This is a genomic window from Micromonospora sp. NBC_01638, from assembly GCF_045209745.1.
Taxonomy (GTDB): Bacteria; Actinomycetota; Actinomycetes; order Mycobacteriales; family Micromonosporaceae; genus Micromonospora.
In genome coordinates this window covers 2,916,035-2,973,705 of the sequence record NZ_CP109273.1, presented here as the reverse complement: position 1 = coordinate 2,973,705, position 57,671 = coordinate 2,916,035, and the positions used below count along the sequence as shown (strand labels likewise).

At 69.2% G+C, this 57,671-nt stretch carries 53 protein-coding genes, 1 tRNA gene and 6 pseudogenes (1 of these 60 cut by a window edge); 37 read left to right on the top strand and 23 right to left on the bottom strand.

What is annotated here, in order from left to right; all coding sequences use genetic code 11:
• Positions 1-19: 19 nt before the first annotated feature.
• Positions 20-1,033 (bottom strand): potassium channel family protein, encoded by a 1,014-nt coding sequence (locus OG811_RS14085; protein WP_406074737.1) that lies wholly within the window; start codon positions 1,031-1,033, stop codon positions 20-22.
• A gap of 337 nt (positions 1,034-1,370) precedes the next feature.
• Between OG811_RS14085 and OG811_RS14080 the strand changes: the two genes are divergently transcribed.
• The 5 genes from OG811_RS14080 to OG811_RS14060 all read left to right on the top strand — a co-directional run bounded on the left by OG811_RS14080 (position 1,371) and on the right by OG811_RS14060 (position 4,930).
• Positions 1,371-1,856: a helix-turn-helix domain-containing protein gene (locus OG811_RS14080; RefSeq protein ID WP_406074735.1), complete on the top strand. Its 486-nt coding sequence runs from the start codon at positions 1,371-1,373 to the stop codon at positions 1,854-1,856.
• A 136-nt stretch (positions 1,857-1,992) separates the two neighbouring features.
• Entirely contained in the window at positions 1,993-2,592 is a 600-nt protein-coding gene (locus tag OG811_RS14075) for a ClpP family protease (protein ID WP_406074733.1), read from the top strand.
• Between the two features lie 191 nt (positions 2,593-2,783).
• A complete protein-coding gene (locus tag OG811_RS14070; protein WP_406074732.1) occupies positions 2,784-3,437 on the top strand; it encodes a hypothetical protein in 654 nt (217 codons plus the stop codon).
• A gap of 199 nt (positions 3,438-3,636) precedes the next feature.
• Entirely contained in the window at positions 3,637-3,990 is a 354-nt protein-coding gene (locus tag OG811_RS14065; RefSeq protein WP_406074731.1) for a DoxX family protein, read from the top strand.
• Positions 3,991-4,549: 559 nt separating this feature from the next.
• A complete protein-coding gene (locus tag OG811_RS14060; protein WP_406074729.1) occupies positions 4,550-4,930 on the top strand; it encodes a VOC family protein in 381 nt (126 codons plus the stop codon).
• Positions 4,931-5,534: 604 nt separating this feature from the next.
• Here OG811_RS14060 and OG811_RS14055 read toward each other — a convergent pair.
• Positions 5,535-5,607: transfer RNA gene (locus OG811_RS14055), tRNA-Arg, on the bottom strand.
• A gap of 1,208 nt (positions 5,608-6,815) precedes the next feature.
• On the opposite strand from OG811_RS14055, the pseudogene OG811_RS14050 reads away from it, so the two are divergent.
• Positions 6,816-7,696: pseudogene (locus OG811_RS14050) on the top strand (IS982 family transposase).
• Positions 7,697-8,007: 311 nt separating this feature from the next.
• Here OG811_RS14050 and OG811_RS14045 read toward each other — a convergent pair.
• Complete coding sequence (locus OG811_RS14045) at positions 8,008-8,385, bottom strand: Pycsar system effector family protein (protein ID WP_406074727.1); 378 nt, start codon at positions 8,383-8,385, stop codon at positions 8,008-8,010.
• A 385-nt stretch (positions 8,386-8,770) separates the two neighbouring features.
• Between OG811_RS14045 and OG811_RS14040 the strand changes: the two genes are divergently transcribed.
• From OG811_RS14040 to OG811_RS13980, 13 genes are all read left to right on the top strand, one after another.
• Entirely contained in the window at positions 8,771-9,466 is a 696-nt protein-coding gene (locus tag OG811_RS14040) for a Crp/Fnr family transcriptional regulator (RefSeq protein WP_406074725.1), read from the top strand.
• Positions 9,467-9,519: 53 nt separating this feature from the next.
• A complete protein-coding gene (locus OG811_RS14035) occupies positions 9,520-10,257 on the top strand; it encodes a Crp/Fnr family transcriptional regulator (RefSeq protein WP_406074723.1) in 738 nt (245 codons plus the stop codon).
• A 96-nt stretch (positions 10,258-10,353) separates the two neighbouring features.
• Positions 10,354-11,127 carry a hypothetical protein gene (locus OG811_RS14030; protein WP_406074722.1) on the top strand — a complete coding sequence of 258 codons (774 nt, stop codon included), beginning with the start codon at positions 10,354-10,356 and terminating at the stop codon, positions 11,125-11,127.
• Entirely contained in the window at positions 11,117-12,622 is a 1,506-nt protein-coding gene (locus tag OG811_RS14025) for a hypothetical protein (RefSeq protein ID WP_406074720.1), read from the top strand. Before OG811_RS14030 ends, OG811_RS14025 begins: the two co-directional genes overlap by 11 nt.
• Before the next feature lie 24 nt (positions 12,623-12,646).
• Positions 12,647-12,940, top strand: coding sequence for a hypothetical protein (locus OG811_RS14020; protein WP_406074718.1), 294 nt, complete (start codon positions 12,647-12,649; stop codon positions 12,938-12,940).
• Between the two features lies 1 nt (position 12,941).
• Positions 12,942-14,117, top strand: coding sequence for a hypothetical protein (locus OG811_RS14015; RefSeq protein ID WP_406074717.1), 1,176 nt, complete (start codon positions 12,942-12,944; stop codon positions 14,115-14,117).
• Between the two features lie 19 nt (positions 14,118-14,136).
• Positions 14,137-14,847: a vWA domain-containing protein gene (locus tag OG811_RS14010; protein WP_406074715.1), complete on the top strand. Its 711-nt coding sequence runs from the start codon at positions 14,137-14,139 to the stop codon at positions 14,845-14,847.
• A gap of 296 nt (positions 14,848-15,143) precedes the next feature.
• Positions 15,144-16,142 carry a protein phosphatase 2C domain-containing protein gene (locus OG811_RS14005; RefSeq protein ID WP_406074713.1) on the top strand — a complete coding sequence of 333 codons (999 nt, stop codon included), beginning with the start codon at positions 15,144-15,146 and terminating at the stop codon, positions 16,140-16,142.
• Positions 16,139-17,146, top strand: a complete 1,008-nt coding sequence (locus OG811_RS14000) for a hypothetical protein (RefSeq protein ID WP_406074712.1) — start codon at positions 16,139-16,141, stop codon at positions 17,144-17,146. Before OG811_RS14005 ends, OG811_RS14000 begins: the two co-directional genes overlap by 4 nt.
• A 163-nt stretch (positions 17,147-17,309) precedes the next feature.
• Positions 17,310-17,816, top strand: a complete 507-nt coding sequence (locus OG811_RS13995) for a protein DA1 (protein WP_406074710.1) — start codon at positions 17,310-17,312, stop codon at positions 17,814-17,816.
• The gene (locus OG811_RS13990) at positions 17,813-18,403 is read left to right on the top strand and encodes a hypothetical protein (RefSeq protein WP_406074709.1); all 591 of its coding nucleotides are present in this window, start codon (positions 17,813-17,815) and stop codon (positions 18,401-18,403) included. The genes OG811_RS13995 and OG811_RS13990 overlap by 4 nt, the downstream gene beginning before the upstream one ends.
• 3 nt (positions 18,404-18,406) lie before the next feature.
• Positions 18,407-19,852, top strand: coding sequence for a hypothetical protein (locus tag OG811_RS13985; RefSeq protein WP_406074708.1), 1,446 nt, complete (start codon positions 18,407-18,409; stop codon positions 19,850-19,852).
• The gene (locus tag OG811_RS13980; RefSeq protein ID WP_406074706.1) at positions 19,849-21,234 is read left to right on the top strand and encodes a DUF4407 domain-containing protein; all 1,386 of its coding nucleotides are present in this window, start codon (positions 19,849-19,851) and stop codon (positions 21,232-21,234) included. Before OG811_RS13985 ends, OG811_RS13980 begins: the two co-directional genes overlap by 4 nt.
• Positions 21,235-21,883: 649 nt before the next feature.
• Here the strand turns inward: OG811_RS13980 and OG811_RS13975 are convergent.
• Positions 21,884-22,339: a SitI3 family protein gene (locus OG811_RS13975; protein WP_406074705.1), complete on the bottom strand. Its 456-nt coding sequence runs from the start codon at positions 22,337-22,339 to the stop codon at positions 21,884-21,886.
• Between the two features lie 298 nt (positions 22,340-22,637).
• On the opposite strand from OG811_RS13975, the gene OG811_RS13970 reads away from it, so the two are divergent.
• On the top strand, positions 22,638-24,191 hold the full coding sequence (locus tag OG811_RS13970) for a hypothetical protein (RefSeq protein ID WP_406074704.1): 1,554 nt from the start codon (positions 22,638-22,640) through the stop codon (positions 24,189-24,191).
• Between the two features lie 99 nt (positions 24,192-24,290).
• Positions 24,291-24,563, top strand: coding sequence for a hypothetical protein (locus OG811_RS13965; RefSeq protein WP_406074702.1), 273 nt, complete (start codon positions 24,291-24,293; stop codon positions 24,561-24,563).
• Positions 24,564-24,612: 49 nt separating this feature from the next.
• Here the strand turns inward: OG811_RS13965 and OG811_RS13960 are convergent.
• The 4 genes and pseudogenes from OG811_RS13960 to OG811_RS13945 all read right to left on the bottom strand — a co-directional run.
• Positions 24,613-24,903: pseudogene (locus OG811_RS13960) on the bottom strand (NUDIX hydrolase); the annotation flags it as partial.
• A gap of 816 nt (positions 24,904-25,719) precedes the next feature.
• Positions 25,720-26,682, bottom strand: a complete 963-nt coding sequence (locus tag OG811_RS13955) for a hypothetical protein (protein ID WP_406074701.1) — start codon at positions 26,680-26,682, stop codon at positions 25,720-25,722.
• 148 nt (positions 26,683-26,830) lie between these two features.
• A complete protein-coding gene (locus tag OG811_RS13950) occupies positions 26,831-28,036 on the bottom strand; it encodes a hypothetical protein (RefSeq protein ID WP_406074700.1) in 1,206 nt (401 codons plus the stop codon).
• A complete protein-coding gene (locus OG811_RS13945) occupies positions 28,033-28,557 on the bottom strand; it encodes a SigE family RNA polymerase sigma factor (protein ID WP_406074698.1) in 525 nt (174 codons plus the stop codon). Before OG811_RS13945 ends, OG811_RS13950 begins: the two co-directional genes overlap by 4 nt.
• Positions 28,558-28,749: 192 nt before the next feature.
• On the opposite strand from OG811_RS13945, the gene OG811_RS13940 reads away from it, so the two are divergent.
• Entirely contained in the window at positions 28,750-29,547 is a 798-nt protein-coding gene (locus OG811_RS13940) for an ISAs1 family transposase (RefSeq protein ID WP_406074696.1), read from the top strand.
• Positions 29,466-29,717, top strand: a pseudogene (locus tag OG811_RS13935) (ISAs1 family transposase); the annotation flags it as partial. The gene OG811_RS13940 and the pseudogene OG811_RS13935, both read left to right, overlap by 82 nt.
• 145 nt (positions 29,718-29,862) lie before the next feature.
• Here OG811_RS13935 and OG811_RS13930 read toward each other — a convergent pair.
• The 6 genes from OG811_RS13930 to OG811_RS13905 form a co-directional block, all read right to left on the bottom strand.
• Entirely contained in the window at positions 29,863-31,266 is a 1,404-nt protein-coding gene (locus OG811_RS13930) for an IS1380 family transposase (protein ID WP_406074695.1), read from the bottom strand.
• Positions 31,267-31,588: 322 nt separating this feature from the next.
• Positions 31,589-32,062 (bottom strand): DUF4265 domain-containing protein, encoded by a 474-nt coding sequence (locus OG811_RS13925; protein WP_406074694.1) that lies wholly within the window; start codon positions 32,060-32,062, stop codon positions 31,589-31,591.
• 176 nt (positions 32,063-32,238) lie between these two features.
• On the bottom strand, positions 32,239-32,409 hold the full coding sequence (locus OG811_RS13920; protein WP_406075719.1) for an HNH endonuclease: 171 nt from the start codon (positions 32,407-32,409) through the stop codon (positions 32,239-32,241).
• On the bottom strand, positions 32,370-33,830 hold the full coding sequence (locus OG811_RS13915) for an RHS repeat-associated core domain-containing protein (RefSeq protein ID WP_406074692.1): 1,461 nt from the start codon (positions 33,828-33,830) through the stop codon (positions 32,370-32,372). The genes OG811_RS13920 and OG811_RS13915 overlap by 40 nt, the downstream gene beginning before the upstream one ends.
• 102 nt (positions 33,831-33,932) lie before the next feature.
• Positions 33,933-35,084, bottom strand: a complete 1,152-nt coding sequence (locus OG811_RS13910; protein ID WP_406074690.1) for a hypothetical protein — start codon at positions 35,082-35,084, stop codon at positions 33,933-33,935.
• Between the two features lie 6 nt (positions 35,085-35,090).
• Complete coding sequence (locus OG811_RS13905; RefSeq protein WP_406074689.1) at positions 35,091-35,402, bottom strand: hypothetical protein; 312 nt, start codon at positions 35,400-35,402, stop codon at positions 35,091-35,093.
• Positions 35,403-35,463: 61 nt separating this feature from the next.
• Between OG811_RS13905 and OG811_RS13900 the strand changes: the two genes are divergently transcribed.
• The 3 genes and pseudogenes from OG811_RS13900 (at position 35,464) to OG811_RS13890 (ending at position 39,124) form a co-directional block, all read left to right on the top strand.
• Complete coding sequence (locus OG811_RS13900; protein WP_406074687.1) at positions 35,464-37,812, top strand: TOTE conflict system archaeo-eukaryotic primase domain-containing protein; 2,349 nt, start codon at positions 35,464-35,466, stop codon at positions 37,810-37,812.
• Between the two features lie 95 nt (positions 37,813-37,907).
• A complete protein-coding gene (locus tag OG811_RS13895; protein WP_406074685.1) occupies positions 37,908-38,474 on the top strand; it encodes a hypothetical protein in 567 nt (188 codons plus the stop codon).
• 2 nt (positions 38,475-38,476) lie between these two features.
• A pseudogene (locus OG811_RS13890) lies at positions 38,477-39,124 on the top strand (nucleotidyl transferase AbiEii/AbiGii toxin family protein).
• A gap of 258 nt (positions 39,125-39,382) precedes the next feature.
• Here the strand turns inward: OG811_RS13890 and OG811_RS13885 are convergent.
• Complete coding sequence (locus tag OG811_RS13885) at positions 39,383-40,573, bottom strand: IS110 family transposase (RefSeq protein ID WP_406074684.1); 1,191 nt, start codon at positions 40,571-40,573, stop codon at positions 39,383-39,385.
• 540 nt (positions 40,574-41,113) lie between these two features.
• Here OG811_RS13885 and OG811_RS13880 point away from each other — a divergent pair.
• From OG811_RS13880 to OG811_RS13870, 3 genes are all read left to right on the top strand, one after another.
• Entirely contained in the window at positions 41,114-41,674 is a 561-nt protein-coding gene (locus tag OG811_RS13880; RefSeq protein WP_406074682.1) for a hypothetical protein, read from the top strand.
• 157 nt (positions 41,675-41,831) lie between these two features.
• On the top strand, positions 41,832-42,170 hold the full coding sequence (locus OG811_RS13875; RefSeq protein ID WP_406075718.1) for a PadR family transcriptional regulator: 339 nt from the start codon (positions 41,832-41,834) through the stop codon (positions 42,168-42,170).
• Complete coding sequence (locus tag OG811_RS13870) at positions 42,163-43,248, top strand: hypothetical protein (RefSeq protein WP_406074680.1); 1,086 nt, start codon at positions 42,163-42,165, stop codon at positions 43,246-43,248. The genes OG811_RS13875 and OG811_RS13870 overlap by 8 nt, the downstream gene beginning before the upstream one ends.
• A 110-nt stretch (positions 43,249-43,358) precedes the next feature.
• On the opposite strand, the gene OG811_RS13865 is transcribed toward OG811_RS13870, so the two are convergent.
• From OG811_RS13865 to OG811_RS13840, 6 genes and pseudogenes are all read right to left on the bottom strand, one after another.
• Entirely contained in the window at positions 43,359-44,084 is a 726-nt protein-coding gene (locus OG811_RS13865) for a hypothetical protein (protein WP_406074678.1), read from the bottom strand.
• Positions 44,085-44,200: 116 nt separating this feature from the next.
• A pseudogene (locus OG811_RS13860) lies at positions 44,201-44,593 on the bottom strand (RNA polymerase sigma factor); the annotation flags it as partial.
• A complete protein-coding gene (locus tag OG811_RS13855) occupies positions 44,572-44,784 on the bottom strand; it encodes an RNA polymerase sigma factor (protein ID WP_406074676.1) in 213 nt (70 codons plus the stop codon). The gene OG811_RS13855 and the pseudogene OG811_RS13860, both read right to left, overlap by 22 nt.
• A gap of 333 nt (positions 44,785-45,117) precedes the next feature.
• Positions 45,118-46,083: an NAD(P)-dependent alcohol dehydrogenase gene (locus tag OG811_RS13850; protein WP_406074674.1), complete on the bottom strand. Its 966-nt coding sequence runs from the start codon at positions 46,081-46,083 to the stop codon at positions 45,118-45,120.
• Positions 46,080-46,244: a helix-turn-helix transcriptional regulator gene (locus OG811_RS13845; RefSeq protein ID WP_405434666.1), complete on the bottom strand. Its 165-nt coding sequence runs from the start codon at positions 46,242-46,244 to the stop codon at positions 46,080-46,082. The genes OG811_RS13850 and OG811_RS13845 overlap by 4 nt, the downstream gene beginning before the upstream one ends.
• A 53-nt stretch (positions 46,245-46,297) precedes the next feature.
• Positions 46,298-46,726 carry a hypothetical protein gene (locus OG811_RS13840; RefSeq protein ID WP_405427738.1) on the bottom strand — a complete coding sequence of 143 codons (429 nt, stop codon included), beginning with the start codon at positions 46,724-46,726 and terminating at the stop codon, positions 46,298-46,300.
• 116 nt (positions 46,727-46,842) lie between these two features.
• Here OG811_RS13840 and OG811_RS13835 point away from each other — a divergent pair, with 116 nt between their 5' ends.
• Together OG811_RS13835 and OG811_RS13830 are read left to right on the top strand one after the other, a co-directional pair.
• Entirely contained in the window at positions 46,843-47,517 is a 675-nt protein-coding gene (locus tag OG811_RS13835) for a sigma-70 family RNA polymerase sigma factor (protein ID WP_406074672.1), read from the top strand.
• Positions 47,518-47,544: 27 nt separating this feature from the next.
• Positions 47,545-48,615, top strand: coding sequence for an integrase core domain-containing protein (locus OG811_RS13830; protein ID WP_406074671.1), 1,071 nt, complete (start codon positions 47,545-47,547; stop codon positions 48,613-48,615).
• Between the two features lie 611 nt (positions 48,616-49,226).
• Here OG811_RS13830 and OG811_RS13825 read toward each other — a convergent pair.
• Positions 49,227-49,412, bottom strand: coding sequence for a hypothetical protein (locus tag OG811_RS13825; RefSeq protein WP_406074670.1), 186 nt, complete (start codon positions 49,410-49,412; stop codon positions 49,227-49,229).
• Between the two features lie 95 nt (positions 49,413-49,507).
• Between OG811_RS13825 and OG811_RS13820 the strand changes: the two genes are divergently transcribed.
• The 6 genes and pseudogenes from OG811_RS13820 to OG811_RS13795 form a co-directional block, all read left to right on the top strand.
• A complete protein-coding gene (locus tag OG811_RS13820; RefSeq protein WP_406074668.1) occupies positions 49,508-49,672 on the top strand; it encodes a hypothetical protein in 165 nt (54 codons plus the stop codon).
• 217 nt (positions 49,673-49,889) lie between these two features.
• The gene (locus OG811_RS13815) at positions 49,890-52,583 is read left to right on the top strand and encodes a LuxR C-terminal-related transcriptional regulator (protein WP_406074667.1); all 2,694 of its coding nucleotides are present in this window, start codon (positions 49,890-49,892) and stop codon (positions 52,581-52,583) included.
• Positions 52,584-52,673: 90 nt separating this feature from the next.
• On the top strand, positions 52,674-53,780 hold the full coding sequence (locus OG811_RS13810; protein ID WP_406074665.1) for a hypothetical protein: 1,107 nt from the start codon (positions 52,674-52,676) through the stop codon (positions 53,778-53,780).
• Between the two features lie 163 nt (positions 53,781-53,943).
• A complete protein-coding gene (locus OG811_RS13805; protein ID WP_406074664.1) occupies positions 53,944-56,136 on the top strand; it encodes a S8 family serine peptidase in 2,193 nt (730 codons plus the stop codon).
• A 379-nt stretch (positions 56,137-56,515) separates the two neighbouring features.
• Positions 56,516-56,974, top strand: coding sequence for a helix-turn-helix domain-containing protein (locus tag OG811_RS13800; protein ID WP_406074663.1), 459 nt, complete (start codon positions 56,516-56,518; stop codon positions 56,972-56,974).
• Between the two features lie 233 nt (positions 56,975-57,207).
• Positions 57,208-57,426 (top strand): annotated as a pseudogene (locus OG811_RS13795) (integrase); the annotation flags it as partial.
• A 221-nt stretch (positions 57,427-57,647) separates the two neighbouring features.
• On the opposite strand, the gene OG811_RS13790 reads toward OG811_RS13795, so the two are convergent.
• A protein-coding gene (locus OG811_RS13790) for a hypothetical protein (RefSeq protein WP_406076026.1) crosses the window boundary here: on the bottom strand, positions 57,648-57,671 show its end. 732 nt of this gene lie beyond the right edge of the window; only the last 24 of its 756 coding nucleotides appear in the window; its start codon lies off the right edge, out of view — the gene reads right to left on this strand; the stop codon is at positions 57,648-57,650.

The following is a 57,671-nucleotide window of genomic DNA, read 5'->3' as shown; positions in this document are numbered from 1 at the left end:
CGCGGCAGCGACGCGACGGTCAGGCCGTCGTAGCCGACTGGGGGCGGTCGTCGCGCACGTGCACCAGCATGTCGCCGGTCTCGATCACCGCGCCGGCCCGGTCGGCCAGGGTGACCACCTTGCCCCGCCGCACCAGGGCGATCACCAACGACTCCAGCTCACGCGGCGAGCGACCCACCTCGTGCCGCTCCGCCGAACGCATCGCCAGCGCCATGCCCTGGCCCGGAGTGAGCAGATCCTCCACGACGTCGATCAACGGCGGCGCCGAAGTGGACAGGCCGAGCAGCCGGCCCGCGGTGGCCGAGGAGACGATCACGTGGTGCGCGCCGCTCTGCTTGAGCAGCGGGGCGTTCTCCGCCTCCCGTGCCGCCGCGATGATGCGAACCTGCCCAGCGGTGAGCTGCCGTACCGTCAGCGCGACGAGCACCGAGGCATCGTCACTGTCGGTCGCGATGATCACGGCCTTCGCGTTCTTGACGTGCGCCTCGTTCAGCACCGACGATCGGGTCGCCGAGCCCTCGATCGCCACCAGCCCGGCGGAGGTGGCCTGCCGCAGGGCGGCGGCGCTGCGCTCCACCACCACGATCCGCGACCGGTCCAGACCGTTCTCCATCAGGGCGGAGACCGCGCTGCGCCCCTTGGTGCCGTAGCCGCAGATGATGACGTGGTCCTTCACGCTTCTCCTCCACCGCGACAGGCGACGGCCGGTCCGGTACTGCTCGGTCAGAACTTCCAGGGTGGTGCCAACCAGGATGATCAGGAAGATAACTCGGGCCGGGGTGATGAAGAGGACGTTGACCAGCCGGGCCGACGGCGCGGCCGGCGTGATGTCGCCGTAGCCGGTGGTGGAGAGCGACACGACCGCGTAGTAGAAGCAGTCGAGCAGGGTGAGGCCGTCATCGTTGGCATCGTGGTAGCCGTCCCGGCCCAGGTAGACCACGGCGACCACGGCGAAGACCAGGCCGAGGGCGGCGGCAAGCCGTAGGCTCAGCGCGCTCAGCGGCCCCCGGCGCTGCGCGGGAAAATGGATCACCGTCGAACCTGCTCCCCCACCGTCGCCTGCACGCCCACAACATAGCGGGTACGCCGCACACCGCAGGTCCGGGTTGCACCGCAGGTCCGGGTTGCACCGCGGACCGTCCCCGCAGCCGACTACCTGCCGCCGCGCCACCGCGCGGTGCTGGTCCTGCGGCACCCGCGCGCTGTTCCCGGCGATCACGCTGGTAGCCGAGCCGACCGCCTGGCACACCCACCTGCACCCGTGAGGCCTCGGGCCCGCGCCGTCGAACGGCGCGGGCCCGCACGGGTCGGTCGGGAACGCCGGGGACGGGCATGATGGGGTGTTCCCCGACCGCGAGGGTGAGGTCCGTATGTCGTTACTGCGACGAGTGATCGGCGGAGTGCTGCGCCGGCTACGCCAGAGCCAGGGCTGCACGCTACGTGAGGTGGCCTCGTCCGCCGGGGTCTCCGTGCCCTACCTGTCCGAGGTCGAGCGGGGCCGCAAGGAGGCTTCCTCGGAGGTGCTCGCGGCGATCTGCCGGGCGCTCGGCATCCGCCTCTCCGACCTGTTGGAGGAGGCCCGCGACGATCTGCGCCGAATCGAGCCGCGCATTCCGGGGGCACCGCGGGCCGCGCTGACGCGGCGGGACCACGTCGAGCTGGCCCGACGCCACGCCAGCCAGCACACCCTGAGGACGAGCAGGCCGATCCTGGATCGGGGGCCGGGGGCGGCCGGGCCGACCCTGTGCGTCGGGGCGAGGGCCTCCGCCGGTGGCTCGCGCCCCGGTCCGCGTACCGCCGCTCTGTTGGGCTGCGCGCGGGCCCGGGCGGGTGCGCGGCGGCTGACCGTCGCGTAGGCCGCGCGGTTCTGCCGTCGGCGGATCTGCCGGCGGCAGAATCACTGGGCCAACCACCGCCGTCGCACGCACGCTGGATGGGCCGGTCCACCGGGCGGTCCCCACCGCCCGCCGGCACGGTGGAAGGTGGCGGCACATGATCGGGTACGGCGTACGGATGCTGGATGGCGGACAGCCGTCCTTCGGTGATCAGGTTTTCGAGCGGCTGCTGCGCGAGCGCATCGTCTTCCTCGGCACCGAGGTGACGGAGGAGTCGGCCAACCAGATCTGCGCGCAGATCCTGCTGCTCGCCGCCGAGGACGACGACCGGGACATCTACCTCTACATCAACTCGCCGGGCGGGTCGGTGAGCGCGGGGATGGCGGTCTACGACACGATGCGCTACGTCCGCAACGACGTGGCCACGCTGGCGCTCGGGTTCGCCGGCTCGATGGGGCAGTTCCTGCTCTGCGCTGGCGCGGCCGGCAAGCGATACGCGCTGCCGCACTCGCGGGTCATGATGCATCAGCCGTCCGGCGGCATGGGCGGAACCGCCTCCGACATCACCATCCAGGCGGAGAACATGCTGCACGTCAAGCGCACGATGCAGGAGTTGATCGCTCAGCACAGTGGACGGACGCTCGACGAGATCCAGCGGGACTGGGACCGGGACCGTTGGTTCACCGCCGAGCAGGCGCGGGAGTACGGCCTCATCGACGAAGTGCTCACCCGAGCCGACCAGCTGCCGGCGGACTGATACGTGCGGTTGCCACGCTCTGACCAGCGCGGCGCCACCGCACTCGCGGAAACCGGGTAGCGGTCGCCCGTTAGGGTCTCGCCTGACTGATCCCTACCCTCTCGATTGCCCTCGCCGCCGCCCTCCTGGCCGGCTGCGGCACCAACTCCGACGAGCCGGCGGCGAGCGCACCCTCCGCCGCCGCCCCCACGATGTCCAAACTCGAGCCGGCGGTCGCCGTCCGGCAAGGCATGGATCGCAGCCTCGCCGGCACGGTCACCATGGACGCCTCGGTCAAGGCCGGCAACCAGTCGATCAACCTCACCGGCAAGATGGACCCCGCTGCCAAGGCGATCCAGGTCACCGGGAAGGCCCCGGGACCGATGGAGGCCCGGCTGATCGGCGACGTCGCCTACATCAAGTCGGACTCCCTCAACGGCGACAAGCCGTGGATGAAGATCGACCTCAGCAAGCTCAAGCCGACCAGTTCCCTGCGCCAGTCGTTCGACATGAAGTCGCAGACCGGCATCATCGGCGGCGTCGTCTCCGCGCAGGAGGTGAGCCCCGGCCAATACAGCGGCACTGCCGACCTGGGCAAGGCGGCAGAGGCCGCCGGCACCGACGGAACGCGTGCGGGCCTTGAGTCGACCGCCAAGCTGGCGAAGGACCCGAAGGCGATCCCCTTCGAGGCGACCGTCGACAAGGACGGCCGGCTCACCGCCCTGTCCTACACGATCGCCACGAAGAGCCTGGGTGATCTCGTCACCGACATGAAGATGAACGGCTTCGGCGAGCAGGTTTCGGTCACCGCACCGCCCGCCAAGGACACCGAGGCCGCCTCCGAGGAGATGTACAAGTTCCTCTGACCGGCCGACACGTCCCCGGCGCCACCGGTCGGGCGTGGGCTGTGCTTCCCCCTAGCCCACGCCCGCCGGCCCGATCAGCGACACCAGGCCCGGCACGCGCCTGTGCCTGTGCCTGTGCCTGTGCCTCAGTTCACAGCACCGCACGTAACATTCCGCGAGGCCAGCCCGTCCTTGAGGCAGACAACCACAAGGGGGGCCCATGTACGCCGCTTACATCACCGTCACCATCCTCGCCGCGGTCTTCACCGGCATCGCCGCCGTCACCTACCTGATCGGCCACGACTATCCGAAGGCCCAAGCAGACATGAAGCGCCTGCCGCGGTCGTGGGTACCGGTGTTGGGCATGTTGCTGGCAGCGGGCTCGCTGGGGCTGCTGGCCGGGTTCGCCGTGCCACTGCTGGGGACACTTGCCGCCGCTGGCCTCGTGCTGTACTTCGTCGGTGCGCTCATTGCGCACCTGCGGGTGGGTTCCCGCCAGCTTGTGGGATGGGCGGTGTTCTTCTCCACGGCCGTGGCCGCACTAGCCGTGAACCTGGTCCACCATTGGCACTGACGGTCACGGGTTGGGCTGCTCCTGCCGCAGCCCGGCCCCCACCCCTCTTTCGTCTGCGGTTCTCGCGCAGGCGGAAGAGGTAGGCCCAGGTGCCCGGACGCGGCGACCGCCTCGTGTCGGAGGAGGGGTAGGCACCCCTGTGTCGCCGCCAGTTTGGAAGGTGCCTTGATCGCCAAGCAGATCATCGTGAACCTGCTGGTGATAAGGCTCGTCGTCCAGTGAGCGAGTGAGAGCCCGGGCAGGGAGATGCCGTTGCTGACCTCTGTTGACCCGGCTGTCGGGCACGCAGCGGGCACGCCCCGAGCCCTGGGAGGCTGTGCACGTCCCTTCCCAGGGAAAGGAGCCGGGGAATGGGCCGCATGGCCGATGGAACCCCTGGGCACGCGTCCGGCGTGTTCCTCGGCCCCCGCCTGGCGACCTGGCCAGGCGGGGGCCTGAAATCAATTCGAGCCCGCTCGCCTCGCCCGGTACGATCGCGAGCTTGTTCTCACTGCGGGGAGCCCATGAGATCCGCGTGCGGCCGCCCCGGCAGTTCCCATGCTGAGAGTAGGTTTCGTCAATGGCATGCCGTATCGGTGAGCTCGTGCTCAAGTGCCGCGACCCCGAGGCGCTGGCGCGGTTCTGGTGCGAGGTCCTGGACTTCATAGAGCTCGATCGCGAAGAGGAGGTCTACATCGAGATAGGCCCGCGCGAAGGGTTCGGCGGCCCGCAGCCGACGATCTTCCTCATCCGCAACGACGAGCCGAAGAACGGGCATGCCCGGCTGCACATCGACGTCAACCCCACCGACCGCGATCAGGACGCCGAGCTCGAACGCCTCCTGGCAGCCGGGGCCGAACTCGTCGACATCGGTCAGCCTGCGGATGCGTCCTGGCACGTCCTCGCCGATCCAGAAGGCAACGAGTTCTGCCTGCTCAAGCGCCGCCTCGACCCACTCTGACGGCCCTCGCCCAAACGATCGACGCAGCCGCCACCCCGCGGCCGCCGACAAGATCTGGCGACCCCCACCAATAGCTGGGGGGCCGGGTGGACGCTCGACCCGCCCCGTGTCGCATGCGTGTCGGTGAGGCATTGACCCAGCCAGCGGAACCTCGCCATCCCGTCGCCGTCGACCCGCCCTTGTGGGAGCGGGCCGCTGTCGGGGCCGCCACGTCAAGACGGCCCTGACGCACGGACGGACGCTGGCGGTCCCGGCGGACTGCTCGGCTCGCCCCGGGTCGTCGGCGGTGGGATGGCGCTACCGCAACCACCCACGGACCGCGACCCGCCGACGGAGCCCAAGTGCATCGACGGCGCGGAGGCCACCGTGAACGACAGGATCGCTGAGGCTCTGACCGGCGTGGCGTGGCCCGTATGATGGTCGCCGTTCCGGATCTTGGCCCGGTCCTGTCGGCTGACCTGGGCAGATGCCTTCAAAATCATTCCGCGTCTGTTCCGCGACCTACGACAAACGGCGGCTTCCGGTGACCTACGGCTGCACACCTGCTCTAATTGAGCGGCATGCGTATGGCCAGCTCAGATGGCGTTTCGGCTGCTTATCGAGGTGCCCCCGGCAGGATTCGAACCTGCGACACACGGTTTAGGAAACCGATGCTCTATCCCCTGAGCTACGAGGGCGCGAGGGCCTAGTCTAGCGACCTGGGGGTTCACCTGGGGTGGCAGGGAGTGGCCCACGTTCACCCACGTCACCCGCCCCCGGTTCTCCCAGCCCAGGACCACACCTGGAGCACACGAAACCCGGTTTGCGACCGGCGGTCGTCCGCGATGACTCGCGTTGGCACCGGTTCACCCCGGTCGGCATCCGCTGGAGAGCACACACCGCGCACATCATCGAAGATCATCGGCGTTCTGTCCCCTGCCTTCCGTAGGCACCGCGACCGGATCAGCCAGCAGCATTCACCCGCCGTCACTTCGGCCTGCCGCGATTCCGACCATGACGGTCGTGACGACGCCGCATGAGTTACTTGTGCCCAATCCGCCAGCCTGGCGGGCCGCAGCGCGACACGGCGGTGTTCTGGCACAGCCCTCCATCGCGCGTGCTCACCATCCTCGAACAAGCCCTGCGACAGCTTCCCATCACCACGCCGGACGAGGCCCATGCCACGCTGCAAGGTCCGCTGCGGTATCGCCGGACCATCGCCATCTGCTGGACCGCGACCCGTGCCGCCCGACCAGCATTTGCCGCCTTCTGGGCCAGCTACCTCAGCGGATTCCGTGCTGCGCTGCGTAGCTACGGCCCCGTAACCGCCGGTCCCGCCCTACTCGATGGGCTGAGGGTCGCCGACCTACTCGCCGGCGCCACGATCGTGGAAGTCAAGACCGGCCACCTCACCGAGACCCACCAGTTCGAGGGTCTCATCGACCAAGTCCCTACCTACACGCTGCTCGCCGCTGTGAGCGGTTACCAGGTCTCCGCGGTTGCGGCGTACCTGGCCCGCTACCACGTACTTGCCTGCTACCCGATTGATGCACTCACCACCGAGCTGGCCGGCGGTCTTCGCGGGCACTCGGCCAGCCTTCTTGCCGTTGCGCGCAGGTGTGGAAGCATGGCGCCATGGATGCCCTGCCCGGCTCCACGATGCCGCCCGCCTCGGTGCGGGGGTTGTTGGACCTGCTCGAGGAGGCGAAAGGGACTGTGCAGGTTCTGGACCCGCCGAAGAGGTGAGGGCGGCTTGGCGTCGGCTGATCCATGCTCTGCGGTCTGGCGGGCACGTGCCCAAGGGCTGGCATCTAGTTCACCGCGGCCGAAACACCGGTGACCTAGACGAGTAAGTCCTAACGACCCTGGGTGGTGGAGATAGACGAAGGGTGTTGGGGATCAGTGTGTGACGACCGACCTCAACACCCTTCTGACCGCACTTTACGTGAAGATCGACGACTGGCTCGGACGGCAACGTAGGCCCGGGCGGCCAGCCAGGCTGTCCGATGCGGAACTGCTCACCCTGGCCGTGGCTCAGGCCCTGCTCGGCGTGCGGTCCGAAGCCCGCTGGCTGCGGTTCGTTCCCGGACATCTGCCCGGGCGTTTCCGTACCTGCCCGGGCAGTCCGGCTATAACAAGCGGTTGCGTGCGGCGTTGCCGCTGCTCAAGCGAGCGATCCGCGTGGTCGCGGCGGACGCCGACCTGTGGACCGACGCCACCTGGGTAATCGACTCGACGCCGGTCGAGTGCGGCCGGTCCCGGCCGACGGTGAAACGCTCTGATCTGGCGGGGTGGGCCAGGTACGGCTACTGCACCTCGCACTCGCGGTTCTTCTGGGGACTACGGCTACATCTGATCTGCACCCCGGCCGGCTTGCCGATCACCTGGGCCCTGGCGACACCGAAGGTCGACGAGCGTCAGGTCCTGATGGCTGTCCTTGACCACGACCCCGACCTCATAGCCGAGCGCCCACGCCTGCTGATCGTCGCGGACAAGGGATACGTGTCCGCGGAGCTGGACCGGTGGCTGGCCGAGCGCGGGGTGCGGTTACTACGACCGTCGTACCGCAACCGCGTCCCACGCCCGGACGAGCACTTACTGAAACCGATCCGGCAGCTCATCGAGCCCGTCAACGACACGTTGAAGGGCCAACTCGACCTCGAACTGCACGGCGGACGCAGCATCGAAGGCGTCGCGCAACGCCTCCTGGCGATGACCGCCGCGATTTGGCACAATCGGGCCACCGGCCAACCCGTGACCAGGTCCTTAATCGCCTACGACCACTGACCCGACTTCGGAATTACTCGTTTAGTGATCGAGCTACGGCGGGGTCCGGGCCCGCATAGCAGTGCTCCAGTTCGTCTTCGGCCTGGAACAACGGACGCCCGTCCATCTCTGCCCCGCAGACGTCGTAGCTGATCAGTTCAGGATCGCTGCCGACCCTGAGGCGAGCGCCGCTCGTCATCAGTTGTCGGTCGCGGTCATTTGCATGATTGGCTGCTCAGGATCGAGGTACGCGTACTCGGTCGATAACCCACCGCAGGAGCCTGAAACCGGCGTCCGGGGTCGTGTGCCGGGTGAGCCGTGGTCGTCGCCGCTCACACGAGGGCGACGAGCATGCCGACGGCCGACAGCGCGATGGCGGCGAAGCCCACGCGAACGAACTGGTACTTCCGCACCACCGTTCGACTCGTCCAGGCCAGTTCGGCCAGGAGTCCGTCGACGGACCCCTCCGCGGTCCTCAGCAGGGCCGCGGACAACCGCTGCGGATCACGTCCCAGTCTGCTGGCGTCGCCGAAGTAGACGACGCTGCCGGTGTGGGCCGCCCCAAGCCTCGGGAACGCCGCAGCACCAAAGGAGACGGCAGCCAACAGCCACAACAAGCAGGCAGCCCACCAACTGATCGAGCGCAGCGAGTCGAGCGCCCCGGGGCGCCAGGTCCCGTCGGGCAGGGGCGCCGACCAGAGGACAGCCATCGCCCCTGCCGCCGCCAAACCCTGCAGGGCCTTTCCGTCGGCTCGCCGAAGTTCCTCGCGTGCTTGGCAGAGGAGTGGCTCCGCCACACGCATGACGACGTCGGGTCCACGAGCGCCAGCGGTTGAAGGAACCTGCTCCGCCCCACCACGTCTGCGGGCCCGCCGCCCGCTCCTGCGCACCATACGGGCCACGATCTCCGGTGGAGGTCTGAACTGCCACGCCAAGGTCGTGCAACGAAGTGTGTCAAATGGCTGAAGTGGCCACAGCGTTTCGCCGCCTCCGACACCCATCGGGCCCCCGCGAACAACCTGACGGACGACGATCACGAAACCACACGTGCCCTACGGTGAAAAGTCAACGTCATCAATCAGGCGGGGGGCGTTAATGCGGGAGCATCATCCACACCCTGAATCGTTTCTGGCGACCTTAAATCCCGAGGACCGCGGCGCACTCGGACGCCTCGGCACCCACCGGGTCTATCGACCTCGAAGCACCCTGTTTCACCAGGGTGAACCGTCCCGTCACGTCATACTGATCCTCGACGGGTGGGTGAAGGTGACCTCTTCGTCGCGGACCGGGGACGAAGCCCTGCTGGCCCTGCGGGGTCCGGGGGACATTCTCGGCGAGTTGGCCGCGGTCGATGGCCGCGGTCGCTCGGCCACTGTTCACGTACTTCTCGCCGTAAACGCTTTGGTCATCGACGGCGAACGCTTTGTCGGATCATTGACACAACATCCCGCGATTGCTCTTGCGCTGCTGCGCTACATATCGCGGAACCTACGGGAGTCCGACCGCCACCGACTGGAATACGTATCGACGAGCAGCTCGGCGCGGATCGCGGCGCGCGTACTCGAACTCGCCGCACGGCACGGAACGGACACACCCGACGGGGTGGTCATCGACCTTCCGCTGTCGCAGCGGGAGCTCGCCACCGCCGCCGCCACCTCTCGGGAGATGGCGGCCCGCACACTTCGGGCACTGCGGGAGCGGGACGTGCTCCGGACCAGCCGGCAACGGATCGTGGTGGTCCGGCCTGACGTGCTGCGGTCCCTGTGCCGCTCTGTGTCATCGGACACGTAACGGCTGTGATCGACGAACACACAAGGTTCCGCGACCTCCTACACCCTGCTGCCATGAGTTCCACGTCCCGCGACACCACGTCCTCCGACGCTCCCCGAAGCGGCGTCGGCTGGAGGCTGGACAACCACCCGCCTGGCCGCCGGTCCCCACTGGACCCGCTGACCGACCGGGCCCGGCACCCGCAGGCGTGGCGGATCCTGCAGGAAGCGGGCCGGCCGCGTCATCTGGCGACCGGCGGGGAGCTTCCGGCTCTGGACGAACGTTCAGCCGCGATCGTGCTGATCGCCGAGGGTGCCCTAAAGCTGGTCGGGCTGGCCGAGAACGGCACCACCGCAACGCTCGCGGTCCGCCCTGCGGGCAGCATCGTGAGCCAGTTCGGGTGGGATCGCACCTCCCGGCGATCGATGGTCGCGGTCCTGCCGTCCGTTGTGGTCACTGTGCCTGGCAAGCAGGTGACGACCGCCGTACGAGAGCATCCGTGGCTCGCGGTGCTGCTGATGGAGACCATGGGGAGCCTGGCCGTGGAGGCCGATCACCGCTTGCTGGCGTACATCGCATACGACGCCTCGGAACGGATCCGGCAGGTGCTGCTCCGTCTCACCCGACTGTTCCAGAGCGCCTGTGGTCGGCCCGTCATCCCACTGGCTCAGCAGGACCTGGCCGATCTGGCCGGCGTGTCCCGGGAGGCCACGGCGAAGGAGTTACGCCGATTGCGTGAATCGGGAGCCGTTCGCACCGGCCGCTCCCGGATTGCGGTCGTCCGGACAGACCTAATTGGTGACGAAGCCTGACCGATCCGTCTGACCGGCTCTGCTCTGTGTCTCCGTACACAGAGCGCTGACGAGATCTCCGCTAAGAGTCAATGGCACGCAATCGCGGGAGGCGTCATGAGCTTTCAACCGCTGCACCACACCGTCGTCACCACCGACGTCGTCGGCTCCAGCGAACGGGACGACCAGCTCCAGATCAAGATGCGGGGTGACCTGTACGAGATTCTCGGTAGGGCACTGAAGCGGCAGAGCCTCGACATCGCCGCACTCAACCCGGCCGATCTCGGTGACGGGTTCCGCCTGCACGCCCCGGCTACCGTGTCGCCCCTGGTCATGGTCAGCCCGTTCATCGAGCACCTTCTCGCCGAGGTGCGGCTGCACCGGCGGTCCGCGAACGAGACGTCGCGGCTCCGGCTACGGGTCGCCATTCACATGGGCCTGCTCCACCGGGAGGAGCAGGGAGGCTGGGCTGGACGGACCCTCACCGAGTGTGCTCGGCTGCTGGACGCCCCCGCAGCCCGTGAACTGATCGCCGAGGCCCCCGACGCCGACCTGGTCGTGGTCGTCTCCGACGCGATCTACGACGCCGTGGTGTGCCAGGGCTACGGCCCGGCGCCGGAGGACTTCCAGCGGATCCCGGTGGTCGTCAAGGAGAGCAGTTTTCAGGCCTGGGCCTATGTGCCGAGGCAGCATGTCAGCGCGCCGTCCAGCGCTATGGCACGCGGGCGGGACCGCGATGGCTCAACGGCCGCCGGCGAGGCGGGTGGACCGACCGGCGCGGTGCCGGCAACGCCGGGAGTCGTCCTCGGATCGGCACGAGCGGTCATCCAGAACGGCGTACCAGGCTGGTCGGGCACCGCTGGCCGGAGAGCGGGCAGCCGTGACGACTAGCCCCGGCGCGGCCGCGGGCGGCGGTACGGCCACTGCGGTGGACCGGTACCTCTGCTCGTACGCCCACCTCTCGCCACCGTTCGCCCGTTACGTGGTCGACGAGCTGACCACGCCCGGGCTGCGGTCCACCGGCCCGGCCTTCGGGGTGGACCTGATCGCCTTGGTCCGGCATGCCACGGCCGCCCACCGGCGCAACATGCTGATGCGGATCGTGCTGACTGCCGACCTCGCGGCCCTCGTACTGGCCGCAGCCGTCCTCGTGGCGGCGACCGGGTCGCCGTCCTGGGGTGTGGCAGTCGTGTTCGCCGGTCCCACCGTCCTGGTCGGCCTCGTCCTGCCGTACGTGGCGGTGCTGGCGACCATGGTCGACGCGCACCGGAGTGCACAGCGGGTCAACTCGACCGGCCCCGACCTGCGGCTGCTGGCCCGGCCGACCGATCCGGCGGTAGAGCGCCGCCTCGATGAGGTGATGACCAGCAATGTGGTCGTCTTTCGTGGTGGCTGGCCGTTCGGCGGCTGTGGTCTGCCGCTGGGCAGTTGGGTCGTCGACGTGGACGCGACCAAGCCGGCCCAGGACTCGGCCGGCAACCCCCGCCAGGTCGTACCGTTCGACGCCGTCGACCTTCACCGGGAGCTGACACGGACGGTCCGCGCCGCCGGCATTCCTGGCCTGCGGGTCCACAACCGGCTTTTCGTCGGCGGTACGGGCGTGGCGGCGGTGCCGATGCTGCTCCCCGATCCGATGGACCGGCCTTCGGCTCGCGTGGCATCGAAGGCTCTCCGGCTCGGCATCGCCAAGCCGCGGCCCGACGCCCGTACGTACCTCTGCATCGAAAAGATCTCCTGGAACGGCGAGCTGGTGGTGAGCCTCTTCGTCCGGGCCGGGCTGGTCGCCGGCGATCTCTTCGTCGAGGGACACGCCTTCGTGCTGCTCCCGGTACGCGCGGAGATGTGCGCGCTCGACCGGCTGGCCCGCAACACCCGCGAGATCCTCTGGTACGCCCTGCGGGACACCAGCCGGTCGGCCTGGCGGCTGCTCGCCCGCAGCCCGCTCGACCTGGCCCGGATCGGGTTCCTGCACCTGGAGCGGTCCCGCGCCGTGGCCGCCGACCGGCGACGGGTCCGCCGCGCCCAGGCGCTCGACCGGGGGGCGGACGTCAGCATCCGGGACCTCGCCGCGGACCGGGAGCGAATCTACCTGTTCGCGTACGCGGACGAGGAGATGACCCTCAACTCGCTGCGCCGGCGGGTGCTCACCGGCATCGAACGGTTCCTGGACCAGCACGGGGTGGACACCACCCAGTTCAACCAGGAGAAATCCGACATCGTCAACACGAACTACAACATCCAGAACGCGCTGGCCAACGCCATGGCAATCGGCACCAATGCGAACGCCTTCGGCGCCGCCGGCGGGCAGGCGCAATTGACGGGATCCGCTCCACCCGGGGCACCACCGGCCCCTCCGGCCACCCCGCCGTGGGCCGGCAAACCCTGACCCTCGAACAGACCAGGAGGCAGCATGAGCACGTACAACATCGGACAGGCGAACGCCAATTCCATGGCCATCGGTGACAACGCGCAGACGATCACCGGCTCCGGACAGGCCGACCCGCTGGAGCAGCTGGCGGCTGCGGTAGGCGCCAACCGGGACGCGCTGGCGAACCCGGACCAGGTCGATGCCGCCCTGCGGCAGCTGCGCGCGATGCTCGCCGACGGCTCGGACCCGACAGACGTCCAGCCGTTACTCGGCCTGATCATCAGCAACGCCCAGCAGGCACCGGCCGTGCTGGCCGCCGCGGCCCAGCTGAAGTGACGTGACCACCATGCCACCCGCCGCTCCCGTGCCGCTCGGGCACCGTGTCGCGGACGCCCGTCGTCAGCTCGCCGACCTGACCGAGGATCTGCCGCTGCCCGACCGGCTGGCGTTCTCCGACGGCATCGGGATGCTCGTGTTGGTGCTCGATCGCCTGCCGGAAACCCTTGCGGACCTGGTCAGCACACCCTCCACCAACCGGATCTGCGCCCTGCTCGACCAGCTCGAACTCTGCTGGGCCCGGACCGGCGCCGCCGCCGGCCGCCGCGAGCGGCTGGCGCTCACCGCGGCTCTCAACCGCCGCATCAGTGACGAGGTACGGACGGTCGACGAGATGCTCCGGCTCGTGGAACCCGACGGCGATCCCCGCACCCGCCGATTCCGGCTACTGGTCGAGACACAGCAGCGGGCGCTCAGCGACGCGGCCGACCGCGTCGACACCCAGCTCGACCGGCTCGAAAAGGCGCTGCGGCGGCACCGTGACAACGACGAGCAGCGCGGTTTGCTCGTAGCGCAGAAGCTCGACGAACACTCCCAACGGGTGGCCGCCCTCGAAGAGACCGTTGACAATCGGGTCGCCGGCCTCCTGCGGCAGGAGCGGGACACATACGCCATAGAACTGGAGCGTGCCATCGAGCTACGCAAGGAGGCCGAACAGCTGAGTGCCGGCCTCCGGATCGGCAGGGCAGAGCTCTGGGTGGACGACGGCACCCGGGCGCGGGAGCGCAAACAGGCAGACCGGTGGCGTCACGTGGCGGTGGGCTTCGGGGTGCTCGGACTCGCCGTCCTGGTCTTCGGCGCACTCGCACACCGTAGCCACCCGCAGTGGCCCACCATGATCGCCTGGCTGGGCATCACCACGACCGCCACCTACCTGATGGCCCTCTGTCTCCGTGAGTCCGCGGGGCATCGCGCCCACGAACGGCGGCTCGGCGAGGACCAGCACAAGCTCAACAGGATCATCACCGCCTTCAGCGACGCCGATCCGGCACGGCGTCCGGACCTGGTGGAGTTGCTGGTGAAGAAGCTCATCGACGGCGACAACCGGTCGGAGGCAGTCAACGCCGCACCGGCGGAGGAGCTGCCCGGGCTCGCCGCACTGCTCGCTTACCTTCTCGCCGCTCTCGGCGTGAACCGACCCGGCACCGCCGGACCCGGTGCCGACCCCCGAACCTGACCCAGAACGGAGCCAACCAATGCCCGACCAGGGAATCATGCTGCCCTTCTACCTCGTCGTCGACGTCTCGTGGTCGATGCAGCAGAGTGGCAAGCTCGACGCGGCCCGGAACATTCTGCCGGGTGTCGCGGACGCACTCGCCAAGAACCCGATCCTCAACGACAAGGTGCGGTTCAGCCTCATCGACTTCTCCGACGACGCGACGGTGCTCGTTCCGCTCTGTGACCTGTCCCAGCAGAACACCCTGCCGAGCCTGGAACTGCGGGGTGGCACCAGCTACGGCGCCGCCTTCCGGCTACTCCGCCAGCAGTTGGAGAGCGACGTGGCCCAGCTACGCAGCGACGGGTACCGGGTCCACCGTCCGGCGGTCTTCTTCATCAGCGACGGAGAGCCCACCGACGATTGGAAGGACGCGTTCGTCGCGCTCACGGAGTACGACAAGGAGACCGGCACCGGGTTCCGCTGGTACCCGGTGTTCGTCCCGTGCGGTGTCGACGCCGCCGACCGGGACGTCCTGCGACTGCTGGTCCACCCGCCCCGGAAGAGCAAGCTCTACATGATGAAGACCGGGGCCGACGCAGCGGCAGCGATCCGGGCGATGACGGAGGTCCTGATCTCGTCCGTGCTGGCTTCCGGACAGAGCGTGGCCACTGGCGGCTCGGGGCTGATCCTTCCCGGTTCGGGCGATGTGCCGGCGGACCTGGATGTCGAAGATGACTGGCTGAGCTGAGCATGGAGCACTCAGCCACCGGTGGGCCGCCCACCGCACCGAGCCCTGGGGGCGATGCGGCCGGCAGTCGCCGCGTCATGTGGTCCGATCTGGACGACTTCGGGGCTGCGTCGACAGCGATGGTACGCGCGGCAGCGGAGCCCGACATCGATCCTGCACCTGAGCTCGATCAACGCGCCGGGTCACAGACGACGCTCGACAACGACCACTTGTCTGATGTCATGGGCACCAGCATCAGGCGGGGCTCCCGGCCCCGGCCCGAGCGCCATCACCCGGGCGTTCCGCCGGAGCGATCGGTGATCCATCCCGACGGTGGGACTTCTATCGAGGTCGACGACCGCGTCGCGCCCGGAGCTCCGGTCCCGGCGGGGCCGGTTTCCCCGGCCCGGGCCGATCAACCGCAGCCGATTCAGCCCTGGCGGATCGGCGACCCGGGCCGCGCCTTCACCGAGGTCCAACCCCGGTTCGGGGACACACTCGACACACCGGACACCGTCCTGGACGGTGGTCAACTCGGTCCGCTGGCGGTGTACGCCGCGAGCGCACGCGGGCTCGCTCACCGGCAGGTCGGCACCCCACGCCAGGACGCCTATGGGCTGGGCCTCTCCGAGGACGGCAGGTGGCTCGTGGTCACCGTCGCGGACGGCGTGTCGGCCGGCCGGTACTCGCACCGGGCCGCCCAGTTGGTGGCTCGCCATGCCACCAGGCAGGTCGGGCAGCTGATGAGCGGGCGGGAGGCGCTGCTTCCTCAGGCTGACTGGTACGGGGTGTTCCAGCACCTGTCCCAGCTGATCCTCGCCGCGGGCCGACAGAAGCTGAAACTCCTCCCGGAGAGGGTGGCGGAAGCCATGGCGACAACCGCGACGATCCTGGTCTGCGCGACCGACGCCAAGGACGACCTCCGTCCAGTTCAGGTCGCCTGGTTCGGCGACTCGCCGGCCTGGCTGATCGAGCCCAACCGGAACTGGCGGTGCCTGACCGACATCAAGGGATTCGGGCAGGAGGTCAGTTCCTCGGCAGTTGCTGCTTTGCCGAAGTTGCCCGAGGATCCGACGAAGCTCTCCGTACGGGAGCAGATGGTGCCCCCGCAAGCCGTGCTGCTGGTGATGAGCGACGGGGTGGGCGACCCGCTCGGCGACGGCAGCGGCCAGGTCGGCGAGGCCCTCGCCCGGGCCTGGTCCGGCGAGCCGGCGTCCGCACTCGACTTCGCGATGCAGGTCGGATTCGGCCGCAAGGGCTTCGACGACGACCGGACGGTGGTCGGCGTCTGGGATCCGCAGGGCAGCTGGCCATGACCGTCACTCCGGAGCCCACCACCGTTCCCGCCGCTGGCCTCGGAGCACGGGACCGCCTCAACGCTGGCGCCAACGGCACCATCTACCGGTTGCACGATTACCGACTCACCACGGTGCCCGGCCCCTTGGTGTTCAAGGAGTACAAGCTGCGGTCGATGTCGGTCTCCCTGGCCGGCCTTCAGAATCTCGTGGCGGTGCGGCACCGGATGGAGTCACAGCGCCGGGCCGCCTTCGACGAATTGTCCGTCTGGCCGGTGCGGGTGGTGGTCAACGACGACGGCACGCCGGCGGGCGTGCTGATGCGGCTGATTCCCGACGACTTCATGCAGGACATCGCGCTACCCTCGGGAGCCCGGGAGCGCATCCCCCGCGAGGTGCAGCACCTCATCTTCGATCCGGCGACGGCGCGCCAGCGAGAGATCGACGTACCGGCCGACGGCGACGTGCGCTCGCGGATCGCCGTCTGCGCGCAGCTGGCGTACGCCGTGTCTCTGCTCCACGGCGCCGACCTGGTCTACGGGGACCTGTCCGCCCGTAACGTGCTCTACCGTCTGCGGCCAACCCCGTCGGTGCTGCTGGTCGACTGCGACGCGGCCCGGGTACGTGGCACAGCCGCGGTCAACAAGCAGCAGGACACACCGGACTGGGATCCACCGGAGCGGGCCACGGGCTCGACACCGCAAAGCCAGGCGACGGACCGGTACAAGCTGGCCCTCTTCATCCTGCGCTGCCTCGCCCCCGGTCGCGGCAGGTCGGTGCGGAGGGACTGGGCACTGGCCGCACCCGTGCTCGGCCCGTCCGGGACCGCGCTGCTGCGCGCCGCGCTCGAAGGGCCGCCGGGGGATCGCCCCAAGGCCCGGCAATGGCTGTTCCACCTGCGGGAACGGCTCGGCAGCCCATCGCTGCCGCCGTACCCGGCAGCCGTACCCGCGCCGGCGCGGAGGGTGGTGACGACGGATGGTTGGCGACGTGGCGCCGACGGCACCTGGGTCCCGGCCGGATGAACGGCCACATGTGTGCCGGCTGTGTGGCCTCGACCTGGGCACCCGGTGGTTGGAAAGTCACCTGGGTGAACGGTTCTGCCCCGCTCACCGGAACGACCCCACGTGCGGGCTCTGCGCGGCACCGACCGGGACGCGCGCAGGCCGGTACTGCGGTGACTGCGGGGTGACCGGGATCCACTCGACGTCGGAGCTCCGGCGGTGCCTGCCGACGGTGCGCGCCGACCTGCACGCGATGGGAGTCCGCCTGCGCACGCCCGTGCGGGTACGACTGGCAACGGAGGGCGAGCTGGACGGGACGCGTGGGGACGGGCCAGCCACCCTCGGCGTCACGCATGTGGTGAACGACGTCGCCACCGGGATCACCGTGTGCCCCGGCATGCCACGGGTGCACTTTGGGTCCACCGTGGCGCACGAGAGCATGCACGTCTGGATCCGGCAGCACGCTTTCCCGTCGTTGTCACCCGTCGTCGAGGAGGGGCTCTGCGAACTGACCGCCGACGAGTGGCTGCGGCGGCAGTCCGACCCCCGGGCCCGACTTGTCCGGCGGGCCATCGCCACGTCGCCGGACCCGGTCTACGGCGGTGGCTTCCGGGCCGCGCGCGCCGCGCTGACCGGCCGCCGGATGGGAAACCTGCTACGCCACGTGCAACGGTACGGAGTCCTGCCGTGATCCTTCCGCCCCCGCCCCGCAGCGCCCACGAACTCGTCGTGTTCCTGGTCGACGCCGCCGTGACCCATCAACCCTGGCTGGCTGCCGGTGTCGACCGCGTCGTCACCGGCGCCCGCCGCTCGCTCGCAGCGCCGAACCACCACTTCGCCTGGGTGCTGTTCGACTCGACCATTCGTGCTGTGCACCCCGAGGAGGTGGCCGTGTCGGGGACCGCCATCGTGACGACCGCCCGCCGCCTGCTTCCGGTGAACCCCGCACCGACGGCGCTGGACGGCGGCCTCGCCGCCGCGTACGACCTTGCCCGGTCGTTCCTGGATCGACGCGACGACGGGCTGCCCAGGGCTGTGGATCTGCTGGCGGTGGTGGGACCGGGCGGCGACTGCGGCGGCGAGGAGCATGCGGCGATCGCCAGCGACCCGCGGATCCAGTTGGCGGTCGTGACGTACGGCGGGCCGGGTCCGACGCCGGCAGGCCTCGACGTCACGGCGCTTCCGGACCCGCCGGACGATCCAGACCTGGGATCCGCCTGGATCGCGGCCCGCTGCCGGACCGCCGGCCGCCGCCGGCCCTGCCTGGTGCTGGGGTGAGAGATGACGCACACAACGACGCGGGTGGAGGCCGTGCGGCGGATTTCGGGATCGGCGCGACTGGCGGAAATGGTCGGGCTGTCCCGGCTACCGGCTGCTGGCGACGTGATCGGGTACGGCCCGGCCGGGGACGATGCCCTGGGGCGTCAGCACCGAGTCACCGAGGTGGGCGGTCACCCGGTCCGGGCTCGCCTGACTTGGGCAGACGCCGAGCCAGCCGGTCCAGATCTGAACCTCCTGCACGCACGGCTGGAGCAGCTCGCCGACCCGCATCCTGGCGCCTTCGCAGCCGTGCCCGCCTGGCACGGGGTGGTACGGGACGCGACGGGCCGGGAACGGGTCGCCTTCCTCGGCGGTGATCCGTGCGTCGACCAGCCGTCGTCCCTGCGCCAGCTGCTCACCGTCGAACCGTCGGGCTTTCTCGCCCGGCCACTCTGGGAGCGGCTGCGCCTGGCCACCGCGGTCGCCGAAGCGGTGGCCGCCCTCGGTGAGGTGCCACTGGTCCACGGCGGGATCAGCACGGCCACCGTGCTGGCGGACGCGGACCGGTCGACGGCGGTGTTGACGGGCGTCGCCGGCGGTGCGGTCGGCCGGTCCGGGGCCCACCGGGTGCCCGCGTTCGACGGTCATCTCGCCCCCGAGCTGTACGACGGGTGGGGCGTGCACCCGGAGGTGGCGGACGCCTCTACCGACCACTGGTCGCTCGCCGTCGTGATCCACCATGTCCTGTTCGGCACACATCCGTACTGCCATCTGCCCGACCTCGCCCCGACCACGCTCCGGTCGGCGATGTCCGGTGCAGCCGCCTTCCCGCCGGCCGACCCCGCATATCGGGCTTACCGGAACTGGTGGCGAGCCGAATTCGCCGCGCTCCCCACCCGGGTCGCCGACCTGTTCCGGCAGGTCCTCAGCCACGGCTGGGCGGATCGACGGGCCCGTCCGTCAGCAGCCGACTGGGCGACGGAGCTGGGCCGCTGGGGTGGGCCGCCTCGGGTGGACCAGCTGGAGATCGACAGCGGGTACGTTCTGGCGGGTCAACCGGTCACGGTGAGCTGGCGGACCCGATATGCAGATACCGTGCTCCTGGCCGTGCCGGGACACGACGTGCTGACCGACGACGCCTCCGGCTCGCTCCGGCTCACGCCGACCGTGACCGGTCCGGTACGGCTGCGCGCCGTCGGACCGTTCGGGTCGGTGGAGACCCAGTCGGCACCGGTCGCGGTGCTGGCCGTACCTCCGTGGCTTGCCGCCGCACCGATGCCGCCGGCGCCGTCGGCGGTCGGTCCGGCCGTCGCCACGCCCGTGCCCGACCTGCACCTGGCCCCGTTCCGCTCACGACCCGCACCGCTCCCGGTCGCGCCGCGCAATCCGGTCGCCACAGGTCCGGAACGGAACGGGCCGCCACCGTTCGTCACTCTTCTCGTTTCCGACCCGGGGGAGGAATTGTGATCCACCGATTCTTTGTGTGGCTCGCTGCCGCCGACGCCGACATACTCGACAGTTGCCCCAGCGAACGGCACCGCTACCACACGACCGGGGCAGCCGTGCTGGTGACCTCGGCGCTGGCCGCGATCTCCGGCATGTTCGCCCTGACCACCGCGGTGGGCCTGCCGCCGGCGTGGGCGGCTGTCGGCGGCTTGTTGTGGGGGCTAGCCGTTCTCTCCATCGACCGGATGCTCATCGCCGGGGTGGCGCGCCGCCCCACCGCCCGCGCCAACCTGCTCGCCGCGCTGCCCCGGCTCGTGCTGGCCCTGCTGATCGGCACCGTCATCTCCACACCGTTGGTGCTGCGAGTCTTCCAGGACGAGATCGACACCCAACTGGAGATCAACCACCGGGCGGCGCAGGAAGCGTTCGCCCATGATCTCGCGGCGGACCAGCGCTTCGCCGAAATGCCCAAGCTGAAGGAGCGGGTCGCGACGTTGCAGGGGGTGGTGGACGGAGCCGGCGGTGCGACCGTCGAGGACGACCCGACGGTCGCTCGGCTGCGCGCCGAGTACGACCGGCTGAGCAAGGCGTACGAGGAAGCCGACAATGCTGTGGTCTGCGAGAAGGAGGGACGGTGCGGCAGCCGCAAAGTCGGTGCCGGGCCTGCCTACAAGGAGAAGGTCGCTCGCCGAGACCGGCTGGCCACCGAGCGGCGAAGTGCTCAGGCGGCGCTGGCGACCGCCAGGACGGCGGCCCAGCAGAAGCTCGACGAGAGCCGCGCGAAGGCTAAGGCCAGCGCTGGATCCGAGCTCACGGCGGCGCGAGCGGAGCTGGATCGGCTGCAGGGCGTGCGGTTGCGCGAGGAGACCGACTTCTCCGCCCGGCTCGCCGACGACGACGGTCTCCTCGCCCGCATCGGCGCGCTCGACGACCTGCGCGGGCGTGACAGCACGTTGGGTGCGGCCTACCTGGCGCTACTGCTTCTGATCACCGCGTTGGAGATGCTCCCGGTGCTGGCGAAACTCCTGGTCTTCCTGGGGCCGGTGACCACATACGAGCGGATCCGCGAACTGCGGGAGACGCGGGACGTGCAGCGGGTCAGGACCGAGAACATGATCGTCGAGGAGGAGGAGCGCGCCCGCGTCCGGGCGGGTGTGAAGGGCGCGGCGGAAAAGGCCGAACGGGAGATGCGAGCACACGTCGAGCTACATGAACTGCTGCTCGAACGCTGGCGTCGCGAGCAGATCGAGCTGATCGAGCAGGACCCCACCCGTTACCTCGTCACCGACTCGGTCCCGGTGCCGGGGACGCCCGGCCACGATGTAGACGCCGGGGGCCCGGTGGGCAACGACGACGTTCGCCAAGGCGGCGCGGTCTGGGCACCTCCCTCGCCGCGATCGTGAGCCGTGGGCCGGCCGCCCGAAGCATGACGCATCCGGCGGACGGCCGGACCTCGCGTCCGGCCGTTCATCGGCTTACGGATGTGATCTTCGACAGGCGATCACAGCGACCCGCGCACCCGACCGGGGCAGGGAACCTGAAAGACAAAGAAGCCGCAGGTCATCGGCTTGCGGCCAGGAGCAGAGCGTCGCCTTAGGAAACCGATGCTCTATCCCCTGAGCTACGGGGGCGCGAGGGCACAGTCTAGCGACCTGGGGGTTCACCTGGGGTGGCAGGGAGTGGCTCACGTTGACCCACGTCACCCGGCCCCCTGTTCGCCCAGCCCAGGACCACACCCGGAGCACACGAACCGTGGTTTGCGACCGGCGGTCGGCCGTAGTGACCCGCGTTGGCATCGGTTGACCCGGGTTGGCACCCGCTGGAGAGCACACACCGCGCACATCATCGAAGATCATGTAGGGCTGCCCGCTCCCCCGGCCGGGCGTCGCCTCCCAACGGGGAATCCGGCCGCGTCGCCATCGGCCACGCGGTGGCTCGGTCGTCGTTGTCGCGGGTCAGCTACGGACGGGTCGAGGAAGGCGTTCAACGTCGCGCAGGGACGTCGGGTCGAAGCCGCATCGTTTGCCAGCGGGTCACCCGCGCTCGGCTGGTTCACCGGGTAATGAGGCCGTCTACGCCGTAGTGGCTCCACCAGGTAGACCGATGTCTGCGGAGTTCGCCCCCGACGCGGGTCAGCAGGAGCCAGTTGCCGTTCTGGACCAGCGCCGCGTCCTCCTGCCGGGCGGCCAACACACGGGCCACGGCCTGCATCATGTTCGGGATTCCCTTGTCGACCACGTCGTCTGCTCGCATGGAGAAGTCGATGTCGACGTACGTCTCTGGCTCCCACTCCCAGCGGGTACCGTCGTCGCCCTCGGCGTCGAAATAGCCGTTACTCCCCGAGTAGATGCTCAGCGCGTACCCGTGCGTGTCGTAGAAGCGGGCACTGAACAGCCGCGGGTTGGTGCCGCTCGGCCTGGGCTTCTCGGCGGCGTCCACCGCCACGAGATCAGCCACGTGGTCCAGGGGCAGGTCACCCGCCAGGGTCAACCTGAACTCGACAGCCACCTCGACGGCTCTCCTCAGCCTCGACCAACGATCTGCATGATCGCGCCACCCGGGGACCCCCGCTAGCAAGCGGTCTCGGCACTCGGTCAGAGGCTCCTGCCGCCCCGGACGAGAGGCGAGCGGAGGGCGGTCCAGCTCGCCTCGGTTGTGTCAGCCCCACCTCATAGAATTCACGTCGGCAGAAGGCCCTGGACGAACGTCGGGAAGCCCGGCTAAAAAAGTTCCAAGATTTTTTGCCGGTACCCCGCTCTGACGGCCTGGATGAGTAGGAGAACCACTCCAGACACGAAGGAGCACCATGAACGACAACGACGCGGCCGCCGCCGAGAACCCTGACTCGCCCACCCCGCCGGCCCGCACGGGGACTCCTCTGGCCCGCGCGTTCCAGCGAGCGGCGGCCGCGAACCCGAACCGGGCAGGTGTCCCGCTCGCGGCCATGTTCCCCCAGGCCACCGCGATGACCTCGGCCATGCCCCGCATCGTGGTGTCGCCGCCCAAGGTCGTGGTGGTCCGTCGCCGGCAGCAGGCGATGTCCCGCAGCGCCGTCTTCCGGGCGCATCGGCGGCTGATCGACCGCCGGCTCACCCGCAGCGCCCGCGAGGCCGCCGGCCGAGCCCGTCGCACGCCGAGCCGCGACTCGCGTCTTCGCGGAGCCATGCGCGCCGGTTGGGCCGGAACGGCCGAAGGCAGGCAATCCTTCCTGGACGGGATAGCCCCCTCGCTGAAGGTGCTGGACCAGATCACGGACATGGTCAGCCCGCTCGCCTGGGTCGAGGAGTTGCAGAAGACGCTCCAGAGTCTGGTCCGCCCGCTCGCTCTGTTCGAGAAGATGCAGGAGACGCTCCAGAGCCTTGTCCGGGCCCCGATGTTCGAGGCGCTGCGTCGTATCCAGGAGCAGATCGCCGCGGCAGCCTGGCCGGTGTTCAGCGTCCCCCAGCGCTTCCGGGACGCGGTGACCAGCAGCGCAGGTTGGTTGATCGGCGCGTTCCGGCACACGCGGGAATGGGCCTCGGGCTTCATGACCTACCAGGCGAAGCTGCGGCAGCAGATCAGCTCGATGGTCGGCTCTTGGAGCTGGAGGCTGCCCGACCTCACCGAGGTCATCCGGCCGATCGCGGAAGGCATCGTGACGATCGTCCGCGACATCAGGTGGCCTCAATTCAGGTGGCCTGACTGGTCGACGGCGACCGAGACGCTCTTCGCGCTGGCGGTCCGCGCGGTCTTCTGGGCGGCCGTCCGGGTTCGCAAGGCGATCCTCCAGGAGGAGAACAGCGAGGAGATCGTCCGGGAGTTCATGCTCGAGGTTCTGGATCTTTTCCCGAAGGGCCAGCCGCACATTGAGGCCGCGAAGGAGGCCCTGCTCGAGGACGCCTGGTTGAAGGCGGAGCCGGAGAACGTGAAGAAGGTGCTGCTCAAGCGGATCAGGGAGCTCCACCGCAACCATCGACTGATCGGCGACACCGAGCTCAGGCACCGCCGCATCGTGTCCCTGCACACGCCGTTGGGTCAGGCGGGCAGCGACAGCGACGTGGTCCTTACCCTGGCCGAGGCGCTGGCCGACCCGCGCTCCATCGAGGATCTCGTGCTCAGCTTGCCCGAGTTCCGTGACCTGCGCATCGACCGTGTCCTCGACAAGCTCAAGCCCGGAGAGCGGGAGGTCGCTGACCTTTACGCAGTTCACGACGGCATGACCTGGGAGCTGGCCGCCGCGGCGGCCGGGCAGCCGCCGGCCTTCGGCGAGCGTGTCCGCAGGAAGTTGGACCGGTTGGGCAAAGACTTCACCAGCCGGCAGGCCGGCGAACTCCACGTCCCCACCACAACGAGGCCGAGGACCAGGCCAGCGTTCGGCTGAGCTCGAACCGCCTGCGGCGGATGCCGCCGCTCGCGACCCGCGAACCTCCGGAGAGAACGAGCGAGAAGAGTCTGGGGGCGCCGCTCGCGACCGTTCTCCATGCCCGCGAACGCGGATGGCTCCCGCACGCCCAAAAACCGCTACACGACCCCGAAGGACCAGGCCAACGGGAGCATCAACCGCAAGGTCAAGGTTGCCGCCGGCGGTGGCTTCGGGACGTTGTTGGCCTCGTCGCTCACCCAGGTGCTCGGCTTGGTCCCGCCCGGCCTCGAGACCAAGTTCCACGGCGGTCTCGCCTTGGTCGCCGTGACCGGCCTGCTCTACTTGGCGCTGCCCCGCAAGGCCAAGATCACCCTGGAATGGGAACGATGATCACAGACCGTTACGGGGTTCGCGGAATCGGCCACCCTCAGTTAGTCCGGAAAAGCTGGCGTACTTCACCGTCGTCGTAGGCCATCACGTGGTGGGGGTTGCTGTAGATCCCGACCAGGCCGATGACCTCCACCTCGATGCCGGTCTCCTCGCGCTCCCGCACCACCGTGTCGGAGACCGACTCGCCGATGTCGTGGCCACCGCCAGGTAGCGCCCACAGGTTGTTGTCGGTGCGGTGGATCATCAACAGCTCACCGCGCTGGTTAGGCACTGCGGCCACAACCGACGGCACCACGCTGTTGGCAGGGGAGTGTGTCGAGATTTCAGGCAGAGCCGACAGAAAGTGAAGGGCGGCGAAAGACCAGGGCACCTTTCCTCGTCCAGCCCGCCTTGACGGTAGTCGCCGACGAGGCCCGGAAAGGTTCTCGGCCGCTCGAAGGATCAGCGATACGCCGACGCTGCCCGCCTTCGCTGGCCACCCAATTCGGACGAGCCTCGGGGATCGGCCATCACCACCGGCCTGCGCGGGCGCAGGCGGCCACAACGCCGGGCCGAGTTGCCGCGGCAACCAAGCCGACGCAGCGCGGGGCACTCGGCGGACCCGGAGACCACCCGACAACGGCTGAGCAGGGCCGACGCTACCGCGCTAATCTTCAGCAAACGAGCACAGCAACGCGTGGCTGCGACCGGCTAACAAGAACCCAGAATAGGAACCCGCAGGCACAGCGGCATCAGACACAGATAGAGCGTCGTCTTAGGAAACCGATGCTCTATCCCCTGAGCTACGAGGGCGCGAGTGGTCAGTGTAACGACCTGCGGGTTGACCCGCGTTGGCAGGGAGTGACCCAGGTTGACCTGCGTTGGCTCGGCTAACCGCCCGGACCGACGACCACACGCCGATCACACCGGACGGGCCTGTGACCAGGATTGTTGGCCCCGGTTTACCTGGGGTGGCACGGATCGACCCGCATTGGCTTCCGCTGGAGACCACACGGCGACCACATCACCAAGATCAATAATGACCTATCCGCGAGCCCCCACTTCGTACCCCACGCCTCATCGCCCGCCCAAGGAGACCGCGCGACCCGCGACACTGCCACGTGACACGGACAGCGCATCGGGGACCTACAGACCCAGATGCTCGGCGAGAGTCTGGTCAGCCTCCGGTCAGAGGTCGGGGCACGTTCAGCGCGGCACCCGGTCGCGGGGTCACCAGTTGGGCGGCGACGCTCGCACAGACGCGTGCGCCGTAGTCGAGACCCCGCTGGTCCGGGTATCGCACCTGCACCGCGAGCACCCAGTTGTTGGTGATGGCCAGACAGTTGACGTGCCAGTTGCCGTCATAGCCGAGCGAGGTCCAGCCGTTCTTGATGCTGACCGGATCCTTTTCGAGCATTTCCATCGGTAAACCGTCAATGATGCCCCACCGGCCGCCCTCTCTCGTCTCCTGCTGATCTTTCTTGGCCGTGGTGCCCCAGACGTTGCGCATCTCCTTGAGCAACCAATCAGTCCATTTGGGACCCGCGGCCTTGCCGCTCTTGACACACTCGCCCATTCGTACCGCGTCTTGGGCGGTCATCTCGGTGAAGCTCCACCAGCCCGCGTAGCCAGGTATGGTACCCAGCCTCGTTTTGGTCAACCGGCACAGACTGATCATCCGTCTGATCACCGTTGTGCGGCCGCCAGCGTTGTAGAGCGCTTCGGCCGAGTCGTTGGAGCTGTAGCGGATCGCTTGGCTGGCCTGTTCCAGGCGTTCGTCCGAGGGCGTCTTGTTCGCCTCCGCCGTTCGGCGCAGGAAGTCCGCGACAATCCAAACCTTGATCATCGACTCGGTGGAGTTGGTCGACTTGGCACTGTTGGCCGAGCCGGCGGTCTGCCCGCTCTCGCGTTCCAGCAGTGCCCACGCGACGAAGCCGTCCACCGGCACCGCTATCGGTGCGGCGGCCAGGGTCGGCGGCGGTGGCGGGGTCAGCGCGGGCGGCGGGGTGGTGGGGGTGGCGGATGCGGAGTTGGTCGGATCGGGGGTGGTGGCGAGTTTGGCGTACGCGGCAGGGACCAGCAGGACCCCGCCGAAAACGATCGACGCGACAGCGAACACCATGATCAGGCGAGGGCGCATAGAAGGCGGGCTCCAGGGGGTGGGCCGAGGGGGTACGTGTTGCAGATGGGCGATACGGGGGCGGGCCGCGCCGCGGTGACCCGACCCACCCCAGTGCCGGTCAGCTGGTCTGGCCGACTTCGTTAACGATGGCGAGGTCCATCACGGCTTAGAAGGTGATCTTCGCGGCGCTGCTCGGCAGGCCGGCGGAGGAGCCGATGAAGAGGTGGTCGGCGTACTCGGCCGGTAGGTGCATCGAGTGGGTCACCCGACCGGTCAGGTCGACCACGAGCAGGCGGTCGTACTCGTCATCACCTGGTCCGAGGACTGGGGCGGGCTGGTCCGATGCCGGTATCCCGCCCGGGTCGTGGAAGACGCGGATCAGCAGGTGCTGGTCGTCCGTCCAGCCGATCAGGCCGCCGGAAAGGGGCACCTTGAAGCTGTGCTGGACCGCCCCGGTGACCGGATCGACCACCGTGACGGAGGTCTGCCGCACCCCGTCGGAGTACGGCGCTAGCGCCAGTTGCCCGCCGTCCGGGAAGAAGCTGACGTCGTCCAGCGGGCCGTTGCTGGCGGGAACGGTACGCATCACTCCGCCAGCCATGTCATAGATGCGGATCCCGGTCACCGTGGGCTCATCGACAGACTTGGAGAGCGTCAGCGCGAGCCCGTTACTGTCTGGCGTCCAGATCAGGCCGGTGGCCTGGTCGTTCTGCGCGGCCAGGTCGGGCAGTGGGACGAACGTTGTCGTGAGCGTCTCCGAATCCACCAGCACGAAGCCGGGCGTACCCGTGCGCGGCATGTGGGTGAAGAGGATGCGCTGCCCGTCCGGCGACCAGCGCCCGTCGCTCGAATAGCCGGGGAAGCGGGCGTCGCTGGTGCTGCCGAAGTCGGCGATCCACCGTACGTTCCCGCTGGCCCGGTCCAGTACGCCCGCCCGGGTTGGATAGCGCAAACTGTTGTCACCCGTCGCGACCAGCACCTGGCTGCCGTCCGGGGACGGCATGGCATACCGGTACGGCACCCGGTCGTACCGACCGGTCTTCGCGTTCAGTAGGAGCGAGTACTGGAAGTTCGGGCTCGGATCATCGATTTTCGGATCGCGGATGCCGCTGTACGCGGTCACCACGAGTGGCCTCAGCCCGTTATCGGCGAACTGGTCGCCGGCCGTACCGCTCATCGGGGCGATGACGGCGACCACGCCGATCAGCGCGGCGCCGATCGCCGCGGCGAAGCCACCGCCGACGGCCAGCCGGGCGACCCGTTGCCGGCGGGCGCTGACCAGTGCGGCCTGGGCCAGCCCGACCGGCGCGGGCGCGGCCTCGGCCAGTTCCTCGAATGCGGTCCGGAGCGCTCTGGTGAGGTGCGGGTTCATCGGTCTGCCGCCTCCTTCGTGGCGAGGATGTCGAGCCTGGGACAGAGTTCGCGCAGCCGGGCGAGAGCCCGCGCGGCCTGGCTGCGTACCGTGGATTGGGTGCAGCCCAGAATCTCCGCGATCTCGCTGTCCGGCCGGTCTTCGAAGTAGCGCAGCACAAGCACCGCCCGGTGCTTGGGCGCGAGCTGCGCCAACGCCTGTCTGAGCGCCAGGTTGAGGTCGACGGTGGCGGTGGCGTCGACCGTCGTCGCGACCTCCGGCAACTGTTCAGCGCTCACCTCGCGCCCCCGCCGGAGGCTGCGCCACCAACTCGTCTGCTGGCGGTACAGCGCGGTGCGCAGGTACGCCTCGGGGTTTCCGGTGCGGATCCGCCCCCAGTGTCGGGCGCCCTTGGTCAGTACCGTCTGGAGTAGATCCTCGGCCTGCTGACGGTGCCCGGTCAGGGCGAGCGCGGTCCGGAACAGTGCGTGCGAGCGGGCCGCGATGAAATCGCTGAACTCCCGTTCGAGGTCAGCGCCCATGGGTGTACCTATCCCTCATACCGATAACAACGCCAGGCCCACGGTCGCTGCTGCTCTGCCTGCCAAGACATTTGCCGCCTACCCCCGCCTGGCCTCGGACGAGCACGATCTCAGAGGGCGTTCGATTTGTTCTTGATCTACTAGTATGCGCCTCGCCAGGTGGGTGTGGATTCGTCCGTTACGCGGCGGCTGATGTTGTCGATCATCCCCTTGGACGGCGACGCCCTCGACACGGCGACCTGCGGATACGCCGCCGACGTCGCACGGGGAGACACCCCGCTACCGGTCATCGCCGCTGCTGAGGACGAGCCGGCGGAGCGGGAGCAACGCCGCGCCGCGACCCGGGCGATCACCCACCCGGCCCCGGCCGGGCTGCTACCCGCCGCCGCGATCGACGGGAAACTGCTGCACGGCAGCCGCACCACGACCGGGCAGGTGTTCCTCGTCGCCGCGGTCACCCACGACCGCGGGGCGATCCTGGGCCAACGCCAGGTCCCCCACAAACGCGGCGAGAACGCGGTCATCGCTGAGCTACTGACCCCGTTGGACGTGGCCGGGATGATGCTCACCCTGGACGCTCTGCACACCACGAAGAAGACCGCCCGGCTGATCACCGGGCCGCTGAACGCCCACTACACGCTGATTCTGAAGGGAAACCAGCCCCTCGCCCTGCAGGCCGCCCAAGCCCTGCTGTCCGGCACCGACACCGAGTTCATCGACAGCATGGACGTCGCGCAGGACCGCGGACACGGGCGCACCGAACGCCGCACGCTACGCGTCGCGCCCTGCGACGACACCCTGTTCCCCGGCGCCCGGCAAGTCTTCCGGCTACGCCGTGACACCGGCGGTCTCGACGGCGTACGGACCAGCAAAGAAATCATCCACGGCATCGTCAGCGTCACCGCCGGCCAGGCCAGCCCCGAGCACTCAACGCCTACGCCAGAGGCCACTGGGCCGTGGAAAACCGTCTCCATTGGACGAGGAACGTGACCTTCCACGAAGACGACTCCCAGCTCAGAACCGGTACGGCCCCACGCGCCGCAGCCAGCTTCCGCAACCTGGCACTCAACACCTTCCGCCTCGCCGGACGCGCGAACATCGCCTACGCCCGCCGCGACCTACACGAACGCCGCGACGTCTTCGCCACCTACGGCATCTAGCCTCGGTCTTTCACTTGGACGTCAGCCGATAGCCGGGATTCGATGAGTTCGATTCGCGTGGTTGATGGCGTTTTGTTGGTATGCCAAGAGTCCGGCGCGAGGCCGGGTTCCTCCGTGCTGCTGGTCGAGGCGTGAGTTGTAAGGGTCAGCCGGTGGGCCGGGGCAACGCCATAAGCTTGCTGAATGCGCTGGTCAGGGCATCGGTCCAGGGCCAGTTCGCGGCGATAGCGACCCGGGTCCGCCGAGCGGTGCGGGTGATCCGGGCAGCGACGTGCAGCAGCCGGTAGCGCAGCTTCTTCGGTTCGGCGGTGGCCAGATCGCCGTCCAGTAGCAGAGCCTGGGTCCAGGCGAGCAGGTCGATGCCGGTCAGCGCGAGTTGGAGCCAGGCCTGGTTGATCGCGAAGATCCGGGACGGGAACCGGCCGAAGCCGGTGTTCTTGCCGGTGCGGATGCGGTCTTCGACGCGGGCGTGTGCCCGATGCCGGGCCTCCAGGTGCTGGATACTCCCGGTGCCGGGCGGGGTGTCGGTGGCCACGACCTGGTGCCGCCAGCCTTCGATGGTGTCGAACAAGCTCAGTTGGGCGCCGGGGTGCGGGCGTTCCCGGCGGACCAGGAACCGGGTGCCTTCAGGCCAGCCTGCGGCGTCGAACAGGCCGGTGATCTCGCAGACCTCGGCATGTTCACGCAGGTCACCACTGGTATCAACGGCGGGGACCCAGCCGGTCGCGGCCCGGATCGCAGCCCTGACTGGTTCGGTGATCGCGGCACCGACACTGAATCGGATGTCGAGGTGGTGTTCGCGTAAGGACCTGATGTGGGCGAGGAAGCCGTGACTGGAGCCGGCCGAATCGGCGCGGAGCAGGATCGGGGTGCCGTGCCGCTGAGCGTCGGGGATCTGGGCGAGGGCTTGGTCGAGGACGGTGATGTGGTCGGTGGTGGTGTTCGAGCCGGCCCGGCCCTCGCGCAGCAGGCCGGCGAGGGCTTCGCCGGTGTTGTCCAGGAAACACAGCAGCGGATGGAAGCCGAAGGTCTTCTTCCACGTGCGGGTGGCCGATTCCTTGTCGGAGTGGCAGATCACGATGGTCGCGTCGATGTCGAGGACCAGGCCGTCGACCGGTTGGCCGGCGACTGTCGGTTGTGGCAGGTCGCCGCGGGTGTCGGCGTGCTGGGCCCAGGCGATCTCGCGGGCATGAGCTCGGGCGGCCCGCAGCTCGGCCAGCATCGTGGCGTCGAGCTGCGATAACAGTCGCCACGCGGTCGGGTCGGACGCGATCGGCCCGAACAGGGCCGCCTGGTCACGCAGTACCGCCAGATCGGCGATGGCCTCGCCCCCGTCAGCGAGCATCACGGCGAGGTCGACCGCGATCCGGCCCGGGTCGTGCCCGCGCTGCCGCTGCCGCTGCCGTAGCCCGGCCAACGCTTGGCTGAATGCGCTGGTCAAACCAGTCGCGTCAGCGAGATCGGCGATCAGCCGGGCACCGGCGTGACCGACCACGCCCCGCCCGTCCCCGGTCACCGTGATCTTCGGACGTGTTGCGGTAGCCTTCACCCAGCAAGTGCCTTCCGTGACGGGTTAACAGGACTCTCGACAAGCCCTATTTTCCCTGATCAGAAGGCACTTCTGCGTTTCCGGCCCACTCCTTGGACAACCCTTAACGAAGGGCCGAGGCTAACAAACCATCATCAAACCGGACACTCCCGAACAACGCCGGGGCCGTGCGATCCGGGCTGGTCGGAATGGCCGGGCCAACAGAAGATGATGGACGTGCGACTCCTGACGAATCGGGGGCTCCGAGCCACTCGGAGGTCTCGCTAAGCCACGCACTCCAGAAATGCCGATCAACCCCTAGCTATCCGCGAGGGCGCGGGTGTCATTGGAATGGCACAACATCAGCCCACTCCCAGTTCGCGCCAGCTTTCTCCTCCTCGAGAACCACCCCAAGCAACCTATCGACGTCTGCATCGGCTGGGACGTCCACTGCGATGTGGCGGTCGCCGCTCCACTCAAAGAGCAAGCCCGCGTCGCGAGCGGCAGTCTCGATCCTCTGGCGCCCGGTCGCCAAGTGCCCTTGGTCTGGGGCTAGGAGGACTCGTAGCACCCTCGCCCCGGAGGGCTGAGCAATTTCGACCACAAGCGAACCATCTGGTGTTGCCCGGACCACATCTCGAAGTGCCAAACCGTAGATGCGGAACGGGATGCAGCAGAGCTCGAAGAGCCCCTCTTCCCGTTGGTGGAGCCACACCTGCTCAAACAGGTCTGGGAATCCAAATCGCTCTAGATCCACCCTGGATATGTAGTTGCTCTTACTTCTGAGGACGGGCGCGTTATGGGTAATAAATTTCATGACAATTCTTCCTCCGGTACCCCGCCAGCGGAATCACTATCTGCACCATGGTCTACAGCCGTCAACGGACTTGCCCCCTAAGGAGATTGAGCGCCACCAAAAGGCGGGGACCTGGCCAGCATGAGCGGTTTAGGCTCAGCTCGCCAGGTCCACACGTCTCTAATTCTAACCGCCCGCTACCGCATTCCGGACGGCCACCAGGGTGGCGGCCATGGGCCGGTGTAGTTTGCTGGCGGATTAACGGGGGCGACCCGTGCCCCCTTGGAGCTGTTGCAAGCGGTGCAGGCTGGGGTTGTGTTTGCGTCGGTTAGATCGCCGTTCCTGCTGCGTGGCTGGACATGATCGATCGATGTCGCCGAGTTTGTTCGGCAGTATGAACACAGCGGCGCAGTGCTTCCCGGTGCAGCGTTGACGCCGACATCGTAGTCCCGAAGCATCCGGGGCGGAATTCGCTGGCCAGCGCCCGGGCCGCCGCTTGAGCCGGCTGGAATGTCATAAATTGCTCACCGTTGGGTCCGCATCCGATCGGCGTATTGGTGTTGTGCACAAGTACCGGAGTGTTGCCGGCGAGCACGTAGTACGTGTGAATACCGCTTACTGTCAGGTTGTAGGCCAGTGCGGAACGAGTCGACGCGGGGCGTACACCACCAACGGCTTGGATGGGACCATCAGGGCTTAGCACCAGATCGCCACGGTCAAGCTGGTCGGCCTGTTGCCATTGTCGGTCGGAGTGGTTCCAGAAGGGGTGGTCCTCGGTAGTGGTGAGAACCGACCCACCTATATCGAGGTCGATCAGTTCGTCGGGGTGCACCCAGACGTGCTCGACAACCCGTGGCCCGTGATCGCCGCTTTCCGGGTCGGCAGCGAGGATTTCGTCGCCGGCGTCGATCTCGTCCAGCCGTTTGGTGGTGCCGTCGGCCATCAGCACCTGGGTGTCGCCACTGAAGCTCTTACAACCGCCTGCGGCAGGGGGCTTCCCACCGGCCGCGGGCCCAGCTCCGCGTCCCGCGCTCGCCGCAGCGCCGAGTGCGCCAGTCCCACCTGGAATGAGATCGTCGCTGGGCAGGGTCGCGGCAAGGAAGTCGAGGTACGGGTTGTAGAGGTCTTCAATCCACTGTTGGCACCCGCCAGGGCGGCCCATCTCGTGACAGATGTTCATGGCGAGGGCACGTTCGTCGTTGGCCTGCAACTCAGCGTTGGAGAAGAACTCTCGTCCGAACCATTCGCCGCGCTGTTCGTTCCACCGGCGGGTGAATTCTTCCAGCGGTACGGTGTCGGGTACGCGGATGGTGCGAGCGAGGATCCGGACGTCGTTTCGCTTGGTGGGCGCGCTTCCGGTGCTGCCGCTGCTCTTACCCCATGCTTCGTTCTCGGGGGTGCCGCAGCCTCCAGGACAGCCGGTGGTGGGGCTGTAGCCGTAGCAGTCGAATTCGGCGCAGTCCGCCGGGATCAGTCCGCTCGGGTCGCTGGAGGTGACTGGCGAGTTGTTGGCGTAGGCGTAGCCGTTCCACTGTTGTGGATCTGCCAGGTCCTGCAGGGGGTCGAGTGAGACGAAGCGGCCGGTGGTGGGGTCGTAGTTGCGTGCGCCGACCTGGGTCAGGCCTGTGTTGGTGTTGAGTGGCTGGTTGAGGAAGCCGCGGTTGTCCGGGGCGGTGACGGTGGCTCCACGTGGGTTGCCGTAGGGGGTGTACTGGCGCCAGGTTTCGAGGATCTGCCCGAGACGCTGGATGCGGCCACGAAGACCAAGATCGCCCACCGGCTGGAGCATGAGGGCCTGCTGACGCAGGAGCAGTGGGCCGACCTCAACCCCTGATCCGGGTACTGCTTGGCGGTGATATACGGCGGCTGATATCGGGCGGCGAACCGAGCGTCAGGTGTCGAGGCCTGCGAGGTTGAGGCGTTCGAGCAGGCTGGGCTTGCGGGCGTGCACTGCCCGTAGATCGGCCAGCCGGTATCGGAACGATGCGACGTCCCCGTCGCGTTCACCGAGGTCGCGCAGGTCGACGAGGAGTTGAACGGCGGCGTCGTACTCCCGGGGTTTTTTCGTGGCGATGAGTTCGTCGACCCGCTGCCATGCGGCGGGTTGGTCACTCGCGAGGGTGTCGAGGTGCCGTTGCCGGGCTGCTGTGGCGGACCGTTCCCGGCGAACCCGGTCGCGTTCGCGCTGCTCGGCGTCGTGGCGTTCCCGTTCGGCGCGCAACTCCACGGCGGTGGTGAGCAGTTGCCCGGCGGTGCGGGCGGCTGCCGGGGTGGGGGTATCGGCACGGTGTGCCTCGCGGTACCGGCGCAGCAGTCGGCTGCGCAGGTGGCTGTCGCCGCCGGTGATCAGGTCGGCCAGGATGGCGTCCTTGTCCGGGGCGGGCAGCCCGACGACCCAGGTGCGTAGTTGCGCAGCGGTCGGTTCACCGGAGGCGGCCGGCGACGACCCGGCCGCCGCAGCCGCGATCAGGTCAGGGTCGATGCGCAGGAACTCGGCTACGGCGGTGAGGGGCGCGTCGAGGGTGTCCAGCCCGGCGGGGACGGGCGGCTCGGGCTCGTCGTCGGCGATGTCCTCGGACTGTACGCAGCGGAGCCAGGCCAGGTAGAGCAGGCGCAGGTCGCCGGCGGCGAGGCCGGCCCGGACCGGGATGATGGAGGTGAGCAGACCGTGGCCGTCGAGGTCCCACTCGTCGGTGCCGTCCTCGTCCTCGTCATGCAGGTCGATGATGACGTGCTTGCCGGCGGTCCAGGCGGACGCGCTGTCACCCTGGCAGTACCGGGCGACAGTGGCGGGGTCGAGCAGGTGTTTCGGTAGCCGCAGCATGAGCTGGTGGGTTCCCCAGTTGGCCAGGTACAGGTGCGCGTCGAAGTATCGTTCCATCAGCGTGCGCGGGTCGCCCTTGAAGTTGCCCCACTCGTAGGTGTTCACGAAGCTGGTGGCGGTGATGTCGGCCCGGGTGGACAACGACCGCAGTTCGGCCCGCTCCCGGCCGGTGAGGGGTCGGTCGACGGCGGTGAACTCGTAGTACTGGTACTCGCTCACCGTGGCCTACCTTCCGGCCCAGTGCCGGTAGGCGTCGATCCACGCGGCGCCGTCCGGCGGCGGGGTGGGGATCGGCAGGTCGAGTAGGTCGATCCTCTGCCGGTGGTGGCCTCGGGTGCAGATCGCGACGATGGTGTCCGCGGTCAGGTCGATCTTCCGCACGGTCACCTCGACGCCGAGGACGGTGGTGGGGAACGGTACCGCCAGGTGTTCCTCGATCATGGTGAACAGGACGGTGAGCTGTTCGTCGTCGCCGTACGCGTCGACGGTGGCGTCCTCGATCATCGCCTGCAGCGCGGCGGTCCCCTTCGATGCCATCGGCGGAGGATAGCGGACCGGTGTCGGGGTGTTCGGAGCCCGATGCGCGAGGATGGTCGGCATGGGTTCGGTGGCCGAGTTCGTCGATCTTCGGCGGGAGGTGGAGCGGTTACGGGCGGAGAACGCCCGGCTGGCGCGTCTGCTGGAGCTGCGCGGTCAGGACACGACTGCGGCGCCGGAGCAGTTGTCCGCGCCGGTTGAGCCGCCGGGGCTGGTCACCATGGCTTCGCCGGCACAGGACAAGCTGACGTTGTTCGCCGACCGGTTCCGGGCCCGGGCCGACGTGTACGCCGTGCGGTGGGACAACGCCCGTACCGGCGCTGCCGGGTGGATGCCCGCGGTCGCCGGAGGTTGGCGTAAGGGTATGGACCGGCGCGGTGCCACCTACCTGCCCCGCACGACGGAGGTCGTCGCGGCGCATCTCGTCGGCGACGTGTTCATGGGCCTGTACCCGCTGATGCCCGGCAACACCTGCCACTTCGTCGTGGCCGACTTCGACGGGCCGACGGCGATGCTCGACGCCCTCGCCTACGTGAAGGCGGCACGGGCCAGCGCGGTGCCCGCCGCGTTGGAGATCTCCCAGTCGGGCCGCGGCGCCCACGTGTGGGTCTTCTTCACCGGCGCTGTTCCCGCGGCCACCGGGCGGGCCGTCGGTACCGCTCTTCTCCGTGAGGCGATGGTGCTGCGCGGGTCGATGGATCTGCGGTCGTACGATCGGCTGATCCCCAACCAGGACGTGCTGCCCGAGGGTGGCTTCGGCAACCTCATCGCCGCACCGCTACAGGGCCGCCGCCGCAAGGACGGACTGACCACCTTCCTCGACCTCGGCACGCTCGAGCCGTACGCGGACCAGTGGGCGTTCCTGTCGACGCTGGACCGGCTCAGCCCCGGCGACGCCGAACGGATCGCCCGGCAGGCCAAGCAAGCCGTAACCGGTGCCGACGTCGCCACGATGAGCCGGTCCGCCGCGACCCAGGTCCATCCTCCGCTGCCTCCGGTGGTCCATGCGGAGGCCGGTGCCGGGCTGAGCATCGACGCCACCCAGCTGACCCCCGCCGCGCTGGCGACGTTCAAACACGCCGCCGCCATGGTCAACCCGAAGTTCTACGAGCTACAGCGGCTACGCAAGTCCACCTGGGACACCCCACGCTTCATCCAGGGCTACGACCTCACCCTCGATGGTCGCCTGGTCCTCCCGCGGGGCCTGCGGCACACCATCGCCACGATCGTCGAGCGCGCCGGGTCGCGGCTGGTCGTCACGGACGCACGAAACTCCGGGACCGAGATCGACGCCGCGTTCACCGCCGAACTCACCGGCAAGCAGGCCAACGCGGTCGGCGCGCTTCTCGCCCACGACGACGGGATTCTGGTCGCCCCACCGGGCTCCGGCAAGACCGTCATGGCCTGCGCCGTGATCGCCGAACGCAACACCTCCGCCCTCGTCCTCGTCGACCGCAAAGCCCTCGCCGACCAGTGGCGTACCCGCGTCGAGAAGTTCCTCGGCATCAAGCCCGGTCAACTCGGCGGCGGCCGACGCAAGCTCACCGGCACGGTGGACATCGCGCTGCTGCCCTCCCTGGCGCGGCGCGACGACGTCGCCACCCTGACCCAGGGGTACGGGCACGTCATCGTCGACGAATGCCACCACCTCGGCGCCGCCGCGTACGAGCACTCGGTCAAGCGAATCGCCGCGCAGTTCTGGCTCGGCCTCACCGCCACACCCACCCGACGCGACGGTCTCGGCCAACTCGTCACCTGGCAACTCGGACCCGTCCGCCACACCCTGACCGACGAGGAACACGGCACCCTAGCGGCAGCGATGCACACCGACGCCGGACCCCGTCGAGCGCTGTTCATCCACGAGACCACATTCCAGCCCGGCGACGTCGACCTGGACGCGCCCGGCGCGCTCGCCGAGGTGCACCGGCGACTGGCCCTCGACGAGCCCCGCAACACCCAGATCGCCGATGATGTCGCCGTAGCCCTGGCCCGCGGTCGCAACTGTCTCGTTCTGACCCGACGGGTCGCCCAGGTCGAGGCCCTCACCGCTCTGCTCGCCGCACGCGGACATCAGGCGCTCGTGCTCCAAGGCGCGATGAGCACCACCGAACGGCGGACCATCGTTGACCGGCTCGACGGCGCGAAGGCCGGTGAGGGGCTGCTTGTCATCGGCACCACACCGTTCATCGGTGAAGGCTTCGATGCCCCCGCCCTCGACACACTGTTCCTCGCCGGCCCGATCTCCTACGACGGCCTACTCGTCCAATGCGCCGGCCGCGTCATCCGCGCCGCGCCCGGCAAGGACCTCGCCGAGGTCCACGACTACCACGACTCGGCCACCCCCATCCTCGCCGCCTCACTCCCACGCCGCATGCCCGGATACCGGGCCCTCGGCTTCACCAGAACATGAGTGCATCCGATCGCGATCACCTTGGCTGGTCCCGCCGTTCACAGAGTATGACGAAAAGCCAAGCCTGCTTGGCCTAGCGTAGTAGGCTGACGAGCATGAGCCAGTTCTCCGAGGATGAGCTGCATGCGGTTGTCTCCAAGTACGAGGCGACGCGCGCGGCTGCGTTGACCGAGCGGGACGAGCAGCTGCGGGCGTTTCACGCGGCCGGCTGGCGGCCGGTGGATCTGCAGCGGGTCACCGGGTACAGCCGGGAGACGATCCGTCAGGCACTACGACCGGAAGTCCGACGGGCGACCAACATCAGCCGGCGCAGGACATCACCCCAGCCGCCGACGGACTACCGGCCCTACGGTGACCGGAAGCCCTACGTCGTGGCCGAAACCCTTACCGCGCTGCACGGCCCGGCCGAAGGCACGGTGATGCTTCCGCGTCATCTCGACTGGTCCGGGCACGCCGAGTACGACCTGAACCGGGCCGCACGCCTGGCCAGCATGTACAAGGTGGTACTCACCGAAGCCAGCACGGTCGAGGATCTGCACACCTGGCTCAACGCCGACCTCCTTCGGCGGCTCTGGCCCACCCTCTGGCTGCCACCCCAGCTCCGCCAGCGCTGGGAAGAAGCCTTTCCCGAACTCGCCGCAACCCGCAACAACGCGGCATAGCAGTGGACCCCTTCCACGAACGCCTCGCCCGTACCGGGCTCGGAGCGGCCGAACGATACGGCTTCGCGCTGGCCGGCGGTTACGCAGTGCAAGCCGCCGGGCTTGTCGAGCGGCCCAGTGAGGACGTCGACCTGTTCACCGCCTGGGACCGCCGCAACGAGTTCACCGCCGCGGTCACCGCCGTCGTGCACGCCTACTGAGACGACGGCCTGACCGTCGAGACCGAGCGCCAGTACGACACCTTCGCCCGGCTGGCCGTCACCGACGGTATCCGGGTTTCCAAGGTCGAACTCGGCGTGGACTGGCGCGCCAACGAACCGATCCTCATGGCGATCGGACCGGTACTCCACCCCGACGACGCGGTCGCGAACAAGATGAGCGCCCTCTACGGGCGAGCGTTCGCCCGGGACTTCATCGACATCGACGCCACCCTCCGATCCGGTCGCTACACCCGCGACGCCGTTCTCGCCCTCGCGCAGCGCGCCGACCGTGGCTTCGACCCGCGCATCTTCACCGACGCTCTCGGACAAGCCACCCAGCTCGATCCCGACGACTTCGCCCAGTACGGCGTCACCGGCCGAGCGCTGGACAAACTCCGTAACCGATTCGCCGAATGGCGCCGCGAACTGCTCGACGACGAGAGAGGATGACTCGGCTCCCGACTCGCGGCAGCGTAAGCCTGTACACGCAGGACCCACAACGTTCCAGCTGATCTTCGGCAAGCGATCGCAGCGAGCCCGCGAAGCGATCGGCACGCGTAGGCGGAATGCAGGAAGCCGCAGGTCATCGGCCTGTGGACACCGGCGGAGCGTCGAGTTAGGAGTCTCCATGTGACTCAGGTTGATCTTGGTGGACAGGGTGGAGCGGCCGGCGAGAGCGAGGTCGCGTCGGCGGAGTAGCGCTTTGGTTCAGGCTGCGGCCCGGACCGCCGTTACCGGTCGGGTGAAGGTTTTGTGGTCGCGGACAAGGGCCCAGAGGACGTCGACGCGTCGTCGGGCGAGGGCCAGGATGGCTTGCCGGTGATTTTTGCCCTCGGCACGTTTCTTCTCGTAGTAGGCGCGGGAGATGGGGCATTCCCTGGCGGCGGTGAAGGCGGCCATCCACAAGATGTGTCGCAGCCTGCGGTGGTATCGGCGTGGCTGGCGATGGTTTCCGGAAACAGTTCCGGAGTCGCGGGAAATGGGCGCCAAGCCCGCGTGGGCGGCGAGTTTCGCGGGGCTGTCGTACTCGGTCATGCCGGCGGTGTGAACGAGCAGCTCGGCGGTGAGCAGGGCGCCCATGCCAGGCAGACTCCCGATGATCGGCGCCAGGGGGTGCTGGTCGAGCTGCTCGGCGATGAGGTCGTCGACGGCGGCGATGCGCTGCTCGATGGCGACGATCTCGGTGGCCATCTGCCCGACCACCACGGCGGCAGCACGCTGCCCGGGCAGGTTCACGGTCTGCTGCCGTGCGGCGGCGACCATCGCCTCGGCGACCTGGACGGCGTTCTTGACGTGGCCGCGGCGGAGCAGGGCGGTGATCCGGTCGACGCCGGCGTGCCGGATCGCGGCCGGGGTCTGCCAGCAGGCGAGGACCATCATCGTGCCCTTCCGGTTCAGGTCCACAGCCCGCTCGAGGGCGGGACTGATCCCGGTGAGCAGCTCCTGCAACCGGAACAGGGTCGCGACGCGCTGGCCGACGAGGTCGGCGCGGTAGCCCGTCAGCACGGTCAGTTCGGCGAGGAGCCGGTCGGAAGGTTCCAGGATCGGGATGTCGGGGCGCATGCGGATGGTCTGGGCGATCACCAGCGCGTCGCGGGCATCGGTCTTGTTCTCCCCCGCGAACGCGGCGGCCATGTGGAACGCGACCGTGCCGGAGACGTAGCGGACCTGGACCTTCCGCCGCCACAGCAGGGTCAGTAGCAGCGCGGACAGGCCGGTGGTGACGTCCACGGCCCAGCAGACCGGGCGGCCGTGCGTCGACACCTCGGCCATGACCGTCAGGAGGGCCGTCTCGTCGTTGGCGACCCGGCGGGAGTAGACCAGCCGGCCCTCACCGTCGACTGCGGCCACGTGATGGTGGCCTTTGCCGATGTCCACACCGATCCACAGCTTCGCCACCGTCTCGCCTTCCCTTCGTTGATCGATTCTCTCGTTGGGCCCCTCGTCTGTGGGTTCGGGTTTGCCGGCACCTTCTAGCGATGCGAACGCAGGTCGCGGGTCTCCATCAGCGGTCTACCGAATCTGGCAGACGACGAAGCGGCGGGTGGCATCTCCTACCGTCAGCCAAGCGACCTCGGCAAAACACACGCAGCCATACCCACCGCTTCCCGGGCATCAGGGTCTACGGCTCCAGGCGCCGTGCCCGTTCAACCAGCCCACCCACAAGGGCGGGAGTGGATGGCACCTCGAAGGTCAGCCACAGGCACGGCGGAACACACTTCAGCCATCCCCACTCCCCGCCCTACAGGCGCGGCAGCGCCAGTCTGCCGCACCCGCCGACGGGCATCTCGGACCCGATGTGCGAGGCCCGGAGAGCATCAGCCCCTCCATCGAGCGGGGAAAGAGCACGGTGTGACTGATCATGACGGAGGCCGCCGGCCGCCCCGCGACCAGCCTGATTCTCACGCCAGCCATCACCGCAGCGGCTTGAATAGCGGTGTGCAGGTCAACAAGGACGGCCGGGACTGGCGCATCGGCACCGCCGACAACGTGGAATGGATCGCCGGTCACACCACCGCCGGCGTCTCGATCACCACCGCCGTCCCGCCGATATTCGACGCCTACGCCACCACGTACCAGGCCGACGACGGCACCGCTGCCGCCTACGAGCACGCCCTGATCGAAGACCTCAGCACGCACACCTCCGACCAGCCCTGGTGGCTGGCCTACCTCGATACCGGCGCCCACGACGTCGTCTTCCCCCACGCCCCCAGGGTGCCGCTCTACTGGAACTGGCCGTACGTGCTGGTCGAGGCCGGACCCGAGCAGGCCCTCACCTGGCGGACCGGTGGTCACATACGCCACCATCGCGGATCACTACCCGACCTGTTCTTTCCCGCCGACCGATCATGGCTGGTCTCCGCACTCTGGGACGACACCTGGACCTGCCTCGGCGGCCCGGAACAACTGATCCACACCCTCCGACGCGATCCCCTGGCCAACGCCCGCCAGGTCCGACCCGACGAAGACGCGCTGCCACCAGGGCTGACCCGCGAGTGAGACCTAACGCCCAACCCGGTTGCGCCACCAACTCTGCCGTGTCGCACCACCCATCTGCCGAAGCCGCGCGTGATGCACGCGAGGGGCCGACACGCCGGCACTCGTCGATATACAAGTAAGCTGTATATAGTGACGGTCTATAGTGCTGACCATGGCGATGCAGGAACCGACGTTCTTCATCCTGACTGCGCTGGTGCGCGCCACCCCGCTGCACGGCTACGGGATCATCCAGGCCGTCGAGCAGTTGTCCGACGGGCGGGTCAAGCTCAAGGCCGGGACGCTGTACGCGGCGCTGGACCGACTCAGCACGGAGGGCCTGATCGCCGTCGACCGGGAAGAGGCCGTGGGTGGCCGGCTGCGCCGCTACTACGTGCTGTCCGACGACGGCCGGGCGGCGCTCGAAGCCGCAGTGGCGCGGCTCCAGTCGAACGCCCAGGTGGCCACCTCCCGGCTGCGCGAGGCGTTCGGCTTCATCGGGGGTGTTCAGCATGCCTGACCTGGAGCGCTCCTACCGCCGACTGCTCTGGGCGTACCCCGGCTTCTACCGGCGCGAACGCGGACCGGAAATCCTCACCACCCTGCTCGACGCGGCCGAGCCGGGGCAGGTCCGGCCGTCGCGCGGCGAGGCGGCCCACCTGTTGGTGAACGGTCTCCGGTACCGGTTCGTGCCGCCCACCTGGATCGGCCGGCTCGCGACCGGCCTCGTAGCGATCTGGGCGGCCGTGGTGCTTAGCGGAGCCGGCGCCCTGGCCGTCTGGGCGCTCGCCAACCCCGAAGAACCCGACCTCGCCGCCTTCAGCGACGAGCTGGTCGGCCGCCCGGCCTCGTCCGCCTACGAACTCCCGGGCGGCAACCTCCTCGACATGGCCTACGCCTACCGGGCGTACGGCGAGTTCCAGGATTTCGCGATAGAGGGCTGGGACGGCGGGCGGCCAGCACCGATGGGCCAGAGCCGGTACTACGAGCAGGTCACCGACACACCGACCGTCCTGGCCGACGCCCACCAGCACCTGACGAACGCGGGCTGGCGCACCGGCACCCTCAACCAGGGCGACGCCAATAGCCAGGCCGCCGTGAACAGCGCGCACGGAGTCTTCTGGGCCTCCCGAGACGGGGTGCTGTTGCGCGTCTCCGGATACGACAACCAGACCGGCGTCACGGTCGGCGCCTACCCGATCGAGCCCAGCGGCGTGCTCGCCGGCGCGATCACTGGGTTCGTCATCGGGCTGATCGTGGTGTGGCAGGGAATGACCTGGATGACTCACCGGATCGCCCGAACCCCACGGCCGGCACGGCGGCTGATCCTGCTGCTCGGCCTACCGACCCTCATCGCCTGCGGGGTGAACACCCTGGACAACGTGCTGAGCATGCTCCCGGACCCGGGCAGCGCCACCGTGCTGTTCGCTGCCGACTACATGTATCCGCTGGCCAACCAGATCGCCAACCCGCTGGCGGCCAGCGTCATCGCGCTCGCGCTGATCGGCATCCTCAGCCTGATCGCCGGAGCAGCCCGGGTGGGCCGGCTTCGACCGGCGAAGGCGGCAGCGTCGACCGGCGAAGTCGCCGAAAGCTGAGAATTCCGCTCTCAGCCTCCAGAAATCCCAGCCGAACCGCCTCAGCCTGGGTCGCCAGGCGTCCGAGCCCGACGGACGGTCACGTTCAGCCACGGGATCCTCAGCGATGGCTACCGCTTCCATTTCTCGACAGGGAGGCAGCCGCTGGTCGGCTTGCCGTACATCCGTTTCCCGTCCGGGCTCGCGTAACAGTGCTCAAGTTGATCCTCGGCTTGGAACAGCGGACGCCTGTCGATCTCCGCCCCCCGGGCGTCATAGCTGACCAACTCAGGATCATCATCGATCCTGAGCCGGGCGCCACTCGTGGTCAGGCCGAACGCCCCGCCGGAGATCCGGGCCGCTGTGCTGCGCCCGTCACCGTGGTCGAGCACGAGCCGGTCGACGCGCCCGCTGACCCGGCCACTGACACTGACATCCCCACCGTCAGAGTCGGTGGACGTCAACAGAAGTCGCTGCACCGGCCCAGGTAGCCACTCGCCGTGTGGCCACGGCTCGGTGGCGCCCCCGCCGGACGGCTCTTGGGTCCCATCTGACTGAATGTCGCAGGTGGCGTAGCCGATGTCGGTCATGAACAGCACCAGCGCGCGGTTGCCGCGCTCGGTCGCCACGGCAAGATCGGCCAGGGAAACCGGGACCTGTTGCTCGCCCTCGGATGGCCGGAGCAGCCCCTCCGGGGAGTTCCACTGGAGGCATTGCTCAACCGCGGTACGCAGCGTCGGCGACAGCTCTCCCGGCCCCATAGCCAGCACCTGCACGTTCGAGCCGTCCGGCCGGTCCCACACCACTGCCGCCACGCCTGACGTAACCGTCAGCAGCACGACCGCGGCGATGGCCACTCGCAGCCGTGGCGTACGAGTCGGGCGAGGGCCCACAGCGCCAAGGATCTGTGCGCGCATCGCGCGCGCCGGTCCCGGCGGCAGGTCCCGCTCCGCGGGCAGGTCAAGGATGTTGTTCACCGTTTCCCCTCCTGGATCTCTTCGGGCATCAGGCGCGCCAGGCGGCTGCGGGCACGACTGACCCGGGACCGCACCGCCACCTCGCTGATTCCCAACACGGATGCCGCGTCCGGGTACGACACGCCGGACCACAGGCACAACGCCACCGCTTCCCGCTCGGCCGGCGGCAGCTGGCGGACCACTACGAGGACCTCGGTCATCCGCCGCTCGTCGTCCAAGCGCGCGGCCACTTCCTCGGCAAGGTCACCGTCGGTATGCCGCTCCGCCGGCAGGCGTCGTAGCAGCGCCAGCCACCGGCGCGCCGACCGCCACTCCGAGCGGACCGCGTTCGTGGCGACGACCAGCAACCACGGCAACGCCGAGCCATCTACCAGCCGGGCGTCGTGACGGCGACGCCACGCGACGAGGAACGCCGCCTGGGTGACGTCCTCGGCCGTCGACCACGACCCCCGGTCAACCGGAACGCGTGGTTGTAGACCGGGCGGGAGTACCGGTCGAAGAGCCGACCGAACGCCAACTCGTCACCGGCGGCGATCGAGCCCCACAGTTCCTCGTCCGACGGTCGTACCTGATGCGTCACACCACACTATGGCCGCTCACGCCGACTCTGTTGCGGGTCACGGCGCACCTCTCGAACGAAAGCGGTGGCCACTCGAGTCGCGGGACCCGCCGTGCACGTATCCCACCGCACCGAGCGCGAAGATCGTGGCCGCGGTGAGCCAGGACGCTGAGGTGGTGGAGGGCTGGATCGGCCACGCCCACGCCGCCACGACGGCACCGGTCTGGCATGGCGCGGCGGCGTAGACAGCGCATACGTAGACAAAGGCTCGTCACCGGCGTCACCCGATGCGCCGCCACCGATCCTGATGGCAGTCCACCCAGAACCGCCGCAGTGACACTCACAGATCCTTGGTCAGATGGTGACGACCACCTTGCCGGTCGCGTGCCCGCCCTCGACGTGCCGAATGGCGTCGGGCACTTCGGCCAGCGAGAAGGTCCGGTCGACCACCGGCCGGACCTGCCCGGCCTCGATGAACTCCGTCAACGCCACCAGATTCGCCGTGCTCTCCTTGGCCACCAGCGGCACCAGCCGCTGACCGACGAGGGGTGACAGCGCCAACGCCCGCAGCTGCCGGTCGAAGCCCTGCAACCACTTCCCGTCGCTCGCCTCCCCGCCGACCAGGACGAGCGTCCCCTTCGGCGTGAGCACCCGGCGCAGCCGGGACAGCGGCCGGTTGCCGGCGGTGTCGACGACGACGTCGTACCGCTGGTCGGGGAGGTCGGCGCGGGTGTAGTCGACGACGTCGTCCGCGCCGAGGGAGCGGACCAGGTCGAGCTTGCCGGGCCCGCAGACGCCGGTGACGTGCGCGCCGGCCGCGCGGGCGAGCTGGACGGCGTATGAGCCGACGCCGCCACCGGCGCCGATGACGAGGACCCGCTGGCCGGGGCGCACCCGGGCGGCGTCGCGGACGGCGGTGAGGGCGGTCTGCCCGGAGACGGGGACGGCCGCGGCCTCGGCGTAGGTGAGGTTGGCGGGTTTCGGGGCGAGCCGGTCGGCGGGAGCGAGGGCGTACCCGGCGAAGCTGCCGGCGCCGGTGCCGTAGACCGCGTCGCCGGGAGTGAACCCGGTGACGCCGGGCCCGACGGCGCTGACCACGCCGGCCAGGTCCAGGCCGGGGACCCGGTTGCGGGGGCGGAGCAGCCCGTAGCCGAGGCGTACCGCGTAGGGCAGGCCGGTCATCAGGTGCCAGACGCCGGGGTCGACGCCGGCGGCGCGGACCTGCACGAGCACCTGGCCGTCGCCGGCGGTGGGCATGTCGACGTCGGCGAGGCGGAGCAGGTCGGCCGGCCCGTATCGGTCCTGGACGATGGCTTTCACGATTCCTCCTGCGGGTACTGGAACACGTCGGTGAGGGGTACGCCGAAGACGGCGGCGATCTGGAAGGCCATCTCCAGCGAGGGCGAGTAGCGGCCCTGCTCGATGGCGATGACGGTCTGTCGGGTGACGCCGACCCGGCGGGCCAGTTCGGCCTGGGTCATCTCGTCGTGGGCGAAGCGCAGCGCCCGGATGGCGTTGGTGATCCGGGTCGGCTTCACCACGACTGGAATCCCCGCCGGTAGGCGACGATCTTCGCGACCGAGCCGACCACCGCCGACAGCGTGAAGCACAGGTAGATGACGTTGGCGATCCAGAACTGGTCCCAGTCCGCGAGGGCCATCGCCAGGGCGGCGACGCCGCCGACGATCACGAAGGACTGGCCGATGTGGTCGCCGAGTCGGTGGATCTCCCGGTCCCGCTGGTCCTTCTCGTTGGCGCCCTCGGGCGAGACGATCGAGACGACGATGTTCAGGACGATCGACACCACGATCGCCGCGGCCACCGTGGTCAGCAGCGGGCCCGCGTAGGGGACGTCCGCGAGCGGGTCGCCGTCCGCGCGGCCGAGGACCACCAGCACGTACGCGCCATAGGCGGCGACCGACACCAGCGCCATGATCCATGCGCGCTTCTCTTCGAAGGCCACCGAACCTCCCCGGGTAAAGAATCTTTGACATCATCAGTGTCAAGGAGAGCAGACGCGATGTCAAGAATTCTTTACTTCCTTGAGAACGTCGGACCGGGCTGCTCTGATGAGTGGCCATGGGGGAGCCCGAGGTACGCCGCACCGTCGAAGCGGTCTGGCGGATGGAGTCCGGCCGGGTGATCGCCGGCCTCGCCGCGCTGGTCCGCGATGTCGGGCAGGCCGAGGAACTGGCCCAGGACGCCCTGGTCGCCGCGCTGGAAACGTGGCCGCGCGACGGCGTACCGGTCAACCCCGGCGCGTGGCTGATGACCGTCGGCAAGCGCCGGGCCATCGACGCGCTGCGCCGCCGGCAGACCCAGGACCGCAAGGTCGCCGAACTGGGCCGTGACCTCGGCGCCGACGAGTTCATCCCCGACTTCGACGCCGCGTTCGAGGAACACATCGAGGACGACCTGCTGCGGCTGATCTTCGTCGCCTGCCACCCGGTCCTCTCCCCGATCGCCCGGGCCGCCCTCACCCTGCGGCTGCTCGGCGGCCTCACCACCGAGGAGATCGCCCGCGCCTTCCTCACCTCGGAGGCCACCGTCGGCCAGCGGATCACCCGCGCCAAGCAGACCCTCGCCACCCGCGGTGAGGGCCCCGGGTGGTGGGATCGGGGCACCGTGCTGACATCCCTGGCGGTGTCGATCGCGCTCGGCGCGACCAGCATGTCCGACATCGGCCTGCTGGCGCATCAGGCGCCGGTGTTCGGGGACCCTGTACCGTGCCAAAACTCGTCGCACAGGGTGTGAGCTGCTGTTTCGCGACAATGACGCAGGATGGCAGGCGTGTTGGTTCGGCTGCTGTACCTGAGTGCGGTGCGGATGTTCGGCTGGTTACCGCTGGCCACGTGCAGCGAGTCCGCGCTGGTCGCAGAGTTGCTGGTGCTGCGCCATGAGGTGGCGGTGCTACGCCGTCAGGTCGGTCGGCCACGCCTGTCGTGGCCGGAGCGGGCGGTGTTGTCCGCGCTGGTCCGGGCACTGCCGCGGGAACTCTGGAGGCATCGGATCGTTACCCCGGCCACCCTGCTGGCCTGGCACCGCCGGCTGCTCCGCCGGCACTGGACCTACCCGAACCGGCCCGGACGACCACCGATCAGCGACGACCTCCGGGACCTGATCCTGCGCCTGGCCAGGGATAATCCCGGCTGGGGGCACCGGCGCATCCAAGGCGAACTCGTCGGGCTCGGCCATCGGGTCGGCGCTGGCACCATCCGTCGCATCCTCGCCAGCTCGAAGCGCGGTCCTGCCCCACGCGAGATCGACACCAATTGGAGGACGTTCCTGCGCGCGCAGGCGTCCGGCCTGCTGGCGACCGACTACTTCCACATCGACACCGTCACGCTGCGGCGGTTGTATGTGCTGTTCGTCATGGAGATCACGACCCGACGGGTGCACATCTTCGGCGTCACCGCCCACCCGACCGCCGCCTGGACTACCCAGCAGGCCCGCAACCTGGTGCTGGACCTCGGTGACCGTATGACACTGTTCCGGTTCCTGATCCGCGACCGCGACGCCAAGTTCACCGCGTCGTTCGACACGGTGTTCGCCGCCGAAGGCATCGACGTCGTGAAGACTCCGCCGCGCACGCCCCGGGCGAACGCGTTCGCGGAACGCTTCGTGCGCAGTGTCCGGGCCGGGTGCACCGACCGGGTATTGATCTACAACGAACAGCACGCCCGTACCGTGTTACGCGACTATGAGGACCACTTCGACCGGCACCGGCCGCACCAGAGCCTGGATCAGCATCCACCCGACTACGACCCCGGTGTGGTCGTCGCGATCGACAAGCCAATCCGGCGGCGCCGCGTCCTGGGCGGCGTGATCAACGAGTATCACCGGGCAGCTTGAGCTACTCGCAAATTCGCAGCTCACAAGCCTGAAACAGAGTTTCGGCACCGTACAGGACGCAAGCGAGGTACGCAACGCGCCCCTCGGATCGCCGCCGAGCTTCGCGGGATACCAGGTGTGCACGGCCGCCTGGTTCTTCGCCTCCCACGGCGGATCCGGCCAGACCGCCACCAGACGCCGCGTGGCCCGGTGGTCGTTTCCCGGCTGAGGTCCGTCGGGTCGAGGAAGACGTACGTCGACGTCACGCACTGACAACGGAGCGAAGCCGTCGCCGTACCGCTCACCCCAGACATGTCGCGGATGGCGCCCGCACCGATCCAGGCGTCCGGCAAGCCGGAGTCCCGCACGGCGCCCAGCGCCCGGATCAGCCACGGGCTCCGCTGGACCAGCTCCCGCAGCTCGTCCCCCCGCACGCTCCCACCCTGCATCCCACTGTTGAACTGCCGATCAATCGAACAGCCGGCCCACGAGAGCACCCTGGCCGGTTTGCAAGACGTGCGCGGCCTCCAACGGTATCCAGAAGCACTCGAATCGGGTGGGCTCCCGCTCACCGTCCTCTTCGGACATAGCGTATCCCTCCGTCGATCGCACCCGGTCAGGACCCCGCCTGCTCAGAACCACTGCCGTACGACGACTCCCGCGCCGCCGCCGTTGTCGCCCAGGTTGTTGTCGTTGAAGGTGAAGACCAGGTGCGGCGCCGGGTCGCCGTTGCTAGAGAACAGCATGCAGTCGCTGTCGGTGCCGACCGGGAACCAGGAACTGGGTCCGTAGATCCGGCTGGTCTTCTTCACCCACATGGAGCCCGTGGTGACCCGGGCTATGAGCGCGTACCGGGGGGGCACCGGGTGCCGGCCATCCGCCGGTGGTCGGAGCGGTCGGTAGCTCGCCAGCGATGCTCTTGGTGGTGCCCCACGCGTCGATCTGGACGCTGCCCTGGGCTCTCACCCGGAAGGCGTCACCGTGGATGATGCTGATGGCCGACGCCCACGTCGTCTGCTGGCGTCCCGGCGCGGGCCAGGCGGCGGGATCCTGGTGCTGCGGGGTGGTCGAGTCGTAGCAGCTGTCGAGGGCGGTGGCGGTGGCGGTGGCCCCATGTCGACAAACAACCTGACCTGTCCGAGGCAGGGCCCCTCCCACCCCTTTGCCTGTCAGGCTGACGTCGCGAACTTGCCGTCACAGACACCCCCGGCAGGCACTGACTCCGCCGGTCCGTCGACGAGCCGCCCGCTGTTCGCCTGAGCCGGCCGTCGGTGCACCCGGACTAGGGTGCAGCCATGACCTGGCCGGCTACCGAGTCGCCACTGATCGGCCGCGAGAAGGAGATGGCCTCGGCGGTGGCCGCGCTGCGGGTCGCCGGCTCCCCGGGCGCGTTGCTCGCCGGGCCGATCGGGGTGGGCAAGACCCGCCTAGCCCAGGAAGCGGCGGACCGGCTACGAGCCGTCCGGATCCTGCCGGTGCGCTGGCCGGTCGCCGGCTCCGGCCTGACGCTCGCCGGGCTAACCGGGGTGCTTCCGACCGTCGACGGCCGGACCGGCGGGCTGGGCCCCGTGCAACTCGGCCTGCTCGGCCTCCGTCGCCTCGCCGAGCAGGGCCAAACGATCCTGTTCGTCGATGACGCCCACCGGCTCGACGAGACATCCCTCGCCGTACTTCACCAGGCCGTCATCGAGGGACTGATCACGCTGCTCGCCACGGCGCGTACCGACGAGCCGGGCCGGGATGCGCTGACCGCGCTGTGGAAGGACGCCGGCGTCGTCCGGATCGACCTCGCCGCGCTCAGTCCCCAGGCGTCCGACGCCCTGCTGGTTGCCGCTCTGGACGGTCCGGTGGAGGGTCGTACGCTGCGTCGCCTGCGCGACGCCGCCGCCGGGAATCCGCTCTTCCTGCGCGAGCTGGTCGCCTCGGCGCTCAAAACCGGCCTGCTCAATCGCCCGGGCGGCCTCTGGCAGCTCACCGGTCCGATGACGGCGGTCCCCCGGCTGGCCGAGCTGATACGGGGTCGACTCGCCGACACCGACACGGGGGAACGAGAGGCACTGGAACTGCTCGCCGCCGGCGAACCCGTGCCCCTGCCGGTGGCGTCCGCCATTACCGGAGAGGAGGTGCTGGAAGCGCTGGAGCGCCGGGGGCTGATCGCCGTGGACCTCGGTGACCACCCGGCGGTCCGGCTCCGCCATCCGCTCTACGGCGAGCTGCTCCGGGCCGACACCCCGGCCCTGGGCCGGCGGCGACACGTCCGCCGGCTCGCCGACGCGCTGGAAGCCGAGGGCCCGCCGGGGCCGGGAAACCTTATCCGGAGCGCGCTGTGGCGGCTCGACGGCGGCGGCCCCGTCAACCGCGAATTCATGTTGGCCGCCGCCGAACGGGCCGCGTTGACCCGGGAGTACGCCCTGGCCCAGCGGTTCGCTCAACGTGCCTGGTCGGCGGGGGGCGGCATCCTGGCCGGGCTGGCCTCGGTCCGGGCACTGGCCCACCTGGGACGGACAGACGAAGCCGTCGCGCTCTGTGTCGAGCTGACCGAGCAGGTCGCCGTCAACGGGACGGAGGAGGACCGCTGCCAGGTGGCGATCCAGCACGCCGAGATCCTCGTGCACGCCGCCGACGATGTGCACGCCGCACGTACCATGCTCGAGCTCGCGTCCGGACGGGCGGGGGCTGGGTCGGGGCGCCCCCGCTCGGACGGGCCGGTGGCACCGGAACCGTCCGACCCCTGGCGCGACGGGCTCGACGCCTACGGTCTCTACCTGCGGTCGTACCAGCTCGACTGCGCGGTGATCGATCCGGCCCTGGCGACCCTGCGCGGGGCCGGTTCGGTCTCGTCCCGGCTCGCCGCCAGCTGCGCCGCCGGGTGCGCGCTGCTGCTCGCCGGTCGAATCGCCGAGGCGGAGGCGTTGATCCTGGAGACGTTGCCGCTGGCCCGGCACCACCACGGATCGAGCCAGATGCAGAGCAGCGGGATCTCCCCGTTCCTCGCTCTCGTGCACTGCTACCGTCCAGACCCCGGGTCGGCGCTCGAACTCGCCCTGGCGGGGTACGAGACCAGCCTGCATCCGCCCGATCCGGTCAGCCAGGCGCTGCACGCTCTCGTGCTGGCCCAGGTCTCGCTGGTCAGGGGCCGACCCCGCACGGCTCTGCGCTGGGCCCAGGAGTCCCGCCTGGTGGCCGGGGACATCGGCCTGCGCCCGGTATGCCGCTGGGCCTCGGCGGTCTGCGTGCAAGCCTGCGTCCAGCTCGGGTACGAGGTGGACGACGTCGTCACCGACCTGGACCGGTACGCAAGCGGTCCGGCTTCGGTCCGACTGTTCGACATGGAGGTTGCCCGCGCCCGCGCCTGGCACGGCGCGGCCCAGGGGGACGGGGCAGGCATCGTCGTACTCGCCGACGCCGTCGCCGAGCACGCCCGGCTCGGTGCCGTCGGCGCCGCCACCCTCGGCGCACTCGACCTGGTCCGGCTCGGCGATGCCGGGGCAGCGGCCCGGCTGCTCGACCGCCACCCACCCAACCCCGGATGGGCGCTCGGCGCGGCCATCGTCCGGTACGCCACCGCAGCCGTCGCCGGTGACGCCGAGGGCCTGCTCGACGTCGCCGACCGGTTCGGCCGGTACGACATGCCCCTGCACGCCGCCGAGGCGGCGAGCCTCGCCGACTCCCGGTGGCTGGCCCGCGGCGAGCCCGGCGGGGTGTCCCGGGCTCAGCTGGTCGTCGACGTCCACCTGGCCCGGATCGCCGAACCGGTCAACTCCCCGGCGCTGCGCCGACGGACGGCGGTTGGCCGACTGACCGCCCGGGAACAGCAGATCGTGCTGGCCGCGGCGGCCGGCGAACGGACCAGGTCGATCGCGCAGCGGTTGCACCTGTCGGAGCGCACGGTGGAGAACCACCTGAACCGGGCATACCGCAAGCTCGGTGTCGCCGGACGGGCGGAGCTGCGGGATGCCCTCCCCACCGGCGGCCTGAACCCGAATTGAGTACCCCGGCACTCATGTGTCCGGGCCGGCAGCTGTGCTGGGCTTGGGCGGCCCGAACAGGCTCTCGTCCCATCCGAAAGGCACATCCGCATGCGCACACCCGTTCTCCTCCGTCGGCTGCTCGGCACCGCCGTCGGCTCACTCCTCCTGCTCGGGGGTCTCGTCCTCGGTGCCACCACCCCGGCCGGCGCGGACCCGCCGGAGATCCGGTTCGAGAACCTGTGCGGCGCGGTCGCATTCGACTGGGACACCGGCACCATCGGCGGTGACGAGACGTGGGCGACCACCGTGCTGCGCGACGGCGAGGTGATCGACGAGTTCGAGATGCGGGCCCGGGGCGGCCAGAAGTACGGCGCGCGGGACGGTGCCCGGTTCGAGATCCGCCGCGAAGGGCTGCCCGCCCGCGACTACCTGCACCGGTCACCGGACGACTGCGTGAACCCGCCGCAGCTCACCGTCGCCGCGGCCAGTGAGTGTTCCGCGCTGCTCCTCACGTTCGGCAACCTCGGGGCCACCCCGATCACCGGGATCCAGGTGCTGATCGAGGGCGTCGGCGGCCGGGACGTCGCACCCGTCGCGACCGGCAGCCGCAACGAACACCTCGGGCTCGCCGACGGTGCCCGGTTTTACGTGGTCACCCCGCTGGGCAGCGGCTTCGCGTACTGGATATCCGGCACCTACGACAAGCCGGAGCGGTGCACCCCGGACGAGGTCGAGGTGCGGTTCACCGACGGGTGCGACGGGGTCAGGGTCGACCTGACGAGCACGGCCGGCGGGGTGTTCCGGGTGGAGGTCCTCGCCGGCAGCAGCGTCGCCGGGACCGCGGTACTGGCCGCCGGTGGTGACGCCCGCGTCGACGTGCCGGCCGTACCGGGAACCGCTGTGCTGGTCCGCGACGCGGTGGGCGGCAGCGAACTGGGCCGGCACACCGTCGGCGAACCGGTCTGCGGTACCCCGACGCCGACCCCGACCTCCGACGGCGGCACGCCGACCCCGACCCCGACCTCGGACGGGACGACGCCCGGCGGATCATCCGGTGCCCCGCCTGCGTCCGGTGGCGGTGGCGGATTGCCGGTCACCGGCGCCCGGACCACCCTGTTCGCCCTGGCCGGGTCGTTGCTGGTGGGCACCGGGGCGGTGCTGTTCCTCTTGGCCCGGCGTCGTCGGCTCCGCTTCACCGGCACGTTCGGACAGTAGGGGTGGCCGTCCGGAGGGTGTTGCGCTGCTGGCCGTCACGCTGGTGGTGACCGGCTACCCCGCAGGCGCCTCCAGAGCCTGAGCAGAGCACTCTCGCCTGGTGCACCGGCCCGTCGCCGGGCCGGTGCACCAGGCGTCAGACACCACTGAGATCGGAGATTCGATGTCGATCGCACGACGAGGACACCGACTTCCCCTGGCCACCGTCGTACTGACGGTCCTGGCGCTGCTCACTCCCGGGCCGTCGGCCGCCGCAGCCGAAGAGAAGTTCCGGCCGGCGGCTAAGGACGCCGTCAAGGACGGCTACGTCGTGGTCCTGGCGAAACCGAAGTCCGGTGAGGAAACCGTCGAGCAGACCGCCGACCGGCTGCTGGCGACCCATCCGGGCAAGCTGGAGTTCACCTACCAGCACGTGCTGCGCGGCTTCGCGGTCACGACGACCCTGGAGACCGCGCGCGCGCTCAGCAAGGAACCCGAGATCGCGTACGTCGAGCAGCAGGTCGAGCTGGAGTTCCTCGGCGACCAGGTGGACGCGCCATGGGGGCTGGACCTGAGCGACCAGCGCCGGGGGATGGACGACATCTACCGCTGGGACTCGGACGGCTCGGGCGTGCACGCGTACGTGGTCGACTCCGGAATCCGGCAGAGCCACCACGACTTCGACGGTCGGGCCTCCGCTGACGTCTCGTTCGGCGATGCCGGCACCGGCCCCGGTGGGTCAGCCGACTGCAACGGCCACGGCACGACGATGGCGGGAGTGGTCGGCGGTCGGGTCCACGGAATGGCCAAGGAGATCCGCCTGCACTCGGTACGGATCGGTTGCCGCGCCGGCACCACGGCGGCCCTCCTCGCGGCCGTGGACTGGCTCGCCGTCAACGCGGTCCGCCCCGCCGTGGCCAACTTCAGCTTCCGATCGGCGCCCAGCACAGTGGTCGACGCTGCGGCCACGGAGTTGATCAGGCGTGGCATCACGGTCGTGGCGGCCGCTGGCCAGAGCAACGAGGACGCGTGCGGCTCCTCCCCCGGCCGGGTGCCGGCGGTCGTCACGGTCGCCGCTGTGCACGCGTTGAAGGACCGCACCGCAAGCTCCAACTGGGGCGGGTGTGTGGACCTGTTCGCCCCGGGCGAGAGTGTGCCGACCACGACGAATGCCAGCGACACCAGCACCGGACTGACCGGCGGGACCTCCATCGCGACCGCGCACGTCACGGGGGCGGCGGGCCGTTACCTCCAGCGTTTCCCGGACGCCTCACCGGCTCTGGTGGCGGCCACCCTGATCAACGAGGCGAGCCGGGACCGGGTCACCGACCATCGGGGCTCACCCAACCGGGTGCTCTATACCGACGTCAACGGTCCGGGCAACGACGGTTTCGGACGTACCGGGGCGGATGTGAACGGCGACGGCCGCGACGACATCGTCACCTTCGTACGTGGCACGCCCGCCGACGTGTGGGTGGCGCTCTCCACCGGGTCGAGCTTCGGCACCGGGACGAAGTGGCACGAGTACTTCAGCGCTGGTGAGGAGATCCCGATGGTCGGTGACGTCAACGGCGATGGCAGGGCCGACCTGATCACCTTCACCCGTGGCACCAGCGCAGACGTCTACGTGGCACTGTCGACGGGATCGTCGTTCGGGCCCTCGCAGCGGTGGCACAGCTGGTTCGCCGCGTCCAACGAGACTCCGGCGGTCGGTGACTTCAACGGCGACGGCCGTGACGACATCGCGACCGTGACCCGGGGCGTCCTCGGCAGCCCCTCGGTCAACCGCACCGTGTACGTGGCGCTGTCGAACGGGACCGGCTTCGTCGGCACCACCGTGCGGTGGAGCGACTCCTTTCTCGGCGGCGACGCGGTGCCGCTGGTCGGCGACTTCGACTGCGACGGGCGTGACGACCTGGCGGCCTTCGAGCGGGGCATGGCCGGCCGGGTGCTGGTCGCTTCCTCGCGGGGTGACCGGTTCGCGGCTGCGACGCTCTGGAGCTACCGCTTTGCTCGGGGCACCACGGTACCGGCGGTCGGCGACTTCAACGGCGACGGGTGCGACGATGTAGCGGAGTTCTCCCGAGGCGACGCGCCGTTCGTCCGGGTGGCCCTCTCGATGGCCGGCTACTGGGCCACGCGGTTGTTCGGTGATCCGACTGTTTGGCACCACGACTTCGCCGGTGGCGTGGCGGTCCCCGGCGCGGGCGACTTCACCGGCGACGGTCGTGCCGATGTGGTCGCCTTCACCAGGGGCAATGCCGCGGATGTCTTCGTCGCACCGTCGACCTCGGAGGCGTTCTCGGCCGACGTCCGCAAGTGGAACGACTGGTTCGCCTACGGCACGGAGGTGCCCATGCCGTCCGTTATGTGGTAGTCGGGCCTTCGGCCGAGCCGACCGGCGGCGCAGGGACGGACCACGCTGTCCCCGTGATCTGAACCGATTGGCTGCGGAACGGGTATCTGGAGTCTCTACGCGAGTTTGCATGCTGCCGCAGCTTTGGATCTTGGCTGTTCGGGCTGGTAGGGGGTCTTGTCGCGGATGCAGGCCCAGAGGACGTTGAGGCGTTGTCGGGACAGGTCCACACCGCAGGCAAACAGCTACCGATCGAACCGTGCGCGCTGGCCCTGCCCCTGCCGAAAATCTCATCCGCCCTGGTAGGAGCCGGTGCGCGGGGGCGTCCGGGATGTCGACCCGGATTGCTTTCGCTGGGGCTCTCGCGCGGCTGGCGATCGCTGCGGCATGATGGTCGGCCGTGCTGCTGCGACTGGCCTACCTGGGTGTGACGAACGCGTTCGCCATGCTGCGTCTGCTGCCGATGAGCGATCGAGACAAGGACGTGGAGATCCTGGCGCTGCGCCATCAGATCATGGTGCTGGAAAGGCAGCTGGGCACGGAGAGGGTGCGGTTCGACGCGAGTGATCGGGGGTTGCTGGCAGCGCTGCTGCACCGGGTGCCGCGCGACGTGCTATGCAAGGTGCGGCTGCTGGTGCGCCCGGACACGGTGCTGCGCTGGCATCGCAACCTGGTCGCCCGTCGTCACGCAGACGCGTCTCGGTCTAAGCGCCCGGGCCGGCCGCGGACCGTGCACTCGATTCGCGCCCTGGTGCTGCGCCTGGCGGGGGAGAATCCCGGCTGGGGGTACCGGCGGCTGCACGGCGAACTGCTCGTCCTCGGCGTGAAGTGGCCGCCTCGACCGTGTGGGAGATCTTGAAGGAGGCTGGGATCGACCCGGCGCCCGAGCGGACCTCCAGCACCTGGGCCGACTTCCTCCGTTCCCAGGCCGACGCCCTGCTGGCGTGCGACTTCCTGGAGACGGTCACCCTGACCGGAGCGCGGCTGTACGTGTTCGCGGTAATCGACCACGCCAGCCGCCGGATCCGGGTCCTGGGCGCCACCGCGCACCCGACCGCCGCATGGACCGTGCAGGCGGCGAAGAACCTCGTGATGGACCTCGAGGACACCGGTTGCCGGGCGCGGTTCCTGATCCGGGACCGGGACGGAAAGTTCCCCGAGTTGTTCGACACCGTCCTCGCCGACGCGGGCATCGACGTCGTGCTCAGCGGCGTCCGGATACCCCGCATGAACTCGATCATGGAACGGTGGGTACAGACCTGCCGCCATGAACTGTTGGATCGGACCATGATCTGGAACCAACGGCACCTGCTCCACGCGCTGCGCGAGTTCGAACAGTTCTACAACGGCCACCGTCCACATCAGGGCATCGCGAAAACGCGTGCCCGTTGCACCCGTTGCCCGCACCGATCGCCGATCCGGACAGACTCACCCGCCTCGACATCCGAAGACGCGATCGCCTCGGCGGCGTCCTCCACGAGTACGAGAACGCCGCGTGACCTGCGCGGACGAGGTTGTCGGCAAGGGCAGCGTCAGCCGAGCGCGAGCGACACCCC

Coding starts and splice junctions, on each gene's coding strand:
- OG811_RS14080 (WP_406074735.1), top strand. CDS start 1,371: ATGTCGTTACTGCGACGAGTGATCGGCGGAGTGCTGCGCCGGCTACGC.
- OG811_RS14075 (WP_406074733.1), top strand. CDS start 1,993: ATGATCGGGTACGGCGTACGGATGCTGGATGGCGGACAGCCGTCCTTC.
- OG811_RS14070 (WP_406074732.1), top strand. CDS start 2,784: ATGTCCAAACTCGAGCCGGCGGTCGCCGTCCGGCAAGGCATGGATCGC.
- OG811_RS14065 (WP_406074731.1), top strand. CDS start 3,637: ATGTACGCCGCTTACATCACCGTCACCATCCTCGCCGCGGTCTTCACC.
- OG811_RS14060 (WP_406074729.1), top strand. CDS start 4,550: ATGGCATGCCGTATCGGTGAGCTCGTGCTCAAGTGCCGCGACCCCGAG.
- OG811_RS14045 (WP_406074727.1), bottom strand. CDS start 8,385: ATGGCTGTCCTCTGGTCGGCGCCCCTGCCCGACGGGACCTGGCGCCCC.
- OG811_RS14040 (WP_406074725.1), top strand. CDS start 8,771: ATGCGGGAGCATCATCCACACCCTGAATCGTTTCTGGCGACCTTAAAT.
- OG811_RS14035 (WP_406074723.1), top strand. CDS start 9,520: ATGAGTTCCACGTCCCGCGACACCACGTCCTCCGACGCTCCCCGAAGC.
- OG811_RS14030 (WP_406074722.1), top strand. CDS start 10,354: ATGAGCTTTCAACCGCTGCACCACACCGTCGTCACCACCGACGTCGTC.
- OG811_RS14020 (WP_406074718.1), top strand. CDS start 12,647: ATGAGCACGTACAACATCGGACAGGCGAACGCCAATTCCATGGCCATC.
- OG811_RS14010 (WP_406074715.1), top strand. CDS start 14,137: ATGCCCGACCAGGGAATCATGCTGCCCTTCTACCTCGTCGTCGACGTC.
- OG811_RS14000 (WP_406074712.1), top strand. CDS start 16,139: ATGACCGTCACTCCGGAGCCCACCACCGTTCCCGCCGCTGGCCTCGGA.
- OG811_RS13985 (WP_406074708.1), top strand. CDS start 18,407: ATGACGCACACAACGACGCGGGTGGAGGCCGTGCGGCGGATTTCGGGA.
- OG811_RS13970 (WP_406074704.1), top strand. CDS start 22,638: ATGAACGACAACGACGCGGCCGCCGCCGAGAACCCTGACTCGCCCACC.
- OG811_RS13965 (WP_406074702.1), top strand. CDS start 24,291: ATGCCCGCGAACGCGGATGGCTCCCGCACGCCCAAAAACCGCTACACG.
- OG811_RS13955 (WP_406074701.1), bottom strand. CDS start 26,682: ATGCGCCCTCGCCTGATCATGGTGTTCGCTGTCGCGTCGATCGTTTTC.
- OG811_RS13950 (WP_406074700.1), bottom strand. CDS start 28,036: ATGAACCCGCACCTCACCAGAGCGCTCCGGACCGCATTCGAGGAACTG.
- OG811_RS13945 (WP_406074698.1), bottom strand. CDS start 28,557: ATGGGCGCTGACCTCGAACGGGAGTTCAGCGATTTCATCGCGGCCCGC.
- OG811_RS13940 (WP_406074696.1), top strand. CDS start 28,750: ATGTTGTCGATCATCCCCTTGGACGGCGACGCCCTCGACACGGCGACC.
- OG811_RS13925 (WP_406074694.1), bottom strand. CDS start 32,062: ATGAAATTTATTACCCATAACGCGCCCGTCCTCAGAAGTAAGAGCAAC.
- OG811_RS13915 (WP_406074692.1), bottom strand. CDS start 33,830: ATGCTCCAGCCGGTGGGCGATCTTGGTCTTCGTGGCCGCATCCAGCGT.
- OG811_RS13905 (WP_406074689.1), bottom strand. CDS start 35,402: ATGGCATCGAAGGGGACCGCCGCGCTGCAGGCGATGATCGAGGACGCC.
- OG811_RS13900 (WP_406074687.1), top strand. CDS start 35,464: ATGGGTTCGGTGGCCGAGTTCGTCGATCTTCGGCGGGAGGTGGAGCGG.
- OG811_RS13895 (WP_406074685.1), top strand. CDS start 37,908: ATGAGCCAGTTCTCCGAGGATGAGCTGCATGCGGTTGTCTCCAAGTAC.
- OG811_RS13875 (WP_406075718.1), top strand. CDS start 41,832: ATGCAGGAACCGACGTTCTTCATCCTGACTGCGCTGGTGCGCGCCACC.
- OG811_RS13870 (WP_406074680.1), top strand. CDS start 42,163: ATGCCTGACCTGGAGCGCTCCTACCGCCGACTGCTCTGGGCGTACCCC.
- OG811_RS13845 (WP_405434666.1), bottom strand. CDS start 46,244: ATGACCCAGGCCGAACTGGCCCGCCGGGTCGGCGTCACCCGACAGACC.
- OG811_RS13835 (WP_406074672.1), top strand. CDS start 46,843: ATGGGGGAGCCCGAGGTACGCCGCACCGTCGAAGCGGTCTGGCGGATG.
- OG811_RS13830 (WP_406074671.1), top strand. CDS start 47,545: ATGGCAGGCGTGTTGGTTCGGCTGCTGTACCTGAGTGCGGTGCGGATG.
- OG811_RS13825 (WP_406074670.1), bottom strand. CDS start 49,412: ATGTGGGTGAAGAAGACCAGCCGGATCTACGGACCCAGTTCCTGGTTC.
- OG811_RS13820 (WP_406074668.1), top strand. CDS start 49,508: ATGCTCTTGGTGGTGCCCCACGCGTCGATCTGGACGCTGCCCTGGGCT.
- OG811_RS13815 (WP_406074667.1), top strand. CDS start 49,890: ATGACCTGGCCGGCTACCGAGTCGCCACTGATCGGCCGCGAGAAGGAG.
- OG811_RS13810 (WP_406074665.1), top strand. CDS start 52,674: ATGCGCACACCCGTTCTCCTCCGTCGGCTGCTCGGCACCGCCGTCGGC.
- OG811_RS13805 (WP_406074664.1), top strand. CDS start 53,944: ATGTCGATCGCACGACGAGGACACCGACTTCCCCTGGCCACCGTCGTA.